Genomic DNA, 57,103 nt, shown 5'->3' on the forward strand with positions numbered 1-57,103 from the left:
GGTGGTGGTGGCGGTCACCTGCGTGTTTTCGGCGGCCTGTGCGGTGGTGGGCATCAGGGTGAGGGCGGCGGTTGCGGCGCCGGTGGTGGCGATGCCGGTGAGGGCGAGGGTGCGCAGGCGGGCGAAGCGGTTGGTGCGGGTGATCGTCGTGCGCAAGGAAGTCTCCAGGGGCGTCGTCGGGGGGTGCCGTCCGCTGCGGGTGGCGGTGGCGGTGTGGCATGAGGGCGGGGTCCTCGTGTCGTTGCGGTCCGGGCGGTGTGCTGGGTTTGCGTCCTGTCCGGTCGCCGTGCAACGACAGCCATGTTTGGGCAGGCCCGCGACGGGTTGCAAGAATGTGACGTACTACCCTGCATCGGAGCGATGTCCGGATTGTGCCGATATTGGTATCTATGAGCACGCCGGATGTGGTCTGTCTGCTACGACCGTTCTTAGCATGTGATCTGGCTCCTATGGACAGCCTCACACTCACAGGCCCCCGAAGGCCGCCCCACGGGTCTCATACAGAGTCGTGGACCGGGCCATGATCACCGGCAAGGCGGGGCCGTGGCACAGAGGTAGCGTGCCGCGACGACATCCCGGAGGACGTCGGTTGAAACCGACCGCCCCGCCCCTAACCCACCTCGGTCTGAGAACCTCGAGGGCGGTGGCCGGTTCGGCCCGGACGGCACGGTGACCGGGATGGTGGGTGGCCTGCGGGCAGCGAGTCGAGTCGCGCACTCCGACCAGCGGCTGCGTCGGTGGCTCAGGCAGCCTGACGATTGACGAACGCCGCCGGCCGGGGTGCTCCTGAGGGGGCTTCCTCGAATCTCAGGTCGCCGTCCAGCCCCCTTCACAGCCAGCCGCGGCGGGCCGCCTGCCAGGCGAGCTGCATGCGGGTGGCGGCGCCGGCGAGCGTCATCATCTGCTGGATGTGGCGCTGGACGGTGCGCCGGCTCAGGTTCATCTGGCTGGCGATGGCCTTGTCGGCGACGCCCGCCACGAGCAGCGACAGCAGCCGGCGGTGGGTATCGCTCAGCGGGTCCGCTTCCCCGGCGCCGTCGGCACCGCTCATCGCTCCGGACGCACTGACGTGCAGCGGTACCGCGTCCTCCCAGTAGCGTTCGAACAGCGCGGTCAGCGCCTCCAGCAGGCTGCTGTCGCGCAGCAGCGCCGCGGTAGGTTCGCTGGGACTGCCGTGCGGGCCGCCGGGGACCAGGGGACAGATGGCTATGGTGCGGTCGGCGACCGCCAGCCGCAGCGGCAGGTGGGGCACGGAGCGGGCCATCTCCCCGGCCTGGACGCCCTCGACAACGTTGGCGATGGCCCCGTCGTCGTCGAAGAACGCCCGCTCGTACAGGACGCGATAGCGCACACCGCGGGCCAGGGCGTCGTATTCGGCGCGGTTGCTCCCCGAGGGCATGGCGACGTACTGCGCCTTGCAGAACCAGAGCATCTCGTGGCGTGCGTTCTCCTGCATCTGCCGCAGATGCTGGCGCAGCGCCTCACTGCCGGTGATCACCTCGATGAGCTGGCCGGCGTCCTGGCGGCGCGCGGTGCTGCGGTAGCTCTCCAGCAGGTCGGTGACCGCGGTGCGGGCCTTGTCGAGGGCGTCGGCCTGACGTTGCAGCCGCGGCAGCAGGGCCACGTCGGGCGGGGTGGCGGTGTAGTGCCGCGGGAGGCTGTCGGTCGGGCTGGCCAGCCCCTTGGTGGCGAGGGCGGCGAGGACGCCCTCCGTCTGACCGGGTGGCAGACCCGTCTGCTCGGCGACCTCGTCCGCCGAGGCCGTCACGGTGGTGACCAGAAGCCGGTAGACGGTCTCCTCGACCGCGGTGAGACCAGCCGCCTCGAGCATGCCGCGTTCCTCCGGGTACAGGACGGTCCGCACGGCAGGGGCACCGCATGGGCACAAGCCGTACACATCGTTAAAGGCTGGACTATACCCGGGAAATGTTTCGTGCCAATGGCACGGCGGGTGCCGGGGCCCACACTCCCCTGCACCCGCCGCAGTGTCAACGGTGACGTCCCACCGTCACCGTCCTCCGGAGGCCCGTGCGCCGCTGTGCAGATACGCGCGGTCCACCGTCTGCCGGACGCTGTTGCCCGCCGCGTCGGTCGCGGTCACACGCAGCGTCACATAGGCGTCGTCGCGCACCCGCGACGGACGCTCCACGGTGGCGGTGAAACCGCCACCCTTGCGGGCCGTGGTGGCCCGGGTCCAGGTCCGCCCGTCGTCGTAGGAGGTCTCGACCCGCAGGGTCACCCCGCGCGGCGCGGCCATGCCGTCCTGCATCCGCACGTTCAGGCCCAGTTCGTACCGGCGGGCGTGGCCCACCGCGTTGCGGGCGTCGACCGGCACGGAGTAGTCGACCTGCAGCAGGGGCAGTGTCGTCGGCTGCGCCTCGGTGCCCGAGCGGAACGTCCACGAGGTGCGGGTGCCGGTGCCGAAGCGCCAGTCGTCCGAGGTACGGGCGGTGGTCAGGTCCAGCCGGTACTCGGCGTCGCCCGCCGGCACCTCGATGTCGCCCCACGCGCCCTGGTCGGACTCGGCGATCCGCTTCCCGTCGCGGTAGAGCACCGCGGTGGCGGTGTCGTCCACCGGGGCTCCGGCGCGGGCAACGCCGGTTCCGATCCCGCCACCCATGTCGTTGAGCTCGTAGAACGAGTAGTGACCGGTGCCGGAGTCGTTGAACTCCGGAACGTAGACGGACAGGGTGTTGCCGTTGCGCACCGACGGCCAGGCCGCACCGCGCGGAATCGACGGACGGACCACGGCCCCGAACCAGCGCTCCGTGGCCTTCTGACCGGGCCGGTAGGTGCGCGGCAGGTTCTGCATGCCTGCCCCGAGCGGGGTGTCCACGCCGAAGACGACGTTGTGGTGCACGGTGTGGCGCCACAGGGTGTCCCCGCCGGTCACGTACTCCACGCGCTCCTGGCCCGTCGGCACCTCACGGCTGTACTGGTTCCAGGCGGTGTCCTGGTACGGACGCCACCCGAAGCGCTGCTCACTCGCCCACTGCGAGGCGCCGGTACGGGTGTAGGTGCTGCGGACCACGGCGCTCTCGCGCTCGGAGACGGTGTGCACCAGGTTCTTCGGAACGAAGCCCTTGGACACCTGCATCACGTCGTACAAGTACGGGCTGCGCACCGTGCCGGAGAACTCCACCGTGGTGGTGCGCTTGCTGATGCTCTTGAGGAGCGCGGTGCCCTCCGCCGCGCCGGCGCGCATGGTGGGCACGGCCATCCGGTCACCGGTCGGGCTCCACCGCGTCCAGGGGTAGAAGCCGTCCTCCACGACCAGCATCAGCGCCTTGGCCCCGGCCGCCTTCGCCGCCTCGGCGAGCTCCCGTTCATCGGTGAAGTGCCAGCGGACGACGGCCAGTTTGCCGCGGACGCCGGCCTTCTTCAGCTCGGCCGCGGTGCCGGTACCGGCGTCGACGGCGGTCAGCTCGGCGCCCTTGTCGTCGAAGGCCGGGGACGCGGGCACGTAGTACGGGGTGAAGGCCGACGACGTGCCGGAGACCTTCGCCCTCAGCTGCGGGGCGACCAGCTGCCAGCGCGAGGCGAACTCGAAGTCGCCGTCGGTGACGCGCGCGGTGGGGCTGACGTAGATCCGCTTGGCGATGTCGAAGAACATCACGCCCTGGATCAAACCGTTGCCGTCGATCTTCCGGTACGTCTGGTAGCTGAGGATGCCGCGCTGCTCGGCGGGTCGGGGGGTGCGGATCTTCACCTCGGTGACCTTGGAGGCGTCGAGCGTCACCGTGGTGTCCTTGGTGACCTTCACCTCCGGGTTGACCACCTCGCGCAGCTCCTGGCCGTCGGCGGCGTTTTCCAGCGTGCCGAAGCTGAGCTGGTACGTGCCCTCCTCGACCTCGGCGACGGCGGGCTCGACGCTGCTGTACTCCACGAACCCGTCGGCGCCCCAGATCGTCGGCGCCGCGCCCTCGATGACCTTGCCGTCGCGGTCGCGGGCGATCACGGTCAGCTTGTGCTTGGGAGCGTGCACGTTGAGGCTGACGGTGGTGTGGGCGACAACGGTGCCGTCGGCTGCCGTGGCGGTGACGTAGCCGTAGTACTTGCCGCGCGCGGCGTGGGCCGGGTCGGTGCTCACGGGGACCTCGGTGGTGGCACCGGGCGCGACGCTCACGGTGCCGGAGCCGAGGGTGACGACCCCGTCGGGCAGCGCACGCCCGGTTCCGGTGGACAGCTTGACGGCCAGCTTCAGATCGACCTGCTTGTCACCGGTGTTGGTGTAGCGCACGGTGGCCGCCTGCTGCCGTCCCGCCGTTCCGCCGTTCTGGACCGAGGGCAGCGCGATCGTGCCGGTCGCCGTGATCGGGCCGGTGGCGGTGGCCAGGTCGATCCGGCCGCCGCCCTGCTCGGTCACCTTGGTGCCGGGCACCGTGCGTGAGGTGCTGATCAGCGCGTCCTTGATCTGCTGCGGGCCCCAGTCCGGGTGCTGCTGCGCCAGCAGCGCCGCGGCGCCCGCGACATGTGGAGTCGCCATCGACGTGCCCGAGGCGGCGACGTAGTTCGCGTCGACCGGGTCGCCCATGGTGGTGCCCGCGGCACGGGCGGCCACGATGCCCACGCCCGGGGCGGTCACGTCGGGCTTGACGGCGCCGTCGCCGAAACGTGGGCCGCGGCTGGAGAAGGAGGCGAGGGAGTCGTCCCGGTCCACGGCGCCCACCGTCAGCGCGGCGTCGGCGGCGCCCGGCGAGCCCACGGTGGACGGACCCGGGCCCGCGTTGCCCGCGGCGATGACGAACAGCGTGTCCGTCGACGCGGTCAGGGTGTTGACGGCCTGACTCATCGGGTCGGTGCCGTCGGTCTGGATGTCCGCGCCGAGGCTCATGTTGACGACCTTGGCGTGCTTGCCCGCCGCCCACTCCATACCGTCGATGACCTGCGACTCCGACCCGGAGCCGTCGTCACCGAGCACCTTGCCGATCAGCAGGTCCGCCTTGGGCGCCACGCCCCGCCGGGTGCCCGACGACGCCGCGCCGGTGCCGCCGACGGTCGAGGCGACATGCGTGCCGTGGCCGAAGTGGTCGACGGTGTTGCCGCTGCCGGAGAAGTCCTCGGCCTCGGCGATGCGTCCGGCCAGGTCGGGATGGGACGCGTCCACACCGGTGTCCAGCACGGCCACCTTCACGCCCTGGCCCTCGTAGCCGGCCTTCCAGGCGGTGGGCGCGTTGATCTGGCCCGTGCTGCGGTCCAGGACGGCCTTGACCCGGCCGTCCAGCGAGACCCGAGGGGTCACCGCGGCGCGGGCGGCGTCCGCGGCCCCGCCGGGGTTCAGCGTCTTCCAGAAGGCGCCGAGTTCGTCGCCGTCGACGCGGAAGGAGCGGGCGTCGATGCTCTCCAGGGTGCGCGCGGGCGTCTTGTCCGCGCGCAGCGCCACCAGCCGGTCCGCGGTCGCCTCGGCGGCCTTCGCGGCCTGGGACGCGACGCGGGCCCCGTCCCGTGCCGGCTCGGGCCGCGAGGAGACGATCAACGGCAGCGCGGAGGTGTGCGCCTCGTCGTAGCCGGCGGCGATCAGCGCCGTCACGTCGAACAGCCTGCGGTCCAGGGTGCCCGCGGACACCAGTGCCTCGGCGTCGAAGGGCAGGACGGTCAGGGACTTGTCGTCGGCTTCCAGCGTGCGGAAGGGGATGCGGTCGCGGCCGGGTCCCGGCTGGACCGAGGCGGTGCGCCGTCCGCCGGGCAGCGACGTCACCGTCACCCGGTCGCCGGTGACCAGCCGGACGGTGGTGGAGGACGCCTCGCCACGGTCGGTGGATCGCGCCGGTGCGTCCGAGGCGGTCGGCTCGGAGGCGGTGGCCGTGCCCCCGAGCGTCACCACCAGTACTGTCGATATCGCCGCCCCGAGGCGGAACCTTGCCATCAGCCAAACACCTTTCGTACAGCTCCGGGTTACGCGCTGTCCGACAGAATCTGCTGATGCCGGGAAGGTGTCACCGGGTACCGGCTGTCACAGCTGTGACATGTCCCAAGGGCGACACGGTACTTCGGGCAACCGGTGTCGATCCCTGCCAGTCCACGCCGAAACCGTTGCCGCCGGTACGAAAGCCCCCTCGAGGGGCCCGAAGAGCGGCCCGCGCCGGCGCCGCCGCCGTGGGCCCCACGGGGGGCCGCCGGAACTGACGGCGGCCCGGCGGTCGTCGCGCCAACCGGGCGACGCCGCGGCCGCGTTGCGCACCGCGATGCGGCCGCCTGTGCGGGTTTGCGGGCTGGGGCGAAGGACGGAACGGGAGAGAGCTGTCACCGGCGGCCGGACGTGCGCGGCTTCGCCTGCCGCGCCTGCAGGACGGACACCGGCCGCGATCCGGCGACGTAACGGCTCGTCACGGCCGCCCCCCGGCCGGGTCCGCTCCGATGGACAGATAGGACGATCAGGTGACGAGCCGTAGATCGCGGGTTCTTCGGCTCAGGCGTGGTACTTGCACGCCCGCCCGGGCGAGATCCTCGTCGTTCTCGGCCTGGTGACGCGGCGGTTCATGCCGGTCCCTTCGGACGCGAGGCGGCAGCGTTCGACCTGTTCGGTCACCTGTTTGCAGATGTTCGGGGCTCATCCGGTCCGCCCAAGCCCCCCGACGACGAGACACCGATCTTGACCAGGCTCCACCACGAGTACCTCCCAACGAATTGAGGGAGGCGGGGCTGCACCACCAGATCTACCTGCGGCCCCCGCAGGACCGACCCCGCCAAGCTCAGGACGATTCTGCGGCAGCCCGTAGCAGCGCGATCCGCTTGAGGGTGCTGCTCCCGTGGCCGCGGACCGGCCTGGTTGACGCCGACAGCGGGCACGGGAGCGAGTGCGGTTGTTCATCCGGTCATTCAGCTGCCGCGAACCCGGCTACGGCCGGCCGACCACCTCGGGGACGTTGTAGCCCTCGGCCTTCAGCTCCGGCCGTGCCGTGTGCACGCGATGGGGCCAGGACATGGTGACCGTCCGGGACTCACCGGGCAGCAGCCACAGGTAGTTGTCGCCGTACTCGGCGGGCAGGATCCGCTGCCCGGAACCCGAGTCCACCAGGGACAGGCGCACCATCGCCGCCACCGACGAACCGCGGTTGGTCACCTCAGCCGTCAGCTCGTGGCGGTCGTCGGGGCCGCGTCGCGCGCCCCCGACGTCCACCGAGACCCTGGTCCGCCGCGTCTTGTTCAGCGCCCGCATGGCCTCCGGCGTCCTGTACCGCCAGTACGTGTTCTCGGTCAGTGTCCGCCCGTGCTCGTCCGTGAGCCGCAGGCGCAGCAGGTACAGGTCGGGCAGGGAACCCTGGGCGTCGGCGGTGAACGCCTTCGCCGTGGCCGACGCGGGCACGTCCACGGTCGCCTTCTGCTCGTCGGCCACCTGGCGGCCGTCCAGGTCGTACCAGCGGGCGGTCACCGTGGCTGTGCGAAGGGTGCGCGGGGTGTGGTTGACGGCGATGACCTGCCCGTCGACCGGGTTCGCCTGCACGTGCAGGGGTTCGCAGGCCTTGCGGGAGCCGTAGTAGGCGCCGTTGACGTCGAAGTCGTAGTCGTACGTCTGCCAGACCGTGCTGTACCAGGCCGGGTGGGACATCCACAGCAGCAGGGCGCTCGCGTCGTCCCAGAGCCTGGCGTTCCACGCCTCGAACATGGCGCGGTGGTTCTCGTAGTTGAGGAACTGCGCCTTGCGGCAGAAGTCGTCCAGGTCCTCGGCGGTGCCCAGCCGGGACTCGATGGCCGCGCGGTAGTTCTGCGGGGCCTGGTTTCCCTTGGTGCTCCAGTCGTGGTAGTACCAGGCGCCGCCGATGGGCCACTCGGCCTCGTCGCCGACCAGGCGGCGCATGGTGGCCGCCGTGGAGACCACGGGCATGCCGATCTCGGTGTGGAAGCCGAAGTTGTTGCTGCCGTACGTCGAGGCGGAGGAGTACTTCTCCGGCTCCACCCATCCGTAGGGGCCGCCACCGGTGACGATGCCACCGGCCGAGTTGTTCTGGTAGAGCACTCCGGGCGCCCCGGAGTGCACCGCGTCGCGCATGCCGTCGTCGATCGCGGCGGGCGGATTGCCCTCGTTGGCCCCGCACCACACCACGACGCTCGGGTGGATGCGGTAGCGGAGCACGACGTCGCGCGCCGTGCTGTTGAACGCGTCGTGGTCCGGCGGGTCCATGCCCCACGCGTTCGGGAAGTCGTTCCACACCAGGATGCCGTGCTCGTCGCAGCCGGCGTAGAACTCCTCGCGGTTGCTGCTGCCGACCCAGTTGCGGATCACCGTGAAGTTCATGTCGCGGTGCATCCGCACCGCCGTGTCCATCCGCTCGGCCGGCATCCGGCGCAGCAGTTCGTCCCAGCCCCAGTTGCCGCCCCGGCAGAACACCCGCACCCCGTTGACGCTGATCTTCAGCGGCGCGATGGAGTTGTCGACCGACGCGACGTCCTTCCAGTCGGAGTCGTTGTCGGAGACCTGGATGGTGTACGTCTTCGCGTACGCCTGCTCCCAGGTGATCGCCACCCGGTCGAACCGCTCGGGGGCGCCCAGGTCGAACCGGATCCAGCCGTCGTCCTCGTAGACCGAGGTCCAGCGGGTGTCGAGGTCGCCGTCCACGGCGTTGCCGGCGACCGTGCCCTCGCCCTCGGAGGAGGCGGTGGCGGGTTTGCGCGACGCCAGGTCGATGCCCGGTCTGGCGCTGTCCACGACGGCCAGGTTCCACATGGAGAAGCCCCAGCCGGTGGCCCGGGTCCGGCAGAACACCCGGACGTAGCGTGCGGTGACCGCGTCGAACCCGACGTTCTGCATGCTCGCCGCGCCGGAGGTGTGGAACGGCAGCGGCGCGGCGGCGTTGTCCACATCCTTCACGTCGGTCCAGGCCGAGCCGTCCTCGGAGACCTGGATGGTGTACGTCTTCGCGTACGCCTGCTCCCAGTCGACCGCGATCCGGTCGAAGGAGACCGAGGAGCCGAGGTCGACCCGGACCCACTGGTCGTCGTCGTACGAGGACGACCAGCGGGTGTCGCCGTTGCCGTCGGTGACGTTGGCCGCTTGGCGCGAGGGATCGTCGAAGGAGGACGCGGTCGCCTTCCTGCCGAGCGCCAGGTCGTCGCCGGGATCGGAGCTGTTCAGAACCGCCAGGTTCCAGATGGAGCAGCCCCAGTCGGTGGCGCGGGTGTGGCACAGGATGCGGACGTAGCGCGCCTTCTGCCGGGCGAAGTCCACGGTCTGGGTGAAGACGTCGCTGCCCCACCGGAAGGTCATCGGGACGGCGCCGTACTCGTAGCCGAACTGACGTATGCCGAAGCGGGTGGTGCGGCGGTCGCTCTCCCGGCCGTCCACGGAGGCGGTCAGGGTGAGGTCGTGCAGGTTCGGCTCGCCGTAGCCGTTGGGCCACCACAGCTTCGGGTCGCGCAGGCGCAGCTGCGGGAAGTCGGCGGGGGCGAAGACGACGTCGGTGCTTCCGCCGCCGGACACCGTCACGGTCCTGGTGACCTTCACGGTGTCGAACGCCGCGGTGACGGTGACCCGCCGGTCGGCGGAGTCGGCGTTGCGGATCGGGACCACGACGGTCAACTCGGCGGTGCGGGTGTCGGGCAGGTTCGGCAGCAGCGTGTCCACGCGCGGGTCGCCGATGACGGCGTGACCGGTGGAGCGCAGCCGCACGTGGTTCCAGAGGCCGGCCCCGCGGTCGCGCACCGCGGGCATCCAGTCCCAGCCGGAGGAGGCCAGGTACGTGGGGGAGTTGCGGTTCATCATGTTGGCGCCGGCGTCCACGAACGCCAGGCCGGCCGGGCCCTTGTCGGCGGGGCTGCCGGGGAACGGCATCGGGGTGATGTTCACCGCGACCGCCTGGTCGCCGGGCGCCAGCAGCTCGGTGACGTCGAAGGAGGCGCGCGAGAACGGGTTGCTGAAGGCGCCGGCCCTGGTGCCGTTGAACCAGACCTCGGCCTGGTGGTTGATGCCGTCGAACTCCAGCCAGACGTGGCGTCCCGCGCCGGTCCGCAGACCACGGGGCGGGGTGAACTCGCGCCGGTACCACCAGGAGTGCCGGGACAGCGCCTCGGGTATGTGCAGGTTGCCGAACCCGGCCACCGGGTCGGGCAGACGGCCCTGGTCCACCAGCGAGGTCAGCACGGTGCCGGGGACGGTCGCCGGGAGCCAGCGGCTCGTGTCGTGCCCGGGGCGGGACAGCACGGCACCGTCGGCGCCGGCCCGGTCGTCCATCGTCAGGTGCCAGCCGGACTCCAGCGGGACGGTGCCGTCGGCGGCCTGCTTCAGCGGCTGGGGACGCCGCTCGTGCACGCCCCAGTCGGTCCAGCCGGTGACCTCGGGACGGCGGGCGCGGCAGGTGCCGTACACCTGGAGGCCGTTGAGGCCGAGCGGGTTGGAGTTGGAACGTTCGGTGACGGTCATCCGCACCCAGCGCGCGGTGACCGCCTTCGGCAGCGCGATGTCCATCTCGCCGCCCTTGCCGGAGGTCGTGCGGTACACGGCCGTCCACGAACTGCCGTCGCGCGAGGTCTCGATGACGAAGGCCACCGCGCAACTGGACAGGATCTCCTGCCCGGTGGTGTTGTCGCGCGGGCTGCCGGCCGGGGAGTCCTGGAAGGGCGGGTCGTCGGACGTGGCCTCGAACACCAGCCGCAGCGAGGTGACGTCGCACAGTGCCTGGAGGTCGACCTTGATCCACTGCGGATCGCCCGCCGCGGCGCGCCAGCCGCTGCCCCTCACTCCGCGCACCGCGAGACGGTCCACGGCGAACTCGGCGGCCGTCGGGGCGTAGTCGGTCGAGGACACGAAGACCGGCCGGTACGCGGCGAGTTCGGCCGGGGGACTGGTGTCCGGGCGTGCGGTTCCGGCCGCGGCGGCGGAGGCGAGCGGGCCCATGCCGAGACCGAACCCGGCCAGCAGCGTGGACCCGGCCGCCAGTACGGTACGACGCGAGGGTGGGGAGAGCTGATCCGACATGAACAAGGCTCCGATCAGACAAGACCAGGGAACGAGGGACCCGTGGACCAGGGGATGACAACGTTGCCAACAGCGTTGACAACGTTGCCAAACACTGCCGCCGCGACTTCGGAGTGTCAAGGTGCCCGGGCGGCTCCACGTTTGTTTCTCGTAAATTAGTAATAAATATTGACAGGATTTCGGTCGAGCGTCACAGTCTTCGCCGTGGCGCCGCAGGCCCCTGCTCCGGTGCGGCCCGCGTCACGCATCCCACATCCCAATCCCTCGGAGAGGCACGTGACTTCACGCCCGCCCGCACACGATCACAGACGCGTCCGGTTCGCCCGGACCACGCTCGCCGCGGCCACCGCGGTGGCCCTGACCGCCACCGTGACGCCTTCCGCCCATGCGGCCCCGGCGGTGGACCAGGGCGCGCCCGACTACTACGACAGCGGTCTCGCGCCCACGCCCTACATGGGCTGGAACACCTACTACGGCCTCGGCGCGCCCACCGAGAAGGAGGTGCGCTCGGTCGCGGACGCACTGGTCGGCAGCGGTCTGCGGGACAGCGGCTACGACATCGTGTGGCTGGACGGCGGCTGGCAGGCCGACGACCCCCGCGACGCGCAGGGGCGGCTGGTGGCGAACCCCGAGCGCTTCCCGTCCGGCATCCCGGCACTCGTCGACTACCTGCACGAGCGCGGCCTGAGGGCCGGTATCTACACCGACGCCGGCACCTACGACGGCGGCAAGAGCTGCGGTCTGGGCAGCCGGGGCCACTACGAGCAGGACGCCCGGCAGTTCGCCGGGTGGAAGATCGACGCCGTCAAGGTCGACTTCCTGTGCGGCATCTCCGAGAAGCTCGACCCGGGCACGGCCTTCAAGGAGTTCAGCGACGCGGTCGCCAAGTCGGGCCGCAAGATGCTGCTGAACCTGTGCAACCCCCTCACCGACGACTGGGGCCTGCCCCACACCCCGGAGCAGGACGCGCACAACACCTACGCCTACGCGCCGACGATCGCGGACTCCTGGCGCACCGGCACCGACATCGCCTGGGGCACCCCGAGCCCCGGCCAGTGGCCCAACGTCCTGCGCAACATGGACGCCAACGCCTGGCACCCCGAGGCACAGGGGCCCGGCCACTACAACGACCCCGACTACCTGATCCCGACGCGCCGCATGCCGGACGGGACCCTGGAGCTGACCGAGGAGGAGTCGACCACCCAGTTCGTCATGTGGGCGGAGATGGGCTCCCCGCTGGTCCTGGGCTCCGACCCGCGCACGCTGTCGCCGTCGATGCTCGCCACCCTGCGCAACCCGGAGATCATCGGCGTCGACCAGGACCCCCTCGGCATCCAGGGCGTCCGCGTGGCCACCGACGCGACCGGTGACGTCTACAGCAAGGTGCTGTCCGGGCACGGCCGTCGTGCGGTCGTCCTGCTCAACCGCTCCGACCAGGCGGCCGAGCGCACCGTGAAGTTCTCCGACGCCGCCCTCGGCGGCCGGGTGAAGGTCCGCGACCTGCGGGCCCGCGCCGACCGGGGCACGCACACCGGGTCGTACACCGTCACCGTGCCCGCGCACGGCACCGCCTTCCTCCGGCTCACCGGCGAGGACGCGCTGCCGGGCGAGAAGCTCGGCCTGCCCGCCACCGCGAGCCCGGCCGCCGTCCGTACCGGCTCGGGGCTGAGCACCTTCGTGCGCGGCCCGCGCGGGACCCTGCTCCAGCAGACCTCCGAGGGCAAGGGCAACCGCGTCCACGACCTCGGCGGCCCGGTCCGCGGCGGCATCCTCGGCCAGCCCGCCGCCTACGCCTCGGCCGACGACCGGATCGACGTCTTCGTGCGCGGCGCCGACTCCCGGGTCTACCGGCGTGCCTACACCGGCGGCCGGTGGAGCGGCTGGCAGAAGCTGGGCGGCACGGTGGCCGACGCCCCGGGCGTCGCCTTCACGGACCCCGCGCACTGGACGTTGTTCGCCACCGGAGCGGACGGACAGATCGTCCGGCGCGGCGCGAACACCGGCTGGACCTCGCTCGGCACGCCCGGCAGCCGGCCGGCGTACGGCAGGCCGTCGGCGGCCGTCGACTCCGAGGGCCGCGTCCACGTCGCCGTACGCTCCGCCGCCGACGACATCTGGACCCGGACCCGCTCGGCGGACGGCGCCTGGTCCGACTGGACGTCGGTCGGCGGTACGGTCAGCGGCAGCCCGACCCTCGTCGCCTCCGGCGGCAGCGTCCTGCTCTACGCCCGCGCCGCCGACTACACCCTCTGGCAGCAGCGGTACGACGCCGGCGCCTGGCAGGGCTGGAGCAAGCGCCAGGAGTTCCCCAGCGCCGCGTTCGACGGCTCCCTCGGTGCCGTCGCGGGCCCGGACGGCACCGTCGACGCGGTCTACCGCGGGGTCGACGGCACGGTCCACCGCACCCAGTTCAAATAAATTAGTAATTAATCTTGACGTGGCGCGAGTGCCACGCGAACCTTGATCCGCCGCGACGGGGCCGTGCCCGGCCCCCGGCCGCACGGCCCCGCCGCGTGAATCCACAGGGAGCCCTTCATGACGAACCTTCAGACGAGCCGTCGGCGTTTCCTCGCCGGACTCGGTGCCACCGGGACGGCGGCTCTGCTCAGCGGCTGTGTCACCTCCTCCTCCGATGCCAAGTCCCCCGCCAAGGGCCCGGTGACCCTTCAGTCGAACCTCTCGGCGCCGCAGGCCAAGGCCGCGATGGAGGATCTGGCCGCCGCCTACGCCAAGAAGGGGTCCGAGCGCGTCAGCCTCAACACCGTCGCCGCCGAGACCTTCCGCACCCAGCTTCCGACGTACCTCACGTCCGCCAACCCGCCGGACGTCTACACGTGGTACCCCGGCTCGGTCGCCGACGCCTACGCGAAGAAGAACCTGCTGCTCGACCTCGACGACGTCTGGGCGTCCTCGCCGGACCTCAAGCGCTACTCCAAGGCGCTGAACTCGCTGTGCACCTCCAGCTCCGGCAAGAAGGTGTTCGTGCCCTCGACCTACTACTGGTGGGGCATGTTCTACCGGAAGTCCCACTTCGCCAAGTGGGGAGTCAAGGAGCCCAAGACCTGGGACGAGTTCCTCGACCTGTGCGACAAGCTCAAGTCGAAGGGCGTCGCCCCCATCGGTTTGGGCGCCGGCGGCAACACCCCCTGGGTCGCCTCCGCCTGGTTCGACTACCTCAACGTCCGCATCAACGGCGCCGACTACCACCGCCGGCTGCTGGCCGGGGAGCACCGCTTCGACGACCCCGAGGTGCACAAGGTCTTCGACCGCTGGGCCGAGGCCCTGCCCTACTTCGACCCCAACGGCACCGCCGTCGCCTTCCAGGACGCCACCACCGCTCTGCTCAACGGTCGCACCGGCATGATGCTCATCGGCACCTTCTTCGCCGACGCCGCGCCCAAGGACGCCCTGGACGACATCGACTTCTTCCGCTTCCCGGTCATCGACCCCAAGGTGCCGCTCGTCGAAGAGGCCCCCACCGACGGCTACTTCGCCAGCGCCCGCACCGGACGTGCCGAGCAGGTCGGCGACCTGATGAAGTACCTCGCCACCGCCGAGGCCCAGGAGATCTACATCAAGGGCTCCTCCGGCACCGTCCTGCCCTGCCACCCCGACGCCAAGGACGCCGGCACGGCCCTGGTGAAGAAGGGCCGCGCGCACATCGAGTCCGCCGCCGAGATCACGCAGTTCTTCAACCGCGACTCCAGCGACGCCCTCCAGCCCACGGCCGACACCGCGCTGACCAAGTTCATCGCCAAGCCCAAGGAGATCGGTTCCATCCTCACCACGTGGCAGCGCGACGCCCAGAAGATCTGGAGTGCCTGAGGTGGCAGTGCTCACCACCACCGCCCGCAGGACTCCGGCCGCCCCCGCGCCCGGCGGCGGGCGCGGCCCGAGACCCGTCCGCCGCACCCCGCCGCTCGTCCTGGCGTTCGTCCTCATACCCCTGCTCGCCGAGGCACTGTGGGTCTTCTGGCCGGCCCTCCAGGGCTTCTACCTCGCCCTCACCTCCTGGGACGGCGTCTCCCCGCCCCGGTTCGTCGGCCTCGGCAACTTCCAGGAGATGGTGCACGACGAGATCTTCCGGACCGCCACGATCGACACCGTGCTGTGGCTGGTGCTGTTCGGCGGCCTGTCGGCGGTCCTCGGCCTGGCCGCCGCCCTGCTGCTCCAGCAGGAGCGCCGAGGCGTCGGCGTCTACCGCGCCGCCCTCTTCCTGCCCGTCGTCTTCTCCCTGGTGGCGACCGCCCTCGTCTGGCAGGCGATATACCAGCCCGACGGCGTGCTCAACCGGATCCTCCAGGGGGTCGGCCTCGGCAGTCTCCGCCACGCCTGGCTCGCCGACCAGGACACCGCCCTGTACGCGGTGATCGTGCCCGCCCTGTGGCGTCAGATCGGCTACGTCATGGTGCTCTACCTGGCCGGCCTCAAGGGCATCGACCCCTCGCTGTACGAGGCCGCCAAGATGGACGGCGCCGGGCGCTGGCAGCGCTTCCGGCACGTGACGCTTCCGCAGCTCCGCAGCGTCAACGCCGTCGTGCTGTCCGTCATCGTCATCGACTCGCTGCGCTCCTTCGACGTCGTGTGGTCGCTCACCCGGGGCGGCCCCTACCACTCGTCCGAACTGCTGAGCACCTACATGTACTCCACCGCCTTCCAGTCCCTGCGGCTCGGCTACGGCTCCGCACTCGCCGTCGTCATCTTCGTGCTGGCCTTCGGCGTCATCTGCTCCTACCTCGTCCGCGCGTTCCGGGAGGCCGACTGATGTCCGACGGCTCGACCGCCCTGAGGCGCAGGCGGGCCGCGACCGCCGGTTTCCACCTCGGCGCCGGACTGCTGGCCGCGCTCTGGCTGCTGCCCATCGCCCTGGTCCTCGTCACCAGCCTCCGCTCGTTCGACGACATCGCCGCCAACGGGCTCGGCAGCCTCCCGCACTCCTTCACCCTCGGCAACTTCCGTCAGGCCTGGGTCGACGGCGGCCAGCAGCGCGCCCTGATCAACAGCCTCGTCGTGACCGTCCCCTGCGTGCTGATCACTCTCGCGCTCGCCGCCATGGCCGCGTTCGCCCTCAGCCGCTACGAACTGCCGCTGCGCCGCAGCCTGCTGCTGCTCATGCTCGGCGGCAACCTGCTGCCGCCGCAGATCCTGCTGATCCCGGTGTCCAAGCTCAGCGAGATCATGGGCATCTACGACACCCTGCCGGCCCTCGTCGGCGTACAGATCGGCTTCGGCGTCGGCTTCTACGTCTTCGTCCTGCACGGCTTCATGCGGGCCATCCCCAACGAGATCCAGCAGGCCGCCGTCGTCGACGGCGCCGGCCCCTGGCAGATCTTCTGGCGGATCATCCTCCCGCTCACCCGTCCCGCGCTCGCCGCCCTGGGCGCGCTCGCCTTCACCTGGATCTTCAACGACCTGCTCTGGGCCATCACCGTCCTGCGCAGCGACACGAAGATGCCCATCACGGCCGCCCTGATCGGCCTGCAGGGACAGTACGTCTCCATGTGGAACGTGATCGCGGCCGGCTCCGTCATCGCCGCCGCCCCCACGGTGGCCGTGTTCCTGCGGTTCCAGCGCCACTTCGTGGCCGGCCTCAACCTCGGAGCAGTGAAGTGACTCCCTACGAACGCTGGACCCTCCGCACGGAGCACACCAGCTACACGGTGCGGCTCTCCCCGGACGGCCCCTGGGCGGAACTCGACGCCTGGGGACCCCTGGGCGCGGAGGACGGCCCGTCCGCCCTGGACTGGTCCCGGCGCACCCACTTCATCACTCCGGCCGACGCCGCCCCCGCCGAGTACCTGCCGCAGGGCCTGCGCCCCTTCACCGGCGCCGACCTCGTCGTGGGACACTCCGGGGACCAGCGCGGCGTGTGGTGGGAGTTCACCGGGGCCCGACAGGACGAGGACGGCCTGCGCCTGACGTTCACCGACGACGTCGCCGGACTGCGCACCGTGCTGTGCTACGCCACCGTCCCCGGCACCGACGTCGTCCTGCGCTGGACCGAGCTGACCTGCACCGGCGACGGCGAACTCCGCATGGAGCGCCTCGACTCGGGCGCGATCACCGTCCCCGTCGCCGACGGCGCCCGGCTCACCTACCTCACCGGCCAGTGGTCGCAGGAGTTCACGCACACCCAACTCCACCTCCGGCGCGGCACGTTCGCCATGGGCAGCACCCAGGGAGTCCCCGGCCACGCCTACGCCCCATGGCTCGCCGTCCAGGACGCGTCCCTGCCCGACGACGGCACCGCCCCCGCCTACGGCATCGCCCTGGAGTGGCCCGGCAACTGGCACATCACCGCCGAGGCCGAACCCGGCGGCGCCGTCCGTGTCCGCGCCGGCCGCGTCCCGCACGAGGGGGCCGTCGTTCTCCAGCCCGGCCAGACCCTCGCCACGCCCCGCATGGCCTGCGCGTTCAGCCCCGAAGGACGCGACGGCCTCGCCCGCGTCTGGCACCGCTACGAACGGCACCTCGGCGGCGACCGCCTGCACCGCACCCGCAAGGTCCTCTACAACTCCTGGGAAGCCACCGGCTTCGGCGTCGACGCGGCCGGCCAGCTGGAACTGGCCAAGACAGCCGCCGAGATCGGGGCCGAGCTGTTCGTCGTGGACGACGGCTGGTTCACCGGGCGCGACGACGACACCGGCGGCCTGGGCGACTGGTACCCCGACCCGGCCGAGTTCCCGCACGGCTTCGACCGGTTCGTGCACGACGTCCGCGCCCTCGGCCTCGGCTTCGGACTGTGGGTCGAACCGGAGGCCGTCAGCCCGAACAGCCGCCTGCACGCCGAACACCCCGACTGGGTCTACCGCGTCGAGGGCCGCCCCGGCCGCCTGGTCCGCAACCAGCTCCTGCTCGACCTCGGCCGCACCGATGTACAGGACTTCGTGATCGCCACCTTCGACCGGCTGCTGACCGAGTACCCGATCGAGTACCTCAAGTGGGACATGAACCGGCCGCCCACCGAGCGCGGCCGGCCCGGCGCCGGACCCGCCGACCGGCTCGACCTGGACGCCGGACACGTGGCCGGATACCTCCGCGTCCTGGACCACCTGCGCACCGCCCACCCGCACGTCACCGTCGAGGGCTGCGCCGGGGGCGGAGGACGTGTGGACCACGCCACCCTGGCCCGCACCGACGTGGTCTGGCCCAGCGACAACACCGCGCCCCTGGACCGGCTCGCCATCCAGTACGGCTTCCTGCACGCGCACGCCCCGCACGTGATGAGCTCCTGGGTCACCGACTCGCCCGGCGTGTTCGACCCCCGGCCCCGCTCCCTCGCCTTCCGGTTCGTGCTCGCGATGTGCGGCGTCCTCGGCATCGGCGCCGACCTGCGGTCCTGGAACCCGGCCCAGCGCGCCGAGGCCGCCCGCTGGATCGCCCGCTACAAGGAGATCAGGGACGTCGTCCACCACGGTGAGGTCCGCCTGCTCGGCACCCCCGAGGACCCGGTCTGCGGCGTCCAGTACACCGAGAGCCACGGCTCGCGCACCGTCGTCGCCGCCTTCAGCACCGGCGTCCTCGACGGCGCCCCGCTCGTGCCCGGCCGCCCCGCCCGGCTCCGGCTGCGCGGACTCGACCCGGCCGCCGCCTACCGGGACGAGGACACCGGCACCCACTACAGCGGCGCTCACCTGCTGCACTACGGTCTGCCGTTCGCCTGGACCGCCGACCACGACGCCCGGCTCGTCGTACTGACCCGCGATTGACCCCGCCCGTGCCCGCCCGCAAGGGCGCCCCCGGCGACCCCGCCCACGCCGTCACCAGGGGTCAACTGCCCCGCCTTCGCGCGAAGCCCGCCGTCGGGTACCGCCCGGGGCCCGCGTCGACGCCGACTGCCCCGACCCATCACGACCGCCGCCCGGCACCGGGTCTGCGAGGCCGACCGCGAACCGAGAAAGGCTCTACGACATGACGCCCTACGCACGCCGAGGCACCCACGGCCGGACCGTGGAGACGCTCGCGCGCCGCAGAGCGGGCGGTGAGCTTCCCGCGGGGACCGCGCCCGACCCGGTGCCGCGACGGACGACGTCCGCCCCGTCGCGACGTCCCGCACGCTTCCCCACTGCCTCGAGGGCGTGGCCGGTACCCCCACCCGCTGCACCCGCCCACAGCCCGAGCACATCCGGTACGAGGGCCTGCGGCCGGCCCACGGGGAGCACGCACCGGACGCCGCTCCTCGACGGGCCGGCCCACCGCGACATGCCGCGCCGGCGGTTCCCGGGCTGCACCGCCACGGCCCACCGGTTCCCCGCCCACGGCGCGGTCCCGGACGCCGAGCGGGACCGTGAACCGCCGGCCGCCGAGTCCGCCGCGCGCGTCCTGACCGACCCGGCCGGCCCCGACCCGGACCGGGTCGACACTTCCGACGACACGAAAGGCAACGGCGGCAAGTGAAGATCGCCCGCATCGAAACCTTCCTGGTCCCGCCACGCTGGCTGTTCTGCCGCGTCGAGACCGACGACGGCGTGGTCGGCTGGGGCGAACCCGTGGTCGAGGGCCGCGCCGAGGTCGTCGGCAGCGCCGTCGAGGTCCTCTCCGAGTACCTGATCGGCCAGGACCCGCTGCGCGTCCAGGACCACTGGCAGGTCCTCACCAAGGGCGGCTTCTACCGAGGCGGCCCTGTCCTGTCCAGCGCGGTCGCCGGACTCGACCAGGCCCTGTGGGACATCGTCGGCAAGACCTACGGCGCCCCCGTGCACGCACTGCTCGGCGGCCCCGTCCGCGACCGCGTCCGCGTCTACGCCTGGGTCGGCGGCGACGAACCCGCCCAGCTCACGGAGCAGATCACGGAGCAGGTCGAGGCGGGTTTCACCGCCGTCAAGATGAACGCGGCCGGACCCACCTCGCCCGTCGCCACCGCCGCCGAGACCGCCGCCGTCGTGGACCGCGTGGCCGCCGCCCGTGACGTGCTCGGCCCCGACCGGGACGTCGCCGTCGACTTCCACGGGCGCCTCGGCGCCGCCTCGGCCCGCCGCGTCCTGGCCGAACTCGCGTCGCTGCACCCGATGTTCGTGGAGGAACCCGTCCTGCCCGAGCAGAGCCACCTGCTGCCCGGCCTGGTCGCCGCCACTCCCGTTCCGCTCGCCACCGGCGAACGCCTGTACTCCCGCGCCGAGTTCCTGCCCGTGCTGAACGCCGGCATCGCCGTCGCCCAGCCCGACCTCTCGCACGCGGGCGGCATCACCGAGGTCACCCGTATCGCCTCCCTCGCCGAGACGTACGGCGCACTGCTCGCTCCGCACTGCCCGCTCGGCCCCATCGCGCTCGCCGCCAGCCTCCAGGTGGCCTTCGCCACGCCCAACTTCCTCATCCAGGAACAGAGCCGCGGCATCCACTACAACAAGGACGCCGACCTGCTCTCCTACGTCGTCGACCCCGAGCCGTTCCGCTTCACCGCCGGACACGCCCACCGCGGCGACGCGCCCGGCCTCGGCATCACCGTGGACGAGGCCGCCGTACGCGCCGCCCACCGCGGCGGGCACGCCTGGCGCAACCCCGTGTGGCGCCACGCCGACGGCTCGTTCACGGAGTGGTGAGCGTGCCCCTCGCCTTCACCACCGACCCGGCGCACGGCGGACGCTGGATCTCGCTGCGCGCCGCCGGCCGCGAATGGCTGTGGCACCGCCCGGACCCCGCACGCGAAGACGTCGCACCCGGCGACGCCTTCGTGGACGCGGGGGGCCTGGAGGAGTGCGTCCCCACCGTGCGCGGCACTCCCGACCACGGCGACGCCTGGTCCCGGCCGTGGACCCGGGACGACGACACCGAGCGCGTCGACTGTGGCGCGTTCGCCCTCGCCCGCACCGTCCGGACCACCGCCGATGGAATCGAGGCGGACTACACGCTCACCGCCGAGCCCGGCTACCGCTTCGTCTGGGCCGCCCACGCCCTGCTCGACCTCTCCGAAGGCGCCGAACTCCGGGCCCGTGCGGGCACACCCACCCGCGTCTTCCCGGAGGCGGCACCCCTGCTCGACGGCCCCTGGCCGGACGGCGCCCCCTGGGTGGAGGGGGAGTGGCCCGCACCGCGCGGACTGCGCCTGGACCGGTTCGGTGCCGACGACGGCAGCGCGGTCGGCGCCGTCGTCGCGGACGGCCGGGTCTGCGTCCATGACGGACCCGACCGGCTCGCCCTTGCCGTCGAGGCCGGGGGACAGCCGGTGTCCGTCGCTCTGTGGCGCAACCTGGGCGGCTTCCCCCGGCAGGACCCCTACCGCAGCACCGGAGTGGAACCGATGCTGGGCCGCACCTTCGACCTCGCCGAGGCCGGCCCCGGTGACGTGGCCCGCGTCCCCGCCTCCGGCGAGGTCCGCTGGCGGCTCGTCCTGACCGCGGGGTGCCGTTGCCCCTGATCAGGTGGGCGCGGCCACCGCCGGCCGCTGCTCAGTGCCCCCGAGGGCCGGTCTCGGTCGTGGGCCTGCCCAGGGTCTCCGACGCGGCTTCGGCGAAGTCGGTGATGAGGGGGGAGCGCCGGGACGCCACCCATGCCAGGGCCACCTCGCTGGGTCCGATGCCCTCGACGGGAAGCGGAACCACGTCCGGACGGGTGTAGAAGGTGGCGGTGGACAGCGGGATCACACAGATGCCGGCTCCGGAGGCCACCAGCTCCAGCTTCTCCTCCACCTGGCGGATCGCCGGAACCTCGGGGCGCCGCTTCTCGTGCAACTCCGACGCCACGTCACGCCACTCGGGGACCGCCTCCGGGTCCTGGAGCAGGTGCTCGGAGGCGAGGTCGCCGACGGTCACCGACGCCCTGTCCGCCAGGCGGTGGCCCGCCGGCAGCACGACGACCCGCGGCTCCTGGAAGAGCGTTCGCACCCGAAGGCCGTGCCGGTCGACGGGCAGTCGTACGACGCTGACGTCCGCCCGGCCGTCGAGCAGCACCTCCACCTGGTCGTCCCAGGTCGTGCGCAGCAGACGCACCGTGACGTCGGGGTGCCGCGAGGTGAAGACGGCCATGGCGGAGGTGACCGTGATGCCGGGCATGAAACCGATGGTCAGCGTGGGAGTGTCCCGCGCCGCCGCCTTCACCCGCCGAACCAGCGCTTCGGCCGAGGCGAGCAGCGGGACCGCGTCCTCCAGCAACTGCTCTCCAGCCGGAGTGAGCAGCGTGCCACGCCGATCGCGGTCGAAGACCGCGGCGCCCAGTTCGTCCTCCAGGCTGCGGATCTGCCGGGACAGGACCGGCTGGGCGATGTGCAACCGCTCGGCGGCGCGCCCGAAGTGGAGCTCCTCGGCCACCGCCACGAAATACCGGAGCTTGCGCAGATCCAGATCCACCCGGACTCACCGCTCACTTTCTCGATGCGACGACCCGCCTGGGCACCCGGTCGTCCCGGCAACGGCCGTCTCCGCCGCCATTGGAGACGGCCGAGGCACCGGATCACGAATCTACCGCCCTCGGCACGGCGAGCCGTCACGGACAGCGCCCGCCTCCCTCCCGACGGGGTCACTCACCGGCGGCGAGGACGGCCAGCGGGTCGGTGCGCACGGGGGTCCACCCCAGCTCGGCCTCGGCGCGTGCCGGGGTGAGCTGCTGGTCCAGGGCGAAGGCGTCCGCGATCGGGCCCATCCGTTCGCGGGCCTGCTCCAGGGTGATGGAGATGGTCTTGCCGTCGAGGCCGACGGAGCGGGCGACGGCCAGCGAGCACTCCTTGGCGGTGGGGTGCACGCCGCCCACGCCGGCGTACACCGAACCGGGCCCCGCCCCGAGTGCGGCGACGTACAGCTCCGCTATGTCGTCGACGTGGACCAGCGCCCAATGGTTCGCACCGTCGCCGATGACGGGGATGGCGCCCGCCTCCTTGCCCGGGGTGGTGTAGAAGATGTCGATCAGACGGTTCTCGCCGCCGTACAGCAGGCCGGGCCGCACCACCACGGGTCGGCCGCCCTGTCGCGCGCGCCCCAGGACGGCCTCCTCGACGGGCTTGCGCCAGGCGACCAGGGCCGGCGGGTTCCAGGGGGCGGTCTCGTGCACGACCCCGGCGGTGTCGCCGTAGACCCAGGTGCCGCCGGTGTGCACATAGGTGCCCGTCCCGATGCCGTCCTGCATGGCGGTGGCGGCCGCGAGGTCCTCGTCACCGGTCTCGGCCTGCGCCAGGTGGACGACCGCCTCCGCGCGGGCCGCCGCGGCGTTCAGTACGCCCAGGTCTCCCAGCCCACCGCGCACCGGCGTCGCCCCGAACGAGGCCACGGTCTCGGCGGAACGGTCGTTGCGGGCCAGCGCCTCGACGGTGTGTCCGTGGCGTACCAGCGCGCTGATCGTGGCCTTGCCGATGTATCCGGATCCGCCGGTGAGGAAGATCTTCATGGTCGATGGCTCCTGTCTCTCCAGTTCTGCGACGTCGCTGAACAGCCTGCGCCCGCGTGCGGACCCCCGTCCAAGACCTCTTTCGCCGCCTCTGATACCCGACGGGCATCACACGGCTGCCGCCGCCCGGATGCGTGTCCGGCGGGTGTCTGCGACACCGGAACCGGGTGTGACCGCAGACGCGTTGCCCAAAGATGTGGACGTGGCGTTCATATTCTGGTTATATGAACTCAGCGTTCATATTGAGCGAAAGGGAGAGACCCATGACCACCACCTCCAGCACGACTCCCCGCGTCGCCCTCGTCACCGGCGGTTCCGGCGGGATCGGCAAGGCCGTCGTCGAGCGGCTCGCCCAGGACGGCTTCGCCGTCGGGGTGCACTACGCCGGCAACAAGGCGAAGGCCGACGCCATCGTCGAAGAGATCACCGCAGCCGGCGGTAGGGCCGTCGCCGTCGGTGGGGACGTCGCCGACGAGCACGCGATGGAAGCGGCCTTCGACGCCGTCGAGACCGCGTTCGGCGGCATCGACGTCGTGGTCAACGCCGCGGGGATCATGGTGCTGGCACCGATCGCCGAACTCGACCTGGACGACCTGGACCGGATGCACCGCACGAACATCCGCGGCACCTTCGTCGTCTCCCAGCAGGCCGCCCGCCGCGTCCGCCCCGGTGGCGCGATCATCAACGTGTCCACCTCCGTCACCCGCACCCAACTGCCCACGTACGGCGGGTACGTGGCCAGCAAGTCCGCCGTGCAGGGCATCACGCTGATCCTCGCTCGCGAACTGCGCGGCAAGGACATCACTGTCAACACCGTCGCCCCCGGCCCGATCGCCACTCCGCTCTTCTTCGAGGGCAAGGACGAGGCCACCGTCGCCAACTTCGCCAAGGCCACCCCGCTGGAGCGGCTGGGCGAGCCCCAGGACGTCGCCGAGTCGGTCGCCTTCCTGGCCGGGCCCGCCCGCTGGGTCAATGGCCAGGTCCTCTACACCAACGGCGGCCTCGCCTGACGACCCCGGCCACCGACCCGGTGCCTCGACGAAGCCACCCCTGAAGGGAGCCACCCATGCCGTCCGTCGTTCTCATCACCGGTGCCGCGACCGGCATCGGCAACCTCACCGCACGTGAACTCGCCGCCGCCGGCCACACCGTCTACGCCAGCATGCGCGACGTCCGTGGCCGCAACGCAGGCCGCGCCGGGGAACTTTTGGAACTGGGCCGCCGCGAGGGACAGGACATCCGTGTCGTGGAACTCGACGTGCAGTCGGAGGCCTCGGCCGAAGCGGCCGTGGCGGCCGTCCTCGACGAGGCGGGCCGGCTCGACACGGTCGTCCACAACGCCGGACACCTCTGCGTCGGCTACGTCGAGGCGTTCACCCCCGAGGACGTCCACCGCCTGCTGGACGTCAACGCCGTCGGCATCCAGCGCGTCAACCGCGCTGTCCTGCCGCACATGCGCTCACGCCGCTCCGGCACCCTCCTCTACGTCGGCAGCACGACCTCGGTGGTGGTGCCGCCCTTCCTGGGCCCCTACGTCGCCTCGAAGTTCGCCGCGGACGCGCTCGCCCAGGTCACGGCGTACGAGGTCGGCCAGTTCGGCATCGAGACGACCATCGTGATGCCGGGACCCTTCACCCGGGGAACGGAGCACTTCCCCAACGCCGGCCACGCCGGTGACACGGAACGCAGCCGCGCCTATGCCGCGCTGGACGCGAGGGTGTCCCGCAACGAGGAGGCCACGGAGGGACTGTTCCCACCGGGGGTGGACGCCCACCCGCGTGCCGTGGCCGAGGAGATCGCCCGTGTGCTCGCCCTTCCGCCCGGCACCCGCCCCTTCCGGACCGTCGTCGACTTCAGCCAGGCCGGTGTCGAGGAGGCCAACGAGGTCCTGCGCCGGGCCCAGGAGGAGTTCGTCACCCGCCTCGGCTTCGGCGAGCTCCTCCACGTCAAGGGAGCACCGTCCTGACCACCCGCCGACGGCTACCTACACTGATCGGGTCCGGGCACGACCGAGGGAGAGACATCGTGACGAGGCAGGCCGAGGGCGCCGGCGAGCGCCCGGCCCGCGGGCGCGGCCGCCGCCCGGCCGACGAGGTCCGCGCGGACGTCTTCCGCGTGGTCGGGGAGATCCTCCTGCGGGAGGGGATCGCCGACCTGACCTTCGAACGAGTGGCCCGTCTGTCCGGTGTCAGCAAGACCACGCTGCACAAGTGGTGGCCCTCCAAGGGCTCCCTCGCCCTGGACGGCTACTTCCACGCCGTGGAGCAGACCCTCGCCTTCGAGGACTCCGGTGACATCCGCGCCGACCTCACGAGCCAGCTCCGTGCGTTCGCTCGCATCATGACCCGCACACCGGCCGGCCGGGTGGTGACCGAGCTGATCGGCCAGTCCCAGACGGACGAGAACCTGGCGACCGCCTTCCGCTCGCTGTACTCCTCCGAACGGCGACGGCTGGCGGGCGAGCGCCTGAAGCGTGCCCAGGAGCAGGGCCAGATCCGGGACGAGGTCGACGTCCAGGTCCTCGTCGACCAGCTGTGGGGCGCGGTCTACCACCGCCTGCTGATCCCGGACGAGCCCGTGACCGACGACTTCGTCGTCGCCCTGGTCTCCAACCTCATCGACGGCATCGCGCCGCCCCCTCGATGAGTCTCGGGTGGTCCGGGGCGCGGACGGAGTCAGGGCGACGACGCCGTGTCAGCCGCTCTCCGGATCGCCGCCGGCGTCGAGCGGCCTCCCGCTCGGCCGTCCGCGGCACCACGCCTCGTACGTCCCGATGCTGAGCGAACCTCAACTCGCCGCCGGCGCCGTCGTCCCCGCGAGCGAGGTGGCGGAATGATCGACCTCGGCGGCGTGTTGCCCCGGGTATGAGCGAAGCGGTAGTGGCGAGCGCGTACGGCGGCCCCGAGGTCCTGTCGGTGATCGATGTCGACGTTCCGGAACCCGGGCCCGGCACGGTGCGTATCGCGGTCCGAGCGGCCGGTGTCAATCCCTTCGACCACAAGATGTACAGCGGCGCCTTCGGAACAGATCCGGCGAAGCTGCCCATGCGGCTGGGCGGCGAGGCGGCAGGCGTCGTCACCGCGGTGGGACCCGAGGCGACCGGTCCGGCAGGCCCCGTCCGGGTGGGCGACGAGGTGATCGCCTATCGCGCGCCCGGCGCGTACGCCGCGGAACTCGTCGTACCGGCCGCGTCCGTGGTGCCGAAGCCCGCCCAACTGTCCTGGGAACAGGCCGGCGGGCTGATGGTCGCCGGCGCGACCGCCGTCCACGTCCTGGAGGCGATCGGACTTCGCGAGGGCGATACGGTGCTGATCCACGGGGCCGCGGGAGGGGTCGGCCTGGTGGCCGTCCAACTGGCCGTGGCACGCGGCGCCACCGTCGTCGCGACGGCAAGCCCGGCCAAGCACGAACTGCTGAGGGACCTGGGTGCGATCCCGGTCGCCTACGGGCCGGGACTGGCGGACCGCGTACGGGTGGCGGCGCCGGAGCGGGTCCACGCGGCGGCCGACCTGGTGGGCACCGACGAGGCGGTGGACGTCTCGGTGGAACTCGTGGCCGACCGTTCCCGCATCGCCACCATCGCGGGATTCGAGCGCGGGGCCAGGACCGGGATCAAGCTCCTCGGCGGCGGGCCCGGCGCCGACCCGGGCACCGACATCCGGGCGGCGGCCCGCCTGCACCTCACGGAAGCCGCGGCAGCAGGACGACTGCGCATCCTGATCGCATCCAGTCACCCCCTGCGGGCGGCGGCCGCAGCCCACCGTGAGCTCATGGCCGGTCACACCACCGGGAAGATCGTCCTGGTGCCGTGACCCACCTCCGATCAGCCCGCAACGGCCCGGCACAGGTGCTCGCTCGCGTTCCGGCGCGACGGAAGTTCAACGGGGAGGGCGGACCTCGCACCCACCGCGAGCCGGTGGCTGCGAGGGGGCGTCGGCTCACCGCGTGCCGGTGGGAGTGACCAGGCGGCCCCCGACAAAGGTGTGCGTGGGGTTGAGGTCGCGCAGGGCGTCCCCGGGGCAGCGGGCGGGGTCCTGGTCCCAGACGGTGAGGTCGGCGAGGCGGCCGGGGGTGAGGGCGCCGCGCAGGTGTTCCTCGCCGGTCAGGCGGGCGGCGCCCGTGGTGTGAAGGGTGAGGGCTTCCTCGTAGGTGATGGCGTGCTCGGGGCCCTTGACACCGATGACGGTCTGCCGTGTGGTCATGCCCCAGATGGAGCGCATGGCGCCGAACCGGCCGACGGGGAAGTCGGATCCGGCGCTGATGTCGGCGCCCAGGTCGATCCAGCCGCGCGCGGGAAACAGGCGGGCGACGCGTTCGGGGCCCCAGAAGCCCTCCTCCACCTCGGCGGTGTCGTGCAGCAGCGGCTGCTGAATGGTGACGGGGATGCCCAAGGCGACTGCGCGGGCCTGCTGTTCGGGTCCGGCGAGGCCGCCGTGTTCCATCACCAGCGTGCCGGCGGGCAGACCGGGGTTTCGTTCCAGGACCCGCTCGTAAACGTCCAGGAGCGTGCGCACCGCGCGGTCGCCGTAGGCGTGCGTGCCGACCCGCCGGCCGCGCCGCACCACCGCCTCGACCGCCTCGGCCAGCGCGTCCGGCTCCCAGATCAGGATCCCGGAGAAGGTGTGGTCGCAGGCGTACGGCTCCTCGGTGGCCCCGGCCTCCAGACCGCCGTCGAGGCCGAACTTCACACCCCACACCGACAGCCACGGGTCGGAGGTGTCACGCCACTCCTCCATGACGTCGAGCAGGTCCTCCACCTGTGCGGCGCTGGTCAGGCCGAGCGCCGAGACCAGCGCCCGCACCCGGGTGCTCAGCGCCCCTGCTTCCCGGGCGGCCAGGAGAACGGCGTAGTCCTCGGGGGTCACCGCACAGTCGCGAACGGTCCCGATGCCCGTGGCGGCGTAGTCGCGGCCGGCCAGGCGCAGTCCGTCGATGCGCTCCGTCCGGTCCGGGGCCGGGACGAGGTGCTCCACCAGGTACAGGGCGTTGTCGATGAGCCGTCCGTCGAGCTTGCCGTCGGCGCCGCGGCCGATGGTGCCGCCCGGTGGTGCGGGGGTGTCCTCCGTGAGGCCCGCCAGCCGCAGCGCGTAGGTGTTGACGACGTCGTTGTGACCACCGCGCTTGACGAGGACCGGGTGCCGGTCGGAGGCCTGGTCGAGTTCGGCCGCGGTGGGCATGCGGCGCTCGGCCAGATTGAGTTCCTGCCAGTTCGCGGTGGTGCGGATCCACTCGCCCTCGGGGGTGACGGCGGCCCGCTGCCGGATCAGGTCGAGGAACTCGGGGATGTTCCGGGCCCGGTGGACGGGGACGTCATGGGCACCGAGCGCCGCGAAGATCAGGTGGGTGTGGGTGTCGTCGAAGGCGGGCAGCACGGTGGCGCCGGGCAGGTCATGGACCTCTGTGTCCGCCCGCACCAGGTGGTCGAGGCCGTGCGGGTCGGCGGACACGGTGGCGATCCGGTCGCCGCGCACGGCCAGCGCCCGCTGCGGGGCCTGACCGGGGACCAGGGTGTGCACCGTGCCGGCGCGGATCAGCAGGTCGGCTCCGTGGTCAGTCATCGTCTTCTCCCTCGTCTCGCTCGGTGACGAGACTGTTGTAGAAGGGGTGCGGTGATCCAGCACCGAACCGATGTGCTCTGCGCGGGAAACACGCCGGCAGTGCCGCTTGTCATGCCTATCGTGCGACACGTGCTCGACAGGACCGATCGGCGGATCGCGGCCGCCCTGGTCGCGGCGCCGCGTGCCTCCTGGCGTGTGAGGTGGCCCGCTGCCTGGGGCTGTCCGAGCGGACCGTCGTACGCCGTGTCGCCCCGCTCTACGCCGACGGCACCCTGCGCGCCACCGCCGTGCGCACCCCGGCGCGCTTCCCGCACCTGATCCCCATGGCCCTGCGCATCCGGTGCCGTCCCAACAAGATCTGTCCGGTCGCCCAGGCGCCGGCCCTCCGCACGGACACCGTCCGGGTCGACATCCTCGGCGGCGGCGACGAGATCTCCACGATCTTCTTCCTGCACGGTCCGGAGGTCCGCAACAACCTGCTGCCGGCGACCGTCAAACGCACCGGACTGATCCGCCGCTGACACCGGCGACGGTGCCTCGAAACATGCCCGCACGACAGGCGCTCGGTCTGCGGACGCCGCCGGATGTCCGATTCACGATCCGCTGGACAGGCTCTGGCCGACGGCGTGGCAGCGGATGCGGTCGATCATCGCGTTCAGAACGGCTTCGAGGGCAACGGTGTCGCGCCGCATCTGCGTCATGAGCAGACCGCCTTGCAGCGCGGTGAGCAGGGCCATGGAGAGGTTTCCGGCATCGGCTTCCGCATCCAGTTCGCCGCGCTCCTGCATGGACACCAGCCCGTCGCGGATGGCGTCCTCCCACTGTGCGTAGCCCGCCGCGAGCTTCGTGCGGGCCTCCGGATCCACGTCGGACAGTTCGGAGGCCAGGGATCCGATGGGGCAGCCGCCCCGGCAGTCGCGCGCATGCTGCGCCTGGACGACGGCATCGCGCCACGCCTCCAGCGCCTCGAAGCTGTCCAGGCGGTGCAACAGGGGGCGTTGGAATCCCAGAACGTGCTCGGTCTGGTACTCGATCACCGCCTGGACCAGGGACTTCTTGTCGCCGAAGTAGTGGTACAGCTGCGACGGACTGGTCACCCGGGCGGCCGTGAGGATGTCCTCCGTGCTGGTGCCCGCCACCCCCTGGTCGTACATGACGGCCGCGGCCGCCGCCACGATGCGGTCCCGCGTGGCACGCCCCTTCGCCGTCAGGCGCCGCGTCTGAGTACTGCTGCTCACCCGGTCAGGTTAACAGCCCGGCTCCCATTTTTAGAGTTGACATTCTAATCTGCGGCAGCCAGATTGGAGCAATCGATCCAAAACCGATTCCCGGGCCCTTCACCGCTTCCCCTCGGAGCGGCCCTTCGCCGTTCTCCCTCGTAGCAAGGACGGACATGACCAGTCCCATAGCCGATCAGGTGGCTGCCCTCACCGAGACCATGGCCACGCAGGTGCCGGCCGAGGCGCTGGAGGCCTTCCGCGCCGAACAGCTGAAGCTGGACGCCACCACGGTGCCGGACGGCGTCGCTGTGCCGGGCACGGCCATGCCGGAGGCCCAGCTGCTGGACGCCCACGGAAACCCGACCACCCTGCGGGCGACGCGCGCGGGCCGGCCCGCCGTCATCGTGTTCTACCGGGGTGCTTGGTGCCCGTACTGCAACGTCGCTCTGCGCACCTATCAGCGCGAGCTGGCCCCGGAGCTGGAAGCGCGGGGCGTCGCCCTGATCGCCGTCAGCCCGCAGACGCCGGACGGTTCGCTGACCATGGCCGAGACCCACGCGTTGTCCTACGCCGTCCTGTCCGACCCCGGCAACGTGCTCGGCCACGCCCTGGGCATCGTCACGCGGCCCGACGACCGGACCCTGCAAGCCCAGGCATCCCTCGGTCTGGACTTCACCGAGGTGAACGCCGACGGTACCGCTGACATCGTCATGCCGACGGTGGTCGTCGTCGATGCCGAGGGTGTGGTGCGCTGGATCGACGTCCACCCCAACTACGCCACCCGCACCGAGCCCGACGAGATCCTCGAGGCCGTCTCGCGGACGGCCGCCTGAACCGCCCCGCACGTCCCGGCGTGCCGAAGCCCCGGCACGCCCCCTTTCCGAATGGAGCAGTACGTGTCCCTGTACGGCAAGACCGCCCTGGTCACGGGCGCGGGCCGAGGAATCGGACGAGCCCTCGCCATGGGCCTGGCCGAGTCCGGCGTCCGTGTGGCGTGCGTAGCGCGCAGCCAGGACGAGCTCTCCCGCACCGTCCAACTCGTCGCAGCCCGCGGTGGCAGCGCCCTCGCCGTCCCCGCGGACCTGGGCGATCCCCGCACGGCGCCGGACGTCGTGCGGCGGGTGACCGCGGAGCTGGGGAGCCCTGACATCCTCATCAACAACGCGGCCACCGTCGAACCGCTCGGCCCGAGCATCGACATGGCGCCCGAAGCGTGGGAAGCGGCGTTCCGCCTCAACGTGATCACCCCTGCCGCGCTGTCCGCGGCAGTGCTGCCCGGGATGACCGCGGCAGGATGGGGCCGCATCGTCAACGTCTCGAGCGGGGTCGTCACCCGCCCCGGGACAATGATCGGCGGCAGCGCCTACGCGGCCACCAAGGCAGCTCTGGAAGCCCACACGCTGAACCTCGCCTCCGAACTGGCGGGCACGGGCGTGACGGTCAATGTCTACCGGCCCGGCTCCGTGGACACCGCCATGCAGGACCTGATCCGCCGTACCGGAGAAGGGCGTCTCGATGAGGCCACCCACACGCGGTTCGTACGCAGCCACGAGGAGGGCAAGCTGATCAGCTCCGACGACTCCGCGCGCGCCCTCGTAGCCCGGCTCGCCGACGACGCCACCGGCCAGGTCTGGGACGTCCATGACTCCCGCTGACAGCAGCACGGCCGGCTCCCGTCGCCGCGCGCCCGATGCATCCCGGCCCTGCCCCGCCCGCCCCGCCCCGACATGGAACGGATGATCTGCCGTGACCCGAGTACTGGCGTTCGACGTCAACGAGACGCTCCTGGACCTGAGAGCACTGGACGAGCCGTTCGAAAAGCTTCTGGGCAACGCGGCACTCCGACCGCAGTGGTTCGCCCAGATGCTGCAACTGTCCTTCGTCGGCGGTGTCACCGGCTCCTACGTCGATTTCACCACGGCCCAGCGAGCAGCCCTCCGGATGATCGCCGAACGTGAGGGCGCGTCGCTGAACGACGAGCAGGTCGACGCGACGGTGGCTCTGATGAGTTCACTGCCGCCCCACCCCGAGGTGCCCGCGGCCCTGGAACGGCTGGCAGCCACCCCCCTGCGCCTGGTGGCCCTCACGAACTCCGTCCAGGACGTGGCGGAACAGCAACTGCGCAACGCCGGAATCCGGGACCTCTTCGACCGTGTGATGTCGGCCGACACCGTCCGCCGGCTGAAGCCCGCACCCGAGCCCTACCTCGCGGTCGCCACCGCGTTCGACGTCCACCCCGCCGACGTACGCCTGATCGCCGCCCACGCCTGGGACGTGACAGGCGCCCTGCACGCCGGCTGCAAGGCGGCGTTCCTGCAACGCTCCGGCGCCGTGCTCAGCCCCATCGGCCCCCGGCCTGACATCGTCGCCGACAACCTCGACGATCTGACCGACCTCGTCATCGAACGCGACTGCCGCTGAACGGCGACTCCCCGGCCGGCACTTCTCGACGGCCGGGGCTGACGTCCTGGCGCGGCCGGTGCCGGCACCATTCGGCCCGGCCGCGTCCGATGTCCAGCACATGACTGCCGCACCCGGGCGGACGGTGCGCTCGGCCGGATCGGGCCGAACGCACCACCGCGCGACGTCCAGCGGCAGCGGGCGCCCGCGCTGTGAAGAGCCGCGGAGCCGCCCCGATATGCGGCTTCAACCGGTGGGGTTCGCATCGTCCCGGTCACGCCACAGACGATAGGTCAGGTGGATCCCCGAGAGGCCGAACAGCACCCCGGTGACCGCCAGCCACCGCGACCGGAAGACACCCGGGTCGAGCAGCGTCGCGGCCCGGAACTGCGCGCCGCTGTCCATGGAGATGAGCGGCCAGTAGACGAGGAGCAGCACGAGCGAGACGAACGCGGGGATCCGGATGTGGTTCACGATGGCGATGCGGCGCCGCGAGCGCGGTCGGCCGGCGCGCACCGCCCGGTGCAGGAGCCAGTCCGCGCCGCCGTACAGCGGGACGGCCACGAGGTCGTGGACGAGAGCGGCTCCGACCCCCCACTGGACCACGCCCCACCAGTCGCCGGCCAGCAGTTGGACCATGGCGTAGCCGCACAGGGCGAACGAGGCGAGCAGGGCGACGAGGTGCCACCAGGGTTCGCCGTACAGGACGTGGAAGAGCCGTTTCATGCCCGCTCCGGGAAGTCGGTGGCGCCGAAGGTGAGTCGGCTGACCCATTTGGTGTTCATCACGCCCGGCGCGGCCGGCACGATGACGCGAGCCGGATAGCCGTGGTCGGGTGTGAGCGGGGCGCCGTTGACCCGCAGGGCCAGCAGCGAACGGCTGTCTCGCACTTGGCCCGCGCTGAGCGCCACCGCGCGGAAGGAGCCGGCGAGTTGCACGGACTCGACGAACACCCCCGGCGGATCCGCCTCGTGACCGACCAGCGCGGCGAGGTCCCGCAGCCTCACGCCCTCCCAGTGCTGGTCGTCCGTGGACCAGCCTTCGACGCACGCGATGGGCAGAGCCGAGCGGCGCTGGGCCATCCGTTGCAGGTCGACAAGGCTCAACCGGACGCTGCCGCCGGCCCCGCTGACCGTCAACCGCCAGTCGGGGCCGATGTCCTGGGGCCGGATGTGGGCGGCGGCCACGGCCTTGTTCACGGGGAAGCCCCCGGGCCCGGAGCCCGGGGAACGGCCGTGCGGTGCCAGCAGGGCGGTGCGGCGCAGTGGCCCGCCGATGCTCTGCCCGGCTGTCACCACGAACAACGCGATCGAGCCGAGCCCGACCATCCCGAGCGCGCCACGCCGGGAGATGGTGGGATCCGCGGGGTCCGACGGGACCAGCCCGGAGGCGTCGGGCGGCTCCGGACGTGTCCGGGAGGTCGGGGTCCGCAGTTCGGCTCGCAGGTCGCGGCTGCGCAGCGCCTTCGCCGCGGCGGGCAGTTTGAGTGCCACATGGGCGAGCACGGCGCCGAAGAACACCCACGCGCCGTAGAAGTGAAGGGGGTAGAACGAGCCGGGGAAGATGTAGTCGAGCTGCACGTTGAGGATGCCGGTGGCGAACTCGAACAGCCCGCCGCCGACGAGGAGCAGCAGCGACAGCCGCTCCAGGGCGTGGCCGACCGAGCGCACGGGCGGCAGGGTGAACAGTTTCGGGACCACCGACCAGAGCTTGGCCAGCAGCACGGGGACCAGCACCACCCCGAGGGTGACGTGCACGCCCTGGTTCACCCGGTAGAGCCAGTGCGGGTGCGTGGGCCAGGAGAAGAGGTAGAAGCCGAGCAGGCCCTTGCCGGGGGTCTTGTCGTTCACATGCGACAGGTCCGGGTTGTACGCGGCGTACGACAGCAGGCCGGTGACGAACAGCACCGGGATGCCGACCAGCAGCACGGCGCCGAACACCGACGTGAGCCAGGGGCCGCGCAGCGGGCTGCGCCAGGGACCTGTCCGGTGGGCGAAGGGGGCTTTCATGTGGGCTGACCATAGGCGCGCGAACCGCGCAGGTGACCGGATCCACCCATGACGAAAGTCTGACGTCGTCTGGGCCGCACACAGTTCTTGCAGAAGTGTGACGTCCTGCCGAGCCGCCGTGACCGGGGAGTGGCGCGCGCCTAGGGTGCGGCGGGTGAGCTCCTTCTCCCCGAGTCCGCAGACCCCCGAGGGCACCGTCTCAGCAGCACCCGGACTTTCGGAGGCGCCCATGGACGGGCACGACCGTCCCCGGCCGGACGGCACCTCCCGGCGGCGGGACCTGGTGACCGCCGGCGCGGCCCTGCTGCTGTTCGCCGCGATGGCGGGGATCGGCGCCTGGCTGCAACGTGACAGCTATGTGCTCAGGTCGCCGTTCCCACCGCTGGAGGCGTGGTGGCGACCGCACGCGGGATGGGGCACACCGCTCGCGATGGCGGTCGCCGTCCTCGTCGTCGGGTACGGGCCGGCTGTCGCCGCACGGCTGTCCTGGCGCGCGCTGCCGTGGGCGGCGTGGGCCGCGGCGATGGCGTGGACCTGGTCGCTGGCTCTCGTGGACGGCTGGCAGCGCGGCATCGCGGGGCGGCTCCTGGGGACAGGTGAGTACCTGACGCAACTGCACCGGTTCGACGACCTCGGGTCGGCGCTGCGCACCTACACCGACCACATCCTGATCGACTCCCCGCAGCACTGGACCACGCACATCGCGGGCCACCCGGCCGGTGCGGTGCTGACCTTCGTGGGCCTGGACCGGATCGGGCTCGGCGGCGGCGCCTGGGCCGCGGCGTTCGTGCTCACCACCGGTACGTCGCTGGTCGTCGCGGTGCTGGTGACGCTGCGCCTGCTCACCGGCGAGCAGAGGGCACGGGCGGCCGCGCCGTTCCTCGTCCTGGCGCCGGGAGCGGTGTGGGTGGGGGTGTCGGCCGACGGCTATTTCGCGGCCGTCGCCGCCTGGGGGATGGCGCTGCTCGCCGTCTCCGCCACGCGGACCTCGCCGGCGGGCCGAGCGGCGGCCGGGTTCGGTGCCGGACTGTTGCTCGGCGGCGCCTGCTACCTGTCGTACGGCCTGGTGCTGCTGGTGGTACCGGCGGTCGTGGTGCTGCTGTGTGCCCGCAGTGCGCGCCCGGTGCCGTATGTGCTGGCCGGCGTCGCCGTGGTGGTGGCCGCGTTCACCGCGGTGGGTTTCGACTGGTGGGAGGCGTACGGGCTGCTCAGGACCCGTTACTTCCAGGGTTACGGCGGCGTGCGGCCGTACAGCTACTGGTTCTTCGGCGACCTGGCGACGGTGGTCGCGGCGGCCGGGCTCGCCTCGGTCGCCGGGCTGCGCCGGGTGATGGCGGGTGTCCCCGCCCTCGTCCGCGCGCGGCTGGGCGGCGACCGGCGGTCGATCGCCGCGGTGCTGCTGCCGTGCGGCTTCCTGCTGGCGATCCTCGCCGCCGACCTCTCGGGGATGAGCAAGGCCGAGACCGAACGGATCTGGCTGCCGTTCACCTTGTGGCTGCCCGCGTGCGCCGCCTTCCTGCCGCGGAGGGACCACCGCGGCTGGCTCGCCGCCCAGGCGCTGGTCGCGCTGCTGCTCAATCACCTGCTGCTGACCGGCTGGTGAATGCGTCAGGTCGCGGCACGACGAGGGAACAGGCCGAGCCGTCTACTCCGCCCAGGGGGTGAAGCCGGTGTCGAGGACGGCCGCGAGGGTCGCACGCAGACGAGCGGCGTCCTCGGCGCCGAAGTTCTCCTCGAACCGCGCCTGCACGTCCCTCCACAGCGGCAGTGACTCCTTCAGGCGGGCGAGGCCCTCCGGCGTGATCGCGGCGATCCGTGCCCGGCGATCCGTCGGCGACGGTTCCACGGTCACCAGCCCCTCGCGCGCCAGCGGCTTGAGATTCGAGGCCATCGTCGTGCGGTCCATGGCGATGGCCTCGGCGAGGCCGCCGATGGTCATCTGTCCGTGCGCGCTGAGCTGCTGCAGGATGCTGAACTGCGTCGCGCGAAGCCCGACCGAGGCCAGGGCCTTGTCGTAGGTTGCGCCGAGGTACCTGGCCGCTTTGCGCAGTGCCAGGTTGTTGCACTGATCGGCGGGGTTCGGCGGCATGCTGGTCATGGGCTCCTCCGTGGGTGGCACCCATGATAGGAGCATCTGCTCGCAAAAGCCACGGACCCGGTCGTCGCCGGGCCGGGAGGCGGTTGGTGTCCCGTTCTTGCCGCTTCCACATTAGGAGCATATGCTCGTAATGCAGGGTCGGTGTGCACGTGCTTCCGGCGCGGCGGTCGGTGCGCGACACCAGCCGGCTCACGCACACCCCAGAACTGCACCTGATGTTCATCAAGAAGGAGCCGAACCATGGCTGCCAGTCACCCCGTCCTCATCACCGCCCCGGGCGGGGTGGGGCGCAATGTCCTCGAGAAGCTGCGCTCGCAGAACGTGCCGGTGCGCGTCATGGTCCGCAAGGACGACGACCGTGCGGCACACCTGCGGGCACTCGGCGCGGAAGTCGTCCTCGGCGACCTCACGCGACCCGAGACCGTCGCGGCCGCCCTGCAGGGCAGCCGGAGCATGTACTTCGCCATGCCCGTGTCGCCCGACCACCTCCTCGCGGCGACCGTCGTGGCGAGCGTCGCGCGGGAGTACGGGAAGCTGGACGCCCTCGTCGACATGTCGCAGATGACGGTTTCGCAGATGACCGCCACCAGCGTAGGAGAGTCGCACCAGCAGCGGCTGCACTGGCTGGCCGAGCAGGTGCTGAACTGGTCCGGCCTACCGGTCGTCCACATCAGGCCGACGTCGTTCCTGGACAACCCGCTCTTCACCACGCTCCCGGCGCAGACGATCCGCAGGAACAACACGATCGTGCTGCCGTTCGGAGCCGGGCGCACCTCGCCGATCGCCGTGGACGACGTCGCCAGGGTGGTCGCGACCGTGCTGCGCGACCCCGCCCCCCACATCGGTCACGTCTACGAGTTGACCGGGCCGCGAACGGTCGACATGACGGAGCTGGCCGACGCCTTCTCCAAGGCGCTGGGGCGGCCGATCTCCTACGTGGACGTGCCGTTGGACCAGTGGCGCGAAGAAGTGCTGTCCCGGGTCGGCCTGCCCCCGCACATCGAGCAGCACATCGTCACCATGTGCCGCCTCCACCGGCAGAACCGCTACGACCGGATCTCCGGCGATGTCGAGCGCCTGACCGGCGTCCCCGCCCGGACGATCGAAGAGTTCGTGGCGGCACGCAGGGATTTCTACCTGGGCTGACGAGGACCGTTCCGGGCGGCTCGCCGCTCGCGGGTCCGGCGCCATCGACGCTCCGCTGCTTTCGGCGGGCATGCGCCGGTGCGACGAGTCGTCCGCCCGGACCTTCCCCAGATCGCTGTGGTGGAGAGACGCCACCGGGGCGCACCCTGAAGCAGGGGGTGCGCCCCGGCGGCATGTCGGCGTCGGTGCGGCGCGGTGCGGCGTGGTGGTTGTTCGTGCCGCGTTCCTGCGCCGGCGCCGCCCGAAGACCGCAAGGGGCTGACCGCCATGCCGGCGGGCGATGGCGGTCAGCCTCCTGGGTGAGTGGCGAGGGTCAGCGGCCGGGGGCGCGCTGGGTGACCTCCTGGAGCACCCAGCCGTTGCCGTCCGGGTCGCTGAAGGTGGCGTAGGAGCCGTAGGAGGCGCGCGTGGGGTGGGGGCCCGCCACCCGGCTCTGGCCTTCGCCGGTGTGAGTGACCTCTCCCGCGCTGTGGCCGTGGTAGAAGATGCCTCCGGCGTCGTGGAAGACCTCGCTCACCTCGATACCGCGGCCGGTGAGCTCGGCGCGGGCCTCCTCGATGTCGGCGACGACGAGGTACAGGCCCTGGGCCGAGCCGGGCGCGGCGGAGGTGAGCCCCGTGCCGAAGATGATCGACGCCTCGGAACCGGGCGGGGTGAGGTGCACCGCGCGCCAGCCGTCCCCGACGGCGCGGTCGAGGTCCAGCCGGAAGCCCGCGGCCTGATAGAAGGCCTTGGCCCGATCGACGTCGGAAACGGGCAGGACGATGAGTTCGAGTTTCAGGTTCATGTGGGGGTTATTCCTTCTCGGTATCAGTGAATCTCGCAGCCTGTGCGCCACGGCTTCACAGGAGGGGCGCAGTCGGTGGAGTGGGTCCGCCTTCGGTCGCGACGGTCGGCGTTGCTGCCAGGGCAGGTGCCGCCTGGGCGAACCGCGGAAACGCGGACGACGGGGCTGCTCGGGCGTTGAGAGTCGCACCGGCAACACTTAGGAGCATATGCGCGTAATCGGTCTGCGGCAAGGAGGGGCTCGCCGCTGCCGTGGGCGGGTGGGATGGGGTGGCGGTCGCCGCCGGGCGGTGGGGTGGCGGTCGCCGGCGGAAGGTTCGCGTCGGGCCCGTGCGGTGTTGTGTCACCCTCCACAACGAGCGGGCGTGGGCGGCAAGCTCTGGTACCTTCGTTTTACGAGCATGTGCTCATAAATCGTCGGCGACATCGCGACTCGACGCGCGTCTTCCCAGTGGCATTCGCGGAAGAGCACCCCCGAACCGTCGCGCGCCCCCGCCTGTCCCGCGCCGATCGCGCGTGCGCGATCTTGTCCCGTCGCAAAGCAAGGAGACCGACCCATGCCGCCCGTCATCTTGTCCCGGCAGGCGCGGTCGGGGTGCGGGCCGCCTGACAACTTACGGAGAAACGCATGAGCAACACAGTGCCCGAGAAGCAACGCGTCGACTTGGGTGAGCAGCACCCCTCCAACTACAGGGCACTTCTCGACTTGTCGTCAGCGGTGGAAGAGACCGCCACCGCGGAGGGTCTCGACCCACTCTTGGCCGGGCTCTTGAAGATCCGCATGTCCCGGATCAATGGCTGTGCGTCCTGCCTGCGCACGCACACCCGCGACGCGCTCGAGAAGGGTGAGAACCCGGACCGGATCGCAGTGCTGCCCGCGTGGGAGGAAACCGGCTACTTCTCGGAGACCGACCGTGCGGCCCTGCGACTGACCGAGGCGATCACCCGAGTATCGGATGGGCACGTGAGCGACGCGGACTACGACGCGGCCGCAGCCGTGCTCTCCGCGGCTCAGGTCTCGGCCGTCGCTTGGCCGGCCACGCTGATGAACGCCTTCAACCGCGTCGCGATCACAAGTCGTTACCACGTCGGTCGCCCGTAGGAGCACGGCAAGCCGAGCGGTGCACCGCTGAAGGAACGGCAGGCACGGCCCAGCGGTGCGAACGCGGGCCCGAGCGCGACCGGCGCGACACACACCCATGCCCGCCAGGCAGAGATCAAGGAAACGGAGTAGCCAGATGCTCAAAACCATCAAAACCACCAAGACCGGCAAGGCGCGCTACCTGAGCGCGGCTGCGGGAGCAGCGGTGGTCCTCGCCGGAGCCGCGGCGCTGGCGCCGTCGGCGAATGCGTCGGACGTGCCCGCCGGGAAACACGGTGGGGGGACTTTCGAACTGGTCGGCAAACAGACGTCGGCCGGAGAAGTCGATCTGGGGGAGCCGGGAGTCAGTGTGGGTGACCAGCGGGTTGTGCACGAGGATCTCTACCGGGACGGCAAGAAGGTGGGTGATCACAGCACGGTCTGCACCTTCACCCGGGTCGGTCCGGCCGCTCTCCAGTGCCTGGGCACCTTCGCGCTCCCCGAGGGGCAGTTCGCCGCGCAGGCGCTGCTGCACCTGCCCGCCCCGGCGTCGGTGGACGTCGCCGTCACGGGCGGGTCGGGTGAGTACCGCACCGCCCGGGGTTTCGTCCGCACCGTCCCCGCGGGTGAGGCCGAGCGCCACTTCACCGTCCACCTTCAGCGCTGATCACCTCTGGGCGGACCGTGCCGGCAGACGAACCCGTCGGCACGGTACCGACCGGAGCATCGGCATCACCCCTCAACATCCCTCCGAGCTCGGGCAGTCGGTGAGTCCACGCCGTGTCCAGTGCCTGGGCCGGGTGCACCGCACCCAGGCCTGACACATCGTCACTCGACGGATGACGAACATGCCTTCCCGAGGTCGAGGATGCTCCGGCGGCACGCGCTCTGACGCAGGTCACCCCTGCCAGACGTCGGCCACCGAAGGTGCCAGTGCACGGGCCTGGGCGTGGCCCGCGCGGGCGGCGGCCGGCCGACGGGTGTCGTCCGCCATGTTGCGGCCCATCTCGTGACGTGCGGCACGGTCCGGGGTCAGCAGGACGACACGCGCTCCCTCGTCGGACAGTTCCGCGGCCTGCTGTGAGGCGCTCGGATGCGGGCCGACCGCCTGGGGGATCGGCACGATGGCCAGTACCCGGCCGTAGCCGCGGGCGAGCTGGAGGTTGGCGGTCGAACGGCTGCCTCCATCCATCCAGCGCCGGCCCGCCGCGGTGACCGGCGGCCAGACCACGGGGACGGCGCAGCTCGCCGCGACCGCTTCGAGGAGCGTCACCTCGGAGTGTGAGTCGAACACCTCGAGCCGTCCGGTCCGTGCGTCGACGGCCGTGATCCGCAGCTCGCGCTCGGGCCAGTCGCGTACGTCACCCAGGAGCCCACCGACCGTGTCGAAGACGTCCGACTCCGGGCCGGTCCGGGCGCGGAGTGCTGCCCGGGCGAGGCGTTCGACGGACCGCTGGGGGTCGCGGGAGCCGAGCGCCGCCCAGAGGAACCTGGCCGTCTGACGCAACGTCACCGGCAGCCGCGCGGCGTCCGCTCCGGAGAGCTGACGCTCGTACAGGTCCGCGGCCGCGACGCCGGAGCGGAGCCGGGACCCGAAGACGGCACCGGCGGAGGTGCCGATCACGACGTCGGCGCGGCCGAGATCCAGCCCGGCCTCGGTGAGCCCGGCGAGCACCCCGGTCGACCAGGCTCCGCCCACCGGTCCGCCGCCGCCGAGCACGAGCGCGGTGTCGCGCATGCTTCCCCTCCCCATGGAAAACCGCGGCCGGCCCGCCCGCCGCACAGGAAACGGGGACCATTCCCCGATTCCTCGCCCGACGATAACATCCGTACCGGGGAACACTCCCCGGTACGGGACGGGAAGAGGGAGACCTGATGGGCGACCGTTCGCCGGTGGGGCGCCGCGATGCGCTGCGCAACCGGAAGCTGCTGGTGGACACGGCCCGCGAGGTCTTCGCCGAACAAGGTATAAACGCCCCGCTCGACGTGATCGCCCGGCGGGCGGGCGTGGGCAACGCCACCCTCTACCGCCACTTCCCGACCCGTGCCGCGCTCGTCGACGAGGTGTTCCGGGACGCGCTCACCGACACCGCGGCGGCGGGCGAACGGGCGCGCACCGCCGAGGACGCATGGGCGGGACTGACGCAGTACCTGCGAACGGTGTTCGCGGGCCTGGCCGCGGACCGCGGCACCAACGACCTCATGACCACGAACCTGGAAGGTGCCGCCTCCCTGGAGGCGATCCACGCCCACAACCGCGAAACCATCGACGCACTGATCCGGCGCGGAAAGGAACAGGGCACCGTGCGCCCGGACCTCACCACCGAGGACCTGCTCTTCACCCTGGCAGCACTGGGCCGGGCCGTTCCGGCCCTCACCCCGGTCGGCCAGGACGCCTGGGTCCGCCCGCTCGCCCTGGTCCTCGACGGCCTCCGCGCGAACCCGGCCGCGCCCCCGCTGCCCGCACCGGCCCTCACGCCCGGCCAGTTCGGCGAAGTGCTGCGCGACCTGGGCCCGCACAAGCGACGTTGAGCGGCCCCTGCCGGCGGGGGCCGGGAACGACCCCCGTGTCGCTCAGGTGGTGGGAGTGGAGGAGGGGGAGCCGGTCCTCGTCTCCGTCTCGGCACTGACGATCATGCGGTCCGGCACGTGAGCGGTGTCCCGACGGGCCGCGAGCCAGTACAGAGCGGCCGGTACGACCAGGCCGACGATCCAGGAGATGTCCGTACCGCCGAGCGGCGCCACCAGTGGACCAGTGTAGAAGCCGGTGGCCAGGAACGGCAGTTGAGCCAGAAGGCCCGCGCCGTAGACGGTGAGTGCCTTGACGCGCCAGGCGCCGTAGCGGCCGTGCGGGTCGCTCAGGGCCGGCAGATCGTAGCGCTCCTTGGCGATCAGGTAGTAGTCCACCAGGTTGATCGCCGACCAGGGGGTGAACGCGGTGAGCAGGAAGAGCAGGAAGTCCTTGAAGGAGGACAGGAAGCTGTCCTTGCCGAGCAGGGCCACCGCCGTTCCCGCGACCATGATCCCCGCGATGTAGGCGGCGCGGCCGCGTGTGGACAGCACGCGCTGCCCGCGGAAGCCGCTGATGCCGGTGACCACCGACATGAAACCGCCGTAGGTGTTGAGCACGTTCACCGTCAGCTTGCCCAGGGCGATGACGAAATACAGGAAGGAGGCCGCGAGGCCGGCGCCGCCCAGACCGACGACGTAGCCGACCTGGTTGTCGACGAAGGCACTGCCGGCCGCGGCCGCCGCGAGCGCGCCGAACGTCATGGACCACTGGGATCCGAGGGCCGAGCCGCCGAGGGTCCACCAGAAGGTGGCGCGAGGCGAGGTGGTGCGGGGCAGATAACGCGAGTAGTCGGCGACGTACGGGCCGAAAGCGAGTTGCCAGGAGGCGGAGAGGGAGACGGCCAGGAGGAACAGCGGCAGGTGGAAGGAGCGGTCGGCGAGGAGGGCCGTCAGGTCGGCGTGCTGCAGGAGCCGGATGCCGAGGTAGACGAAGGCGAGTGCGCACACGATGCTGGCCACCCGCCCCAGGGTGTGGATGAGCCGGTAGCCGACGAGCGTGGTGGCCGCGGTCACGAGGGCGAAGATCACGATGCCCGTGGTGTCGCCGAGGTGGGTGAGTTCGCCGACCGCCTGCCCGGCCAGCACACTCCCGCTGGCGAAGAAGCCGACGTACATGACGACGACCAGGGCCAGCGGGACGATGGCTCCGCGGACGCCGAACTGGGCCCGGCTGGAGATCATCTGCGGAAGGCCGAGGCGGGGTCCCTGGGCCGAGTGCAGGGCCATCACGGCGCCGCCGAGCAGGTTGCCCAGGAGCAGACCGATGATCGACCAGAAGGCGTCCGCGCCGAAGACGACGGCGAGTGCGCCGGTGACGACCGCGGTGATCTGGAGGTTGGCGCCGAGCCAGAGAGTGAACTGACTGAACGCGTTGCCGTGTCGCTCGGCATCTGGGACGACATCGATCGAGCGTTGTTCGACCACGCCACTCATAGGTGTGCCCTCTCCCGCGGATCCGGTGCGCATAGATCCATTCAGGGTGAGGTCAAGTGAATGGTCAATACCCTGACGTCAACTATCCGCTGTCGAATCGACTGGCGCAGGCGGCGGGACGGGTGCGGGGCACAGGCTGCGCCGTTGTGAGGTCGTGGGCCGGGCGAGACCCGCGGGCCGGCTGCGGTCGCCCGGGATCCATCGACGGCGGCCGGCGCCTCAGGAGCGGGTGGCGGTCACGCAGCCGTTGCCCGTGGACGTCGTGCCGTCGCTCCTGCCGATCGGCTTGCTGCGGTCGTACGGATCGATCCGGTGGGAAGCGTCGGTGTGCCGGTCGTCGTCGGTGCCGAAGGGCGGCACGAAGTAACCGGTGGGTCCGGAGCACCCGCCGTTGGTCATGTCGAGCGCGTACGAGACGAGAGACATGGTGTTCGCCCTGGTGACGATCTTGGCCGGGTCGTGCCAGCTCATCACCACCTTGCGCCGCACTATCGTACGGATCACCTCGGCGTCGCGGTTGCTGCCGCCGGCCGCCGGGGTGACCGGGTACACGAAGGTGACGTCCGCGGTCACCTCGACCGTCCCCCTCTTCCCCTCCCGGTAGGTGAGCCGGCCGCGGGTCTTGACGACGTCACCGACCAGCCGGGCCTGCTCCGGGCGGAAGCGGCTGAACAGCAGCAACGGATCGGTCTCAGGGGTGGGCGCCTTCGACGACAGGGCGGTGCGGAGGTACGCCTGGACATCCTTCTGGTACGGATTCAGCAGCGCGATGGCCTTCGTGGGCCGCTCACCGCGCAGCACGCGGGAGTCCAGCCCCGCGGCCACCATGAAATCCCTGCTCCGCCGCAGCGCGCGCGCCACCTGGGCGCTGTCCATCCAACCGGTCGCCTTGGCCTTCGGCACCGTGATGCCGGCCGCTCCGTTCGCCCAGTGGGCGGCGGGCGACCCCCGGAAGGGCTCGGCAAGGGTGGGGCGCAGAGCCGGCTCCGCCCCCGGCGCCTCCTGCGGGCGCTCCGTCTCCGGGGCCGACTGCGCTCCGGAGTGCCCGCCGTCGCCGCCGAACCAGCTGACGACCTGCTGCGGGAACAGCGCCACGACCGCGAGCGCCACGGCCGCGAACAGCCCGGTCACGTACCAGCCCGCCCCGCGCCGACGCCGGGCCGGTGGGTACGTGCGCCAGCCCTCGGGCTGTCCCGGGCGCTCCCGCAGCCGCCGCGCCACCTCGCGGGCACGCGCGGACGGCTCCACGGGGGCATCGGCCGCGCCCGTCATCGATTCACGGAGGAACCGCTCCCACTCCTCGTCGGGTACGGACGACCCGTCCTGCCCCCCGGCCTCGCGCACACCGCACCCCTGTTCACTGCTCGATACCCCGACGGCCTGCTGCTGCGGCCGACTGCTCGCTGTGCGCCCGGCCCTCCCTGCCGGCCAGCATGATCGCACGAGGGACAGGCCACCCGCAGATGCGCTCGGTGAAGAGTCGGTTCAGCGCCGTTCGACGCGCCGTCGACGGCGAACCTGCCGACGGGGCACGCGACGGCACGGTGTGCGACGCCCACGCGGACTCACTGCTCGCGGTCGCATGGTTCCGGGCCGGAGCCGACGCGGACCCTCGCCGTCCGATGCGTCTGGTGCGGCGACACCACGGACTGTGCGAGCGGCTGCCTGGTCAGCAGCAGGACTCCGTAGAGAATCAGCGCGACACCCAGCACCTCGGGCACCACCCACCAGCCGCCGCGCACCCGCTCCGCGTACAGGGTCACGCCCAGGGACAGGCTCACCAGCGCGTCCCCGAGGGTCAGGGCCGGCTGCGAGGCGGTGATGGGGCCCGACTGCACGGCATTCTCCAGCAGGAACAGCGCACACACGCCCGCCAGGGCGAAGCCGTAGGTCTGCCAGGCCAGGAAGAACCCTCCGGCGCCGCCGACCTGCCAGGCGTACGTGGCGTCCTTGATCAGCGCCGCGGTGAGGGCGTAGCCGATGGCGGACGCCGCCCCGAAGCATGCGGCGCGCACGCCGCCCGCCGGCCGTCGCAGTGCGACGGCCACGAGGACGACCACGGCGACGACGCAGCAGATCAGGGCCAGCATCCACGGGCCCAGAGCCGCCTGTTCCGTCCCTGGTGCCGGCGCTGCCGCGGCGAGGCCCACGCCGAGCCCCCCGACGATGCACACCACGCCCGCCCAGCAGCGCCGGGACAGCCGATTGCCCAGGATCACGCCGCCGATCAGCAGGGCGAAGGGCAGTTCCAGCACGAAGAGCGGCTGTACGACCGACAGGGCGCCCAGCGACAGGGCCACCGCCTGGAAGACGGCCGCCCCCACCACGGCCGCCATGCCGCCGAGCCAGGCCGGGCGGTGCAACAGCTCGAGGGCCAGTCGCAGTCGCAGATGCTCCGAGACGGGTACGGCTCTTGCCGCATGTCGCTGCAACACCGTCGCCAGCGCGTTGCTCGCGGCTGCCAGCAACGCGAACAGGATCGAGAGACCGCTGTGCACCGAACGCCTCCCTCGCGGTCCCATCGGAGCGCCGCCGCCGTACGGATGGTGCCTTCTCCGCTGGTCGGCGGCATCGCGCTCCGCGCTCGCCGTCGCACGGCCGTCACAGGTGCTGAGCGAGCGCATGGACGTACCTGACGTGTCCCTCCTGCCTCCATCATGCTGCCGGTCGGGTCACCGGGCGCGGGGAGAGGGGCGCGGGCGGCGGGGGAGGGGACGCACCGGAGCCCGCCCGACTGCCGCACGCCCAGGCCGACCCGCCGGCTCTCCGTCCGCAGGACCGTAGCCGCCGCGCGAACGAGAACAGGACGGTAGCCGCGCCTCGAACGAGAACAGGACGGTAGCCGCGCCTCGAACGAGAATCTGAGCCATGTCCCGTGAACCAGACTCTTACACAGGCCAGACGGAATGCGGTGGCGCGGCGCGTTCCCCGCTGCGGGCCTTCCTGCACACCGAGACCGGCAGCGCGGCCATCCTGGTCGCCGCCGCGCTCGCCGCGCTCGCCTGGGCCAACGCGGCACCCTCCGGATACACGTCGTTCTGGGACACCCACCTGTCCGTCCGCTTCGGAACGTACGGGGTCTCGCTCGGACTGCGCGACTGGGTCAACAGCGGCCTGATGACGTTCTTCTTCTTCGTCGTGGGTCTGGAGGCCCGCCGGGAGTTCGACATGGGGGAACTACGCGAGCGCAAGCGGCTCGCGCTGCCCCTCGCGGCGGGCCTCTGCGGCATGATCGTGCCCATCGTCGTGTATCTGGTGATCAACTCCGGCCACGGCAGTGAGCAGGGCTGGGGTGCGGCCATGTCCACCGACACTGCGTTCGCCCTGGGCGCGCTGGCCGTCGTGGGCCGCGGCATGCCGCCGGGCCTGCGGGTGTTCATCCTCTTGCTGACCGTGGTCGACGACTTCATCGCCCTCGGCGTCATCACCTTCGCCTACAGCGATCGCATCACCGTGCCCGCACTCGTCGTCGCCGTCGCCGCTCTCGCACTCGTCCTGCTTGTCCGGCGGCTCGGCGTGCGCCACGGCGGCGTGTACGCGCTGCTGGGCGTCGTCGCCTGGGTCGCCCTGCTGGAGTCGGGTGTGGAGCCGGTCGTGATCGGTCTCGCGCTGGGGCTGCTCACCTACGCATACCCCGCCTCGCGCGCCGACCTGGAACACGCGAGCGGCCTGTTCCGGCTCTTCCGGGAGCAGCCCACCCCGGAACTGGAGCGGCACGTCCACGCCGGCATCGCCTCGGCCATCTCCCCCAACGACCGCCTGCAACGGATCTACCACCCCTGGACCAGCTACGTGGTGGTCCCGCTGTTCGCCCTGGCCAACGCGGGCATCGAGATCAGCGGAGGCCAACTGGCACGGGCCTTCACCTCGCCCGTCACCCTGGGCATCCTCGTCGGCTACGTCCTGGGCAAGCCGCTGGGCATCGTCGGGGCCTGCGCACTCGCCACGCTCGTCTCCCGCGGGCGGCTGCGCCTTCCGGTCGGCTGGGGAGCGGTCACCGCCGGCGGCGTCCTGTGCGGGATCGGGTTCACCGTCTCCCTGCTCATCGCGACGCTGGCCTTCCACGGTGCACGCCTGGACGAGGCCAAGATCGGCATCCTGGCCACGCTGGTCTGCTCCTTCCTGGCAGGCCGGCTCGTCACCGCGGCGATCAGCCTTCTGCCGCCGCGCCTGCGGCTGCGGGCACTGCTCGGCAGGGCGGAGACGATCGTCGACCTGGCGGTGCCCGTCGATCCCGACCGCGATCACATCCGAGGGCCGCACCAGGCGCCCGTGACGGTCGTGGAGTACGGCGACTACGAATGTCCCTACTGCGGGCAGGCCGAGGCCGTCGTTCGCGAGCTCCTCGCCGACTTCGGAGACGTACGTTACGTATGGCGGCACCTCCCCCTCACCGATGTGCACATCCACGCCCAACTCGCTGCCGAGGCCTCCGAGGCAGCCGCACGGCAGGGCCGCTTCTGGGACATGCACGATCTGTTGCTCAGCCATCAAGGCGCCCTCCGCATCGAAGACCTGCGCGCCTACGCGGCCGCCATCGGCCTGGACGCGGAGCGCTTCGACCGAGACATGCGCGCCCACTCCGGCGCCGCCTGGATCGCCGCGAACGTCGATTCGGCCGACCTGAGCAGCGTGGCCGGAACCCCCACCTTCTTCATCAACGGTCGCAGGCACCACGGCGCCTACGACCTCGCCAGCCTCACCGGCGCGGTACGCGCCGCCCGCGAACGCGCCTCCGTCACCACGTGAGGACCACGGCAGACGTGTATGACGGAGCACGGACGTGTATGAAGAGGCCATGACCGGTGACTGGAGGACGGACCGGATCGGGGCCGCTCTGCGGCACGAGAACCCGACCGTGCTGCGGAGGCTAGCCTCGGGGTTTGCGGCGATCGGCGACGTCCAGTTCCTGCCGGGCTACTCGGTTCTCCTGGTGGATGAACCGGAGGTGCAGCGGCTGTCCGACCTGCCGAGGGCCAAGCGGTTGTCGTTCCTGTCCGACATGGACCGACTCGGCGAAGCGGTCGAACGGGCCTGCCGGCGGCTGGACCCTGATTTCCGCCGGGTCAATCTGGAGATACTGGGGAACACCGATCCGTTTCTGCATGCCCACGTCTGGCCGCGGTTCGAGTGGGAGCCGGCCGAGCTGGTGGGCAAGCCGGTGTGGCTGTATCCGCGGGAACGGTGGAGCGACCACCGGTTCAGACTCGGGCCGCGGCACAACGTGCTGCGGGAGGCGATCGGCGGCGAACTGGACCGACTGTGTGCGACGGCCTGACGCCGGCCCGCCGGCCGTGAGGTCGGCGCGTGAGCTTCCTGGAGCCCAAGCGTTCTGCCCGTGGCACAGACAGTCGCGGTTGCGACGGCGTGGGCGGCGGGATCGCCGCACGCGGCCGATCGTCGCCCTCGTGCAGGGTCCGTCCGCAGAGCCCCTCGACCTGGCGCCCTGCGGCCGGACACCTGACGGCAGTCGGATGCCAGAGCCTCCGGGCGGCGTCCCGCGCGGGTGGGGCGTCCCGTCGGCTCCCGCGCGCACAGGTACGCCTGGACGTGGGGTCACTGCACGGGGGCGGAACGCCGCATCACGCCTCCTGCCCCGCACGCCGTTCGATCTCGGCGACCAGCCGCGCGGTGGCCGGCGTGGCGATGCCGTGGGCGGCTCCGGCGCGCAGGACGGCTCCGCCGATGGCGTCGAGTTCGAGTGGCCGGCCGGACTCGTCGTCGCGCTGCATGGAGGACTTCATCGTCTCGGGGAGGCGGTCGAAGAAGGAGAGCAAGTCCTCGGCGGCCACCGGCGCGTCGGCGGCACGGGCCACGGCCGCGATCTCGTCGAGGACGGTCAGCAGTTCCGGACGGTGCCGGCTGCGGACGGCACCGACGTCGGCCTGGTGCCGGGTGGTGAGCAGGGCGAACGCGGCGAGGAAGGCGAGCTTGTCCCAGAGCATCGCGCTCTCGTCCTCCCGTACGGTCACGTCCAGTCCGGCCTTGCGCAGCTGCTCCGCGAGCTCCTCCGGCGCACCGGCGAGCTGAAGGTCCGCGAACGGGCTGGTGTGGGCGATGCGGCCGGGCGAGGTACGGGTGGCCTCGACTCGTATGGTGCCCGCGACGACCCGGCCCGAGGGGAAGCGCTCGCGCAGCAGGACGACGTGGTCCAGGCCGTTGAGCAGCGGGACCACGGCCGCCGTGCCGGCCATCTCGGCCGGGACGCGGTCGAGCGCCTCGGTGAGCGTGGTCTGCTTGACCGCGACGAAGACCGCGTCCACCGGCTCGCGCAGCTCGGTGTCGGCTTCCACGGCCGTGGTGAACGTCCCGTACTGGTCGCTGTCCACGTGCAGTCCGTCCCGGCGCAGCACGGCGACGGTCCGTTCGCCGGCCAGGCAGATGACGCGGTGTCCCGCGCGGGCGAGCAGCGCCCCGATCAGGCCGCCGACGCCGCCCGGGCCGAGAACGGCTACTGTCAGCTTGGTTGTGCTCACGTGTGCTCCTGTCCTGAGAGGCCGGAAACCGGTCGGGCCCGAGGCGGGTCCGTACCCGCCCCGGTCGGGATCGCGGCCGAAAGCCGGCAGGCGGTTGCCGCCCTGGTCCGACAATGATGATCAAACCTGGCAGCGATGCAAGTCAATGCATCCGGGCTCGCGGCATCGACCCGCGCTCACCCGGCGCGGAAGAAGGCATGCCACCGGCCTGGAAGCCTACCGATGGACGGTCGGGCCGGTCACCCCGTGGATGTCCGAGCTCATGCCATGATCCCGCACCATGAGTGCCCGCCCGCCTTCCCCGCCTGGCCGGCCTCGTGGGTGAGCGGGGCCTCAGCGACCCGCTCCGGGGTTCCTCGCCCCGGGGCGGTCATCCGTGGAGCCAGACCCGGAGCGGCCCGACCGGCTCGAAGCCGTGGCGGACGGCAACCGCCAGGTCATCGCCGTGTTCGTAGCCGACCACCGGCACAGTGGGGAACAACCGGTGCACCGCCTCCAGCACGCCCGGCCAGGCAGCGTCAGGGCCGCCGTCCGGCGCGAAGACGTTGGAGATCCCCACCACCTGGTCGCTGCGGCTCGCCACCGCGCCGGCGACGACCCGGCCGCTGGGGGACCGTCCGGCGAGCACGAAGGTGGCCGGGTCGTCGAGCAGTTCGGGCCGGAAGAGATCCGCGGTGCCGTTCCCCTCGTCCCAGGCCAGCGCCCAGGCGCGCAAGGTGTCCGGGTCGCGCGCCACGTCCCAGGCGCGAACCGGTGCGACTGCGGGCGCGCTCGCCGGGCGGTGGATCCACTGCGCCTCGAACAGGACGTGGCATCCGGCCTCGCTCAGGTCGAGGTCGGCGAAGCTGTCCTTGACGGAGGCGCCCGGTGTGGTGGTGTCGATCCGCGCCGTCAGCGCGGCCGGGTCGGCCCCCGGCGTGAGCGTCACCGCGTCGGGGTAGTACAGGGGCGTGCGGACCGGGGCGGTCCAGGCCTGCGGACCGAACTCGCCCGCCAGACCGTGCGATCGGCTCATCGCCGCGCACCATTCGGCGTTGTTGCGGGCGGCGGCCCGGACCATGAGCTGCTTCGATGTCGTCACGAACGCGCATCATGGCCCGTCCGGGGCCCGTGGGCGAACGCATTTCCACGCATGCCCGCGGCAGGGCTGCCTCGCTCGAGTCCGCGTCGAGCTGACGTCGGCGGCTTAGGCGCCCCCAAGTCCGGCGGCTTCGATGTGGATGATTCACGAGTTCCACCGAGGCGGGCAAGCCTGCGGACAGGGCACGTCGCCGGCGCGGCGGGCGGCATCCCGCACGCGGACGGGCATCGAGTCTCATGCGCGTCGGACGACCAGCACGGCCACGTCGTCGAGGTGGTCCACCGCGGACACCGCGTCGAGTATGCGGTCCGCGGTCGCCTCGACGTCGAGCCGGTCCTGGAGGGCTCGACCCGCCAGAGCTCCGGCTCGCTCCAGTCCGGCGTCCAGGGGCAGGCCCGGCCCTTCGACCACACCGTCGGTGAGCATGACCAGCGCGGTGCCCGTTTCCAGAACGAAGGTCTCCTCGGGGTACTCGGCGTCAGCCACGATGCCCAGGACCGGCCCGGCGGGAACGGTGCGGACGGTGTGGCTGCCGTCGTCGCGTGCGTGGAGCAGCGGCACATGACCTGCGCTGGTGGCGATGACCTTCCCGTCACTCGGATCGAGATGCAGCATGGTGCAGCTCGCGAAGCGTGGCGCGTCCATCGAGACGAGCAACTCGTTGGTACGCGTCAGCACCGTGCCCGGATCAGGTTCGTGGGCGGCGATCGCGCGCATGGACGAGCGCACCTGCCCCATGAAAACCGCGGCGTCCACGTCGTGCCCTTGAGCGTCGCCGATCTCCAGTGCGACCGCACCGTCGGGCAGGAGGAACGCGTCGTACCAGTCTCCGCCGATGTCCAGCCCGTCCCGGCCGGGCTGATAGCGGGCAGCGATCTCCAGTCCTGGGAGGTGGTCCGGCAGCGTCGGCAGCATGCTCTGCTGGAGCGCCGTGGACAGCTCGACGTGGGCTTGCTGCAACCTGATGCGCCTCAGTGCCTGGCCGGCCAGATCGGCGAGAGCCGTCTGGAAGGCGAGCCGTTCGGAGGACGGGAGGTGGTCACCGTCGTACGTCACCACCCAGCCCCCGAGCGGGCGGTCGCCCGCCGGGCTGAGGGGGGTGATCGACAGGCTGGTGCCGGAGCCGGGGCCCGCCAGGGCCAGGCGGTCGACATGCGGCCAACGGCGCACCAACTCCTCGTGATTGTGGAAGAACTGTGCCTGACCGGTACGGATCACCCAGGGCAACGGCCGGTCCTCGTCCAGCGACAGGCCGTGCAGAACGTCAGCCTCCCGGGAGGGGATCCCGGCATCCGTGGAGACCTGCAGACGTCCCTCCTCGACGACGGCCAGGAGCGCGCCGCAGCCTCCGACGGCCGCGGCGAGCCGGGACAGGACAACCTGTCGCAGTTCCTGCTCGGTGGTGGCGGTGAACAGGGCGGAGGAGAACGCGGTGATTCCGTCGGCGCGTTCCCGCTCCGCGCTCACCTCGGCCAGCATCGCCTCACGGTGTGCCTCCGTCTGGGTGTCGTCGCGGATCACCGTGAAGATGCGTTCGGGGCCGCCGAATCCCAGTTGGATCCGGCGGGTCTGGCCGGCGAAGACGCGCCAGCCGTCGTGCTCGGTGAGGAACCGCGACTTGACCCACGGGGACTGGGCGGTGGACGAGCTCACAAGCCGCTGCACCCCGCTCCGGTCCTCAGGGTGCACCCGCCTGATCATCTCGGACAGGGGCACCGATGCCTGCGGGAAGAGGGAGGCCAGGGCGGGTGCGCCACCCAGTGACTCCAGTTCGTGCTCGTCGGGAGAGCACACCCAGAGGCCGAGGCCGGCATCCTTCGCCGCGAGCTGGAACGGGATCAGCAGCGACCCGAGGTCGTGTCGCGCGTCCAGCGAATGCAGCCACACGAACTCCTCGCCGCTCGAGTGGTCCGTCACCATTCGCGCCTCGACGAGGCAGACCACAGCCGCGGTGCCCGTGCCCGGGAATTCCAGCACACGCATGGCGAGCATCTTCGTCGTGGTCCCGTGTGCCAGCAGGCTCTCGGCCGAGCTGCGCTGATCCTCGGCGAGCAGATCGACGAAGGCCTGGCCCCCGCACTGCTCCGGCGGTCTGCCCAGTGCCGCGGCCATCGCGGCGTTGAGGCAGCGGATGACACCGTCCGGAGTCAGCAGAGCCGACGGTGTAGCCCTCTGAAGGAGTTCGTGCGAGGCGTCCACGTGCCGCTCCCAGACCATCGTCGAGCGATATGACCGTGTCGTCCTCCCACAACAGTAGTTGCCGCACGGCAGGTCGCTCTCTGTGCCGCCCGTTGACGCGAACATCCACCCTGCCAAGACCTTGCTTGCCGGCCGCTGGCGCGACGGGCGGGGTGCGGCGTGTGCGTCAGCCGCCGTGCTTGCCGGTCTCTTCCGGGTACGGCCGGGCGGCGGCGCGGCCGGCCGTGAGCATGAAGAGGCCGGGGCGGATGCGCTTACGGTGCCACCGGGTCTTCGCCAGGAGGGCCGAGCCGCAGATCACGATGGCGAGGCCGGTGAGCATGCCGTACAGAAGGGGCCCGGGGCGTGTGATGCCGGAGGTGATGAGCAGGCCGGTGGCAGCGGCCGGGGGATGGTGCGCGCAGAGCAGGGTGAGGATCAACAGCGTCACCCCGACGGCGAGTGCCTGTGCACCGAGCTGCGGCAGGGTGTCGTGGTGCCGTTCCAGTGCCGAGGGCTGGTCCCACAGCCCGAATATCGCGAGGCAGGCCAGTCCGCAGGCGGTTGCCGACGCATGCGCCAGCACCGCATCTCTCACTCGGGGGCCTGTTCTGTCGGGGTGCGCCAGCAGGAGGCATGCCGTCGGCCCCAAGGTGGTCGTCAGCAGGATCCAGCCGATGCCGTGGCCGATGAGGCCAGTGGCCATGAGCAGTGCCGCGGAGAGGAACAGCAGCCGACCGCCCGCGGACAGCCGTGTCCTGAACGGCGGCATACCCGGGGTGGCGCTCTGGTCGTGCCGGGATTCCTCCGGATCGGAGCGAGTGACGGAGGAGCGCAAACGCATGACACCCACAATGACAAAGCCGAACCTTCCACACAAAGCGGCCAGCGAGGGTGGTCGGCCTGGCCGATGGTGTGTGGCGGCGGCCTCGTGCTCGACGGGCTCCACCGGCATGCCGGCGGAGCCCGTCGAGCACGTACGGCGTTTTCCCACGCGGGACCGGTCCGGTGTCAGGTGGAACCGCTCGCGTCCTCCGGCCTGATGCGTCCGCGCCATTCCCCGGACTCCGCGCCCCGCTCCTCGATGTAGTGCTTGAAGCGCTTCATGTCGCCCTTGACACGCCGGTCGATGGTGCCGAGCAAGTCCGCGGCCTTCTCGACGGCTCCCCTCGGCTCGACGTCCATCACGAGTTCCACCCGGGTGTGATTGTCGTCCAGGCGCTGGAAGCGGACCGTTCCCTTCTGCCCCACGTCACCGCTGGTCGTGCGCCACGTGACGCGCTCGTCGGGAAGCTGGTCGATGATCTCGGTCTCGAACTCCCGCTTCACGCCGCCGATCTTGGTGGTCCAGTGGTTGTGGCGGTCGTCCAGCTGGGTGATCTCCTCGACGCCCTCCATGAAGTTCGGGAAATCCTCGAACTGCGTCCACTGGTTGTAGGCGGTGTGCACCGGGACGTCCACTTCCACCGTTTCCTTGACCGTGCTCATCAGTGCCTCCGTTGCTTCACTCGACTGCTGCGTCCGGGTACCCGGGGAGCGTCCGGATAGACGAACCGGCTCCGGCGGAACCTCGGACGGCGATCGCGACGCCCCCGCCGACCGTGCGGCGATGCTCCGCGCAGAAGAGGGCCCGGCACCGCGAGCGCGGTGCCGGGCCGGGGAGTGCGACGAGGCGGGGTCTCAGCCCTGTCGGGCCTTGAACCGCGGGTTCTTCTTGTTGATCACGAAGGTCACGCCCCGCCGGCGCACCAGTTGGGCGCCGGGCATGTTCTTCAACGAGCGCAGTGACTTGCGCACCTTCATTGCCGTCTCCTCTCAGGAGGTCGCAGGGGAGTCTGCCGAGGGGCCGCCGTCGGTGGCGCACCGGATCGGCGGTGGCACGGCACCGCAGCACCGATCGACGTGCTTCGTTCGGCCCCCGCGGTCGAGAACGCGCGAGGTGCCGGTGCGGAACGGGCGGCTGGAAGCCCGCCGGGCCGCCGCGGCGGACGGCCGGACGGGCTTCCTCGCTGGGGGCCTGAGCCGTGGCGCGGCTCAGGCGGAGGTCAGCGTGCTTCGCGGAAGAGGACGTGCTCGCGGACCATGGGGTCGTACTTGCGCAGGACCAGCCGGTCGGGATCGTTCAGACGGTTCTTGCGGGTCACGTAGGTGACGCCGGTGCCTGCGGTCGACGTCAGCTTGACGACGGGGCGCAATGTGCTGCGTGCCATGAAGTGTGCTCCTTTCGCCGCCATGCGAGTCGAGTGACTCGAACATGCCAGCCGCTCGCTTCAACAAGGGGGCCCGGCACCGCATTCCCGCCCAGCGACGCTCGCTCGGCTGCCGCCTCGTCCGGTCCCTCGACGGCGGCTGGTGGCGCACCGCGCCGGGCACTCGGTGCGACTCACGCATCGAGTACGGCGGCGACGGCCTCGATCTCGACGAGCTGGCCCTGGTAGCCGAGGACGGTGACGCCCATCAAGGTGCTGGGCACGTCGTGGTCGGCGAACGAGTCCCGGACCACCTGCCAGGCGGCCACCAAGTCCTCCCGCCGGGTCGATGCCACGAGCACCCTGGTGCTGATGACGTCCTGGAGCGACGCGCCGGCGGCAGCGAGAGCGGTCCGCATGTTCTCGACGGCCTTCGACGCCTGGCCGGCGTAGTCTCCGATCGCTGCCGTGGAACCGTCGTCGTTCAGCGGGCACGCCCCCGCGAGGAAGATCAGACGTGACTCGGCGGGGGCGGTCGCCGCATACGCGTACTCGGCGACGTCGGACAGCGAATCGGAGCGGATCAGAGTGATGGCGCGAGCCACGGTCGTCGGGTCCTTTCCCAGCGGGAGTCGAATGCGGACATCCTGCCAACGGAGCGTGGCCGCCACTTCCCCTTTTTTGCGGCAGCGTGCGCCGGCGTCGACCGCTCCGGACGGCTGCCGGCCAAGGGCCTCCGGCCCGACGACGGACCGCATCTCACATCGGTCCAGCCGTCGAGGTCAGTCGCCGACGGGGTACCGACTGGTGATCGCGACGCGGTTGAAGGCGTTCATCACGGTGGCCAGCCAGGCGACTGCCGAGATCTGGTCCGCGGTGAGTACGGCCGCGGCGGCGTCGAAGTCCTCGTCGCTGACATGCCCGTCCGGCACGCGTGTGACGGCCTCGGTCAGGCGGAGGGCGGCGCGGTCCGTCTCGGAGAAGTAGCCGGTCTCCGCCCAGGCGGGGAGCACGGCGATCCGGTCGGGGTTCTCGCCTTTCTTGAGGGCGTCGCGGGTGTGCATGCGCAGGCAGAACGAGCAGCCGTTGATCTGCGAGGTGCGGATCCTCAGCAGCTCGATCAGGAGCGGGTCGAGACCCGCGGCGACGGCGGCCTCTTCCACTTGCGTCGACAGCGTGATGAGGGTCTTGTAGGCGGCCGGGTGCTGCTTGCCGATGTTGACGCGCTGTATGTCGGTCATGGTTCCTTCGATTCCGTTCGCGTGTTGCATCGCGCCGGGCGGCGCGTGTCGTCGGGACCGGCGGGGGCGGGGGTGCGTGCAGTGTGTTCCCGCCCGCCGCGCGTCCCCGGCTATGACTTCGGGTCGTCGATCTTGAGCTTGTCCCCGGTGTTGGAGACGAAGACGACCAGGAGCTTGGCCGGCTCGGTACTGCTGGGATTCTCGGTGAGGACGTGGTGGGCGCCCGGCAGCTCGACCCAGTTCTCGCCCTGCTGGTACGTGGTCACGGGCTTGTCGTCGAGCCGGCTGCGCACCGTGCCTTCGAGGACGTACGCGTAGACGAACGCCTGGCCGTGGCGGTGCGGCAGCGCGCGTGAGCCGGGTGGGAAGTCGACGATCTCCGAGGTGAACGTCTTGCCCTTCACATTCGGA

Annotated in this window: 48 protein-coding genes (1 of these 48 cut by a window edge); 23 read left to right on the forward strand and 25 right to left on the reverse strand. The window is 71.5% G+C overall.

All coding sequences use genetic code 11. The features are described 5' to 3' along the window. Window positions 1-829 precede the first annotated feature (829 nt). The 3 genes from ACWDUZ_RS33125 to ACWDUZ_RS33135 all read right to left on the reverse strand — a co-directional run bounded on the left by ACWDUZ_RS33125 (window position 830) and on the right by ACWDUZ_RS33135 (window position 10,912). Complete coding sequence (locus tag ACWDUZ_RS33125) at window positions 830-1,831, reverse strand: helix-turn-helix domain-containing protein (RefSeq protein WP_451635507.1); 1,002 nt, start codon at window positions 1,829-1,831, stop codon at window positions 830-832. Between the two features lie 177 nt (window positions 1,832-2,008). Next, a complete protein-coding gene (locus ACWDUZ_RS33130) occupies window positions 2,009-5,866 on the reverse strand; it encodes a S8 family peptidase (protein ID WP_451635508.1) in 3,858 nt (1,285 codons plus the stop codon). A gap of 972 nt (window positions 5,867-6,838) precedes the next feature. After that, window positions 6,839-10,912: a discoidin domain-containing protein gene (locus ACWDUZ_RS33135; RefSeq protein ID WP_451635509.1), complete on the reverse strand. Its 4,074-nt coding sequence runs from the start codon at window positions 10,910-10,912 to the stop codon at window positions 6,839-6,841. Window positions 10,913-11,188: 276 nt separating this feature from the next. Here ACWDUZ_RS33135 and ACWDUZ_RS33140 point away from each other — a divergent pair, with 276 nt between their 5' ends. The 8 genes from ACWDUZ_RS33140 (at window position 11,189) to ACWDUZ_RS33175 (ending at window position 21,266) form a co-directional block, all read left to right on the forward strand. After that, window positions 11,189-13,330, forward strand: coding sequence for a glycoside hydrolase family 27 protein (locus ACWDUZ_RS33140; protein ID WP_451635510.1), 2,142 nt, complete (start codon window positions 11,189-11,191; stop codon window positions 13,328-13,330). A 117-nt stretch (window positions 13,331-13,447) separates the two neighbouring features. After that, a complete protein-coding gene (locus ACWDUZ_RS33145; protein ID WP_451635511.1) occupies window positions 13,448-14,737 on the forward strand; it encodes an ABC transporter substrate-binding protein in 1,290 nt (429 codons plus the stop codon). 1 nt (window position 14,738) lies between these two features. Further along, a complete protein-coding gene (locus ACWDUZ_RS33150; RefSeq protein ID WP_451635552.1) occupies window positions 14,739-15,677 on the forward strand; it encodes a carbohydrate ABC transporter permease in 939 nt (312 codons plus the stop codon). Further along, window positions 15,677-16,525 carry a carbohydrate ABC transporter permease gene (locus tag ACWDUZ_RS33155; RefSeq protein ID WP_451635512.1) on the forward strand — a complete coding sequence of 283 codons (849 nt, stop codon included), beginning with the start codon at window positions 15,677-15,679 and terminating at the stop codon, window positions 16,523-16,525. The genes ACWDUZ_RS33150 and ACWDUZ_RS33155 overlap by 1 nt, the downstream gene beginning before the upstream one ends. Beyond that, a complete protein-coding gene (locus ACWDUZ_RS33160; protein WP_451635513.1) occupies window positions 16,522-18,621 on the forward strand; it encodes an alpha-galactosidase in 2,100 nt (699 codons plus the stop codon). Before ACWDUZ_RS33155 ends, ACWDUZ_RS33160 begins: the two co-directional genes overlap by 4 nt. A gap of 493 nt (window positions 18,622-19,114) precedes the next feature. Then, entirely contained in the window at window positions 19,115-19,309 is a 195-nt protein-coding gene (locus tag ACWDUZ_RS33165; protein ID WP_451635514.1) for a hypothetical protein, read from the forward strand. Continuing rightward, entirely contained in the window at window positions 19,306-20,451 is a 1,146-nt protein-coding gene (gene dgoD / locus ACWDUZ_RS33170) for a galactonate dehydratase (protein ID WP_451635515.1), read from the forward strand. The genes ACWDUZ_RS33165 and dgoD overlap by 4 nt, the downstream gene beginning before the upstream one ends. After that, window positions 20,448-21,266, forward strand: a complete 819-nt coding sequence (locus ACWDUZ_RS33175) for a hypothetical protein (RefSeq protein WP_451635516.1) — start codon at window positions 20,448-20,450, stop codon at window positions 21,264-21,266. Before dgoD ends, ACWDUZ_RS33175 begins: the two co-directional genes overlap by 4 nt. 31 nt (window positions 21,267-21,297) lie before the next feature. Here the strand turns inward: ACWDUZ_RS33175 and ACWDUZ_RS33180 are convergent, their stop codons facing one another. Both ACWDUZ_RS33180 and ACWDUZ_RS33185 read right to left on the reverse strand, forming a co-directional pair. Then, window positions 21,298-22,194, reverse strand: coding sequence for a LysR family transcriptional regulator (locus ACWDUZ_RS33180; protein WP_451635517.1), 897 nt, complete (start codon window positions 22,192-22,194; stop codon window positions 21,298-21,300). A 169-nt stretch (window positions 22,195-22,363) separates the two neighbouring features. Further along, complete coding sequence (locus ACWDUZ_RS33185; RefSeq protein WP_451635518.1) at window positions 22,364-23,224, reverse strand: NAD-dependent epimerase/dehydratase family protein; 861 nt, start codon at window positions 23,222-23,224, stop codon at window positions 22,364-22,366. Window positions 23,225-23,487: 263 nt separating this feature from the next. Here ACWDUZ_RS33185 and ACWDUZ_RS33190 point away from each other — a divergent pair, with 263 nt between their 5' ends. The 4 genes from ACWDUZ_RS33190 (at window position 23,488) to ACWDUZ_RS33205 (ending at window position 27,036) form a co-directional block, all read left to right on the forward strand. After that, complete coding sequence (locus tag ACWDUZ_RS33190; RefSeq protein ID WP_451635519.1) at window positions 23,488-24,234, forward strand: SDR family oxidoreductase; 747 nt, start codon at window positions 23,488-23,490, stop codon at window positions 24,232-24,234. A gap of 56 nt (window positions 24,235-24,290) precedes the next feature. Further along, a complete protein-coding gene (locus ACWDUZ_RS33195) occupies window positions 24,291-25,190 on the forward strand; it encodes an SDR family NAD(P)-dependent oxidoreductase (RefSeq protein ID WP_451635520.1) in 900 nt (299 codons plus the stop codon). Between the two features lie 59 nt (window positions 25,191-25,249). After that, window positions 25,250-25,870, forward strand: coding sequence for a TetR-like C-terminal domain-containing protein (locus tag ACWDUZ_RS33200; RefSeq protein ID WP_451635521.1), 621 nt, complete (start codon window positions 25,250-25,252; stop codon window positions 25,868-25,870). A gap of 233 nt (window positions 25,871-26,103) precedes the next feature. Beyond that, on the forward strand, window positions 26,104-27,036 hold the full coding sequence (locus tag ACWDUZ_RS33205) for a quinone oxidoreductase family protein (protein WP_451635553.1): 933 nt from the start codon (window positions 26,104-26,106) through the stop codon (window positions 27,034-27,036). Between the two features lie 126 nt (window positions 27,037-27,162). Here the strand turns inward: ACWDUZ_RS33205 and ACWDUZ_RS33210 are convergent, their stop codons facing one another. Further along, on the reverse strand, window positions 27,163-28,782 hold the full coding sequence (locus tag ACWDUZ_RS33210) for an amidohydrolase (RefSeq protein WP_451635522.1): 1,620 nt from the start codon (window positions 28,780-28,782) through the stop codon (window positions 27,163-27,165). A gap of 200 nt (window positions 28,783-28,982) precedes the next feature. Here ACWDUZ_RS33210 and ACWDUZ_RS33215 point away from each other — a divergent pair, with 200 nt between their 5' ends. Then, a complete protein-coding gene (locus ACWDUZ_RS33215) occupies window positions 28,983-29,303 on the forward strand; it encodes a hypothetical protein (RefSeq protein WP_451635523.1) in 321 nt (106 codons plus the stop codon). 72 nt (window positions 29,304-29,375) lie between these two features. Here the strand turns inward: ACWDUZ_RS33215 and ACWDUZ_RS33220 are convergent, their stop codons facing one another. Next, the gene (locus ACWDUZ_RS33220) at window positions 29,376-30,020 is read right to left on the reverse strand and encodes a TetR/AcrR family transcriptional regulator (protein WP_451635524.1); all 645 of its coding nucleotides are present in this window, start codon (window positions 30,018-30,020) and stop codon (window positions 29,376-29,378) included. A 155-nt stretch (window positions 30,021-30,175) separates the two neighbouring features. Here ACWDUZ_RS33220 and ACWDUZ_RS33225 point away from each other — a divergent pair, with 155 nt between their 5' ends. From ACWDUZ_RS33225 to ACWDUZ_RS33235, 3 genes are all read left to right on the forward strand, one after another. Further along, window positions 30,176-30,835, forward strand: coding sequence for a peroxiredoxin-like family protein (locus ACWDUZ_RS33225; RefSeq protein WP_451635525.1), 660 nt, complete (start codon window positions 30,176-30,178; stop codon window positions 30,833-30,835). A gap of 51 nt (window positions 30,836-30,886) precedes the next feature. Beyond that, window positions 30,887-31,657 carry an SDR family NAD(P)-dependent oxidoreductase gene (locus ACWDUZ_RS33230; RefSeq protein WP_451635526.1) on the forward strand — a complete coding sequence of 257 codons (771 nt, stop codon included), beginning with the start codon at window positions 30,887-30,889 and terminating at the stop codon, window positions 31,655-31,657. Between the two features lie 91 nt (window positions 31,658-31,748). Beyond that, window positions 31,749-32,423, forward strand: coding sequence for a haloacid dehalogenase type II (locus ACWDUZ_RS33235; protein ID WP_451635527.1), 675 nt, complete (start codon window positions 31,749-31,751; stop codon window positions 32,421-32,423). Between the two features lie 225 nt (window positions 32,424-32,648). On the opposite strand, the gene ACWDUZ_RS33240 is transcribed toward ACWDUZ_RS33235, so the two are convergent. Together ACWDUZ_RS33240 and ACWDUZ_RS33245 are read right to left on the reverse strand one after the other, a co-directional pair. Beyond that, window positions 32,649-33,128, reverse strand: a complete 480-nt coding sequence (locus ACWDUZ_RS33240) for a hypothetical protein (RefSeq protein WP_451635528.1) — start codon at window positions 33,126-33,128, stop codon at window positions 32,649-32,651. Next, complete coding sequence (locus tag ACWDUZ_RS33245) at window positions 33,125-34,411, reverse strand: molybdopterin-dependent oxidoreductase (protein ID WP_451635529.1); 1,287 nt, start codon at window positions 34,409-34,411, stop codon at window positions 33,125-33,127. Before ACWDUZ_RS33245 ends, ACWDUZ_RS33240 begins: the two co-directional genes overlap by 4 nt. A 229-nt stretch (window positions 34,412-34,640) precedes the next feature. Here ACWDUZ_RS33245 and ACWDUZ_RS33250 point away from each other — a divergent pair, with 229 nt between their 5' ends. Then, window positions 34,641-36,014 carry a hypothetical protein gene (locus tag ACWDUZ_RS33250; protein ID WP_451635530.1) on the forward strand — a complete coding sequence of 458 codons (1,374 nt, stop codon included), beginning with the start codon at window positions 34,641-34,643 and terminating at the stop codon, window positions 36,012-36,014. A 42-nt stretch (window positions 36,015-36,056) separates the two neighbouring features. Here the strand turns inward: ACWDUZ_RS33250 and ACWDUZ_RS33255 are convergent, their stop codons facing one another. After that, complete coding sequence (locus ACWDUZ_RS33255) at window positions 36,057-36,509, reverse strand: MarR family winged helix-turn-helix transcriptional regulator (RefSeq protein WP_451635531.1); 453 nt, start codon at window positions 36,507-36,509, stop codon at window positions 36,057-36,059. Between the two features lie 240 nt (window positions 36,510-36,749). Here ACWDUZ_RS33255 and ACWDUZ_RS33260 point away from each other — a divergent pair, with 240 nt between their 5' ends. Then, a complete protein-coding gene (locus ACWDUZ_RS33260; protein WP_451635532.1) occupies window positions 36,750-37,655 on the forward strand; it encodes an NmrA family NAD(P)-binding protein in 906 nt (301 codons plus the stop codon). Window positions 37,656-37,968: 313 nt separating this feature from the next. Here the strand turns inward: ACWDUZ_RS33260 and ACWDUZ_RS33265 are convergent, their stop codons facing one another. Continuing rightward, on the reverse strand, window positions 37,969-38,442 hold the full coding sequence (locus ACWDUZ_RS33265) for a VOC family protein (protein ID WP_451635533.1): 474 nt from the start codon (window positions 38,440-38,442) through the stop codon (window positions 37,969-37,971). A 627-nt stretch (window positions 38,443-39,069) separates the two neighbouring features. Between ACWDUZ_RS33265 and ACWDUZ_RS33270 the strand changes: the two genes are divergently transcribed. Both ACWDUZ_RS33270 and ACWDUZ_RS33275 read left to right on the forward strand, forming a co-directional pair. Next, window positions 39,070-39,543 carry a carboxymuconolactone decarboxylase family protein gene (locus ACWDUZ_RS33270; protein WP_451635534.1) on the forward strand — a complete coding sequence of 158 codons (474 nt, stop codon included), beginning with the start codon at window positions 39,070-39,072 and terminating at the stop codon, window positions 39,541-39,543. A 136-nt stretch (window positions 39,544-39,679) separates the two neighbouring features. Beyond that, window positions 39,680-40,189, forward strand: a complete 510-nt coding sequence (locus ACWDUZ_RS33275) for an allene oxide cyclase barrel-like domain-containing protein (protein ID WP_451635535.1) — start codon at window positions 39,680-39,682, stop codon at window positions 40,187-40,189. 231 nt (window positions 40,190-40,420) lie between these two features. Here the strand turns inward: ACWDUZ_RS33275 and ACWDUZ_RS33280 are convergent, their stop codons facing one another. Continuing rightward, a complete protein-coding gene (locus ACWDUZ_RS33280) occupies window positions 40,421-41,260 on the reverse strand; it encodes a patatin-like phospholipase family protein (RefSeq protein ID WP_451635536.1) in 840 nt (279 codons plus the stop codon). 137 nt (window positions 41,261-41,397) lie between these two features. Between ACWDUZ_RS33280 and ACWDUZ_RS33285 the strand changes: the two genes are divergently transcribed. Next, window positions 41,398-42,054: a TetR/AcrR family transcriptional regulator gene (locus ACWDUZ_RS33285; protein WP_451635537.1), complete on the forward strand. Its 657-nt coding sequence runs from the start codon at window positions 41,398-41,400 to the stop codon at window positions 42,052-42,054. Window positions 42,055-42,096: 42 nt separating this feature from the next. Here ACWDUZ_RS33285 and ACWDUZ_RS33290 read toward each other — a convergent pair whose 3' ends face one another. The 3 genes from ACWDUZ_RS33290 to ACWDUZ_RS33300 form a co-directional block, all read right to left on the reverse strand. Continuing rightward, a complete protein-coding gene (locus tag ACWDUZ_RS33290; protein WP_451635538.1) occupies window positions 42,097-43,527 on the reverse strand; it encodes a purine-cytosine permease family protein in 1,431 nt (476 codons plus the stop codon). Between the two features lie 219 nt (window positions 43,528-43,746). Continuing rightward, the gene (locus ACWDUZ_RS33295) at window positions 43,747-44,799 is read right to left on the reverse strand and encodes a hypothetical protein (RefSeq protein WP_451635554.1); all 1,053 of its coding nucleotides are present in this window, start codon (window positions 44,797-44,799) and stop codon (window positions 43,747-43,749) included. 293 nt (window positions 44,800-45,092) lie between these two features. Then, the gene (locus ACWDUZ_RS33300) at window positions 45,093-46,049 is read right to left on the reverse strand and encodes a DMT family transporter (protein WP_451635555.1); all 957 of its coding nucleotides are present in this window, start codon (window positions 46,047-46,049) and stop codon (window positions 45,093-45,095) included. Window positions 46,050-46,395: 346 nt separating this feature from the next. Between ACWDUZ_RS33300 and nhaA the strand changes: the two genes are divergently transcribed. Both nhaA and ACWDUZ_RS33310 read left to right on the forward strand, forming a co-directional pair. Further along, window positions 46,396-48,276 (forward strand): Na+/H+ antiporter NhaA, encoded by a 1,881-nt coding sequence (nhaA, locus tag ACWDUZ_RS33305; RefSeq protein WP_451635539.1) that lies wholly within the window; start codon window positions 46,396-46,398, stop codon window positions 48,274-48,276. Window positions 48,277-48,325: 49 nt separating this feature from the next. Continuing rightward, window positions 48,326-48,805: an HIT family protein gene (locus ACWDUZ_RS33310; RefSeq protein WP_451635540.1), complete on the forward strand. Its 480-nt coding sequence runs from the start codon at window positions 48,326-48,328 to the stop codon at window positions 48,803-48,805. 304 nt (window positions 48,806-49,109) lie between these two features. Here the strand turns inward: ACWDUZ_RS33310 and ACWDUZ_RS33315 are convergent, their stop codons facing one another. From ACWDUZ_RS33315 to ACWDUZ_RS33360, 10 genes are all read right to left on the reverse strand, one after another. Further along, entirely contained in the window at window positions 49,110-50,003 is an 894-nt protein-coding gene (locus tag ACWDUZ_RS33315) for a ketopantoate reductase family protein (protein ID WP_451635541.1), read from the reverse strand. 370 nt (window positions 50,004-50,373) lie between these two features. Next, on the reverse strand, window positions 50,374-51,084 hold the full coding sequence (locus ACWDUZ_RS33320) for a hypothetical protein (RefSeq protein ID WP_451635542.1): 711 nt from the start codon (window positions 51,082-51,084) through the stop codon (window positions 50,374-50,376). Window positions 51,085-51,318: 234 nt separating this feature from the next. Continuing rightward, entirely contained in the window at window positions 51,319-53,301 is a 1,983-nt protein-coding gene (locus ACWDUZ_RS33325) for a SpoIIE family protein phosphatase (protein ID WP_451635543.1), read from the reverse strand. 148 nt (window positions 53,302-53,449) lie between these two features. Then, the gene (locus ACWDUZ_RS33330; protein ID WP_451635544.1) at window positions 53,450-54,106 is read right to left on the reverse strand and encodes an HPP family protein; all 657 of its coding nucleotides are present in this window, start codon (window positions 54,104-54,106) and stop codon (window positions 53,450-53,452) included. A gap of 167 nt (window positions 54,107-54,273) precedes the next feature. Beyond that, the gene (locus ACWDUZ_RS33335; RefSeq protein ID WP_451635545.1) at window positions 54,274-54,750 is read right to left on the reverse strand and encodes an SRPBCC family protein; all 477 of its coding nucleotides are present in this window, start codon (window positions 54,748-54,750) and stop codon (window positions 54,274-54,276) included. Window positions 54,751-54,942: 192 nt separating this feature from the next. Continuing rightward, a complete protein-coding gene (ykgO, locus tag ACWDUZ_RS33340) occupies window positions 54,943-55,065 on the reverse strand; it encodes a type B 50S ribosomal protein L36 (RefSeq protein WP_451635546.1) in 123 nt (40 codons plus the stop codon). Window positions 55,066-55,307: 242 nt separating this feature from the next. Next, complete coding sequence (gene rpmG, locus ACWDUZ_RS33345; protein ID WP_451635547.1) at window positions 55,308-55,472, reverse strand: 50S ribosomal protein L33; 165 nt, start codon at window positions 55,470-55,472, stop codon at window positions 55,308-55,310. A 173-nt stretch (window positions 55,473-55,645) separates the two neighbouring features. Further along, window positions 55,646-56,056 (reverse strand): RidA family protein, encoded by a 411-nt coding sequence (locus tag ACWDUZ_RS33350; protein WP_451635548.1) that lies wholly within the window; start codon window positions 56,054-56,056, stop codon window positions 55,646-55,648. 177 nt (window positions 56,057-56,233) lie between these two features. Further along, the gene (locus ACWDUZ_RS33355) at window positions 56,234-56,692 is read right to left on the reverse strand and encodes a carboxymuconolactone decarboxylase family protein (protein ID WP_451635549.1); all 459 of its coding nucleotides are present in this window, start codon (window positions 56,690-56,692) and stop codon (window positions 56,234-56,236) included. 110 nt (window positions 56,693-56,802) lie between these two features. Further along, window positions 56,803-57,103 carry the 3' portion of a cupin domain-containing protein gene (locus ACWDUZ_RS33360; RefSeq protein WP_451635550.1) on the reverse strand. It continues 182 nt past the right edge of the window, so 301 of the gene's 483 nt are visible here — the last part of the coding sequence; its start codon lies off the right edge, out of view; it ends in the stop codon at window positions 56,803-56,805.

It is taken from the genome of Streptomyces sp. NPDC003393 (assembly GCF_053589015.1).

What these genes read in the sequence shown, in the direction of transcription:
- ACWDUZ_RS33250 (WP_451635530.1), top strand. Translation starts at nt 34,641, where the DNA reads ATGGACGGGCACGACCGTCCCCGGCCGGACGGCACCTCCCGGCGGCGG.
- ACWDUZ_RS33310 (WP_451635540.1), top strand. Translation starts at nt 48,326, where the DNA reads ATGACCGGTGACTGGAGGACGGACCGGATCGGGGCCGCTCTGCGGCAC.
- ACWDUZ_RS33275 (WP_451635535.1), top strand. Translation starts at nt 39,680, where the DNA reads ATGCTCAAAACCATCAAAACCACCAAGACCGGCAAGGCGCGCTACCTG.
- ACWDUZ_RS33330 (WP_451635544.1), bottom strand. Translation starts at nt 54,106, where the DNA reads ATGCGTTTGCGCTCCTCCGTCACTCGCTCCGATCCGGAGGAATCCCGG.
- ACWDUZ_RS33165 (WP_451635514.1), top strand. Translation starts at nt 19,115, where the DNA reads ATGCCGCGCCGGCGGTTCCCGGGCTGCACCGCCACGGCCCACCGGTTC.
- ykgO (WP_451635546.1), bottom strand. Translation starts at nt 55,065, where the DNA reads ATGAAGGTGCGCAAGTCACTGCGCTCGTTGAAGAACATGCCCGGCGCC.
- rpmG (WP_451635547.1), bottom strand. Translation starts at nt 55,472, where the DNA reads ATGGCACGCAGCACATTGCGCCCCGTCGTCAAGCTGACGTCGACCGCA.
- ACWDUZ_RS33245 (WP_451635529.1), bottom strand. Translation starts at nt 34,411, where the DNA reads ATGAAAGCCCCCTTCGCCCACCGGACAGGTCCCTGGCGCAGCCCGCTG.
- ACWDUZ_RS33295 (WP_451635554.1), bottom strand. Translation starts at nt 44,799, where the DNA reads ATGACGGGCGCGGCCGATGCCCCCGTGGAGCCGTCCGCGCGTGCCCGC.
- ACWDUZ_RS33195 (WP_451635520.1), top strand. Translation starts at nt 24,291, where the DNA reads ATGCCGTCCGTCGTTCTCATCACCGGTGCCGCGACCGGCATCGGCAAC.
- ACWDUZ_RS33135 (WP_451635509.1), bottom strand. Translation starts at nt 10,912, where the DNA reads ATGTCGGATCAGCTCTCCCCACCCTCGCGTCGTACCGTACTGGCGGCC.
- ACWDUZ_RS33325 (WP_451635543.1), bottom strand. Translation starts at nt 53,301, where the DNA reads ATGGTCTGGGAGCGGCACGTGGACGCCTCGCACGAACTCCTTCAGAGG.
- ACWDUZ_RS33145 (WP_451635511.1), top strand. Translation starts at nt 13,448, where the DNA reads ATGACGAACCTTCAGACGAGCCGTCGGCGTTTCCTCGCCGGACTCGGT.
- ACWDUZ_RS33130 (WP_451635508.1), bottom strand. Translation starts at nt 5,866, where the DNA reads ATGGCAAGGTTCCGCCTCGGGGCGGCGATATCGACAGTACTGGTGGTG.
- ACWDUZ_RS33125 (WP_451635507.1), bottom strand. Translation starts at nt 1,831, where the DNA reads ATGCTCGAGGCGGCTGGTCTCACCGCGGTCGAGGAGACCGTCTACCGG.
- ACWDUZ_RS33190 (WP_451635519.1), top strand. Translation starts at nt 23,488, where the DNA reads ATGACCACCACCTCCAGCACGACTCCCCGCGTCGCCCTCGTCACCGGC.
- ACWDUZ_RS33335 (WP_451635545.1), bottom strand. Translation starts at nt 54,750, where the DNA reads ATGAGCACGGTCAAGGAAACGGTGGAAGTGGACGTCCCGGTGCACACC.
- ACWDUZ_RS33185 (WP_451635518.1), bottom strand. Translation starts at nt 23,224, where the DNA reads ATGAAGATCTTCCTCACCGGCGGATCCGGATACATCGGCAAGGCCACG.
- ACWDUZ_RS33155 (WP_451635512.1), top strand. Translation starts at nt 15,677, where the DNA reads ATGTCCGACGGCTCGACCGCCCTGAGGCGCAGGCGGGCCGCGACCGCC.
- ACWDUZ_RS33285 (WP_451635537.1), top strand. Translation starts at nt 41,398, where the DNA reads ATGGGCGACCGTTCGCCGGTGGGGCGCCGCGATGCGCTGCGCAACCGG.
- ACWDUZ_RS33265 (WP_451635533.1), bottom strand. Translation starts at nt 38,442, where the DNA reads ATGAACCTGAAACTCGAACTCATCGTCCTGCCCGTTTCCGACGTCGAT.
- ACWDUZ_RS33280 (WP_451635536.1), bottom strand. Translation starts at nt 41,260, where the DNA reads ATGCGCGACACCGCGCTCGTGCTCGGCGGCGGCGGACCGGTGGGCGGA.
- ACWDUZ_RS33230 (WP_451635526.1), top strand. Translation starts at nt 30,887, where the DNA reads ATGGAGCAGTACGTGTCCCTGTACGGCAAGACCGCCCTGGTCACGGGC.
- ACWDUZ_RS33255 (WP_451635531.1), bottom strand. Translation starts at nt 36,509, where the DNA reads ATGACCAGCATGCCGCCGAACCCCGCCGATCAGTGCAACAACCTGGCA.
- ACWDUZ_RS33355 (WP_451635549.1), bottom strand. Translation starts at nt 56,692, where the DNA reads ATGACCGACATACAGCGCGTCAACATCGGCAAGCAGCACCCGGCCGCC.
- ACWDUZ_RS33270 (WP_451635534.1), top strand. Translation starts at nt 39,070, where the DNA reads ATGAGCAACACAGTGCCCGAGAAGCAACGCGTCGACTTGGGTGAGCAG.
- ACWDUZ_RS33210 (WP_451635522.1), bottom strand. Translation starts at nt 28,782, where the DNA reads ATGACTGACCACGGAGCCGACCTGCTGATCCGCGCCGGCACGGTGCAC.
- ACWDUZ_RS33300 (WP_451635555.1), bottom strand. Translation starts at nt 46,049, where the DNA reads ATGGGACCGCGAGGGAGGCGTTCGGTGCACAGCGGTCTCTCGATCCTG.
- ACWDUZ_RS33225 (WP_451635525.1), top strand. Translation starts at nt 30,176, where the DNA reads ATGACCAGTCCCATAGCCGATCAGGTGGCTGCCCTCACCGAGACCATG.
- ACWDUZ_RS33240 (WP_451635528.1), bottom strand. Translation starts at nt 33,128, where the DNA reads ATGAAACGGCTCTTCCACGTCCTGTACGGCGAACCCTGGTGGCACCTC.
- nhaA (WP_451635539.1), top strand. Translation starts at nt 46,396, where the DNA reads ATGTCCCGTGAACCAGACTCTTACACAGGCCAGACGGAATGCGGTGGC.
- ACWDUZ_RS33290 (WP_451635538.1), bottom strand. Translation starts at nt 43,527, where the DNA reads ATGAGTGGCGTGGTCGAACAACGCTCGATCGATGTCGTCCCAGATGCC.
- ACWDUZ_RS33260 (WP_451635532.1), top strand. Translation starts at nt 36,750, where the DNA reads ATGGCTGCCAGTCACCCCGTCCTCATCACCGCCCCGGGCGGGGTGGGG.